We start from the raw sequence: 57,671 nt of genomic DNA on the forward strand, positions 1-57,671 counted from the left end.
GGTGAACAGCCAGTTGAAGATCTTCACGCCGGTCGGGATCGAGATGATCATCGTGGTGATGCCGAAGAACGAGTTGACGCTCGCGCCCGAACCCATGGTGAAGAAGTGGTGCAGCCACACCAGGTAGGACAGGACCATGATCACGACGGTCGCGTACACCATCGAGGTGTAGCCGAACAGGCGCTTGCCGCAGAAGGTCGAGACGACTTCCGAGAAGATGCCGAAGGCCGGCAGGATCAGGATGTACACCTCCGGGTGGCCCCAGATCCAGATCAGGTTCACGTACATCATGGCGTTGCCGCCGCGGTCGTTCGTGAAGAAGGCGGTGTCGAACAGGCGGTCCATGCCCAGCATGGCCAGCACGGCGGTCAGGATCGGGAACGAAACGACGATCAGGATGTTGGTGCACAGCGAGGTCCAGGTGAAGACCGGCATCTTCATCAGGTCCATGCCCGGCGCGCGCATCTTGATGATGGTGACGACCAGGTTAACCCCTGACAGCAAGGTACCGACACCCGCGATCTGCAATGACCAGATGTAGTAGTCGACCCCGACACCCGGACTTGCCAGGATGCCCGACAGCGGCGGGAAGGCCAGCCAGCCGGTGCGTGCGAATTCGCCGACGAACAGGGAAGCCATCACCAGCACGGCGCCCATGGCGGTCATCCAGAACGAGAAGTTGTTCAGGAACGGGAAGGCCACGTCGCGCGCGCCGATCTGCAGCGGCACGACGTAGTTCATCAGGCCGGTCACGAACGGCATCGCCACGAAGAAGATCATGATCACGCCGTGGGCGGTGAAGACCTGGTCGTAGTGGTGCGGCGGCAGGAAGCCGGCGTTCTCGCCGAACGAGATCGCCTGCTGGGCGCGCATCATGAGGGCGTCGGCGAAGCCGCGCAGGAACATGATCAGGCCGAGCACCATGTACATGATGCCGATTTTCTTGTGGTCGATGCTGGTGAACCAGTCGTGCCACAGCGTGCCCCACAGGCGGAACTTGGTGATCAGGGCCAGCAGGGCCAGGCCACCAACGAGCACGCCTGCGAAGGTAGCGAGCAGGATGGGCTCGTGGAACGGAATCGCGTCCCAGCTGAGCCGTCCGAAGATAAGCTTCGTCAAGTCAAATGAGTCTTGCATGGTTACTTCTTCACAGAATTAGTAGGGGTTTCGCAGACCTCGGCCTCGGCGTCTGCCTGGGCCACCTGGCGCGTCGCATCCTGCAGGTTGCGGATGGCGACGTCGTTGCGGTGACGCTGCATGTCGGCGTGCATCTGCTCGTTCATGCAGACGGCGCCTTCTGCCACGCAACGGTTCACGACCGCGTTGAAGAGTGCCGGCTGGACGGTGCCATAGGTACGGACCGGATCCTTTTCCGACGGCTTTTCCAGGGCCAGGTACTCGTCGCGCGACAGCGCGCCGCCCGAGCTCTTGACCTTCTGGACCCAGGCGTCGAAGTCGCCCGCGGTAACGCCCTTGTAGGCGAAACGCATGTGCGAGAAACCGTCGCCGCTGAAGTGCGCCGACAGGCCCTTGTAGTCGCCGGTCTTGTTCAGGACGGCGTTCAGGGTCGTCTCCATGCCCGGCATCGTGTAGATCATGCCGGCCAGGGTCGGGATGTAGAAGGTGTTCATCACGGTCGACGAGGTCAGCTTGAAGCGGATCGGGGTATCGATCGGGGTGACCAGCTCATTGACCGTCGCGATGCCCTGCTCCGGGTAGATGAAGAGCCATTTCCAGTCCAGCGACACCACTTGCACTTCGAGCACCTTGTGCTCGGCCGTGACCGGGCGGTGTTCGTCGATGCGATCCAGCGGACGATAGGGGTCGAGCTTGTGGGTGCTGATCCAGGTGATCAGGCCCAGCGCGATGATGATCAGGAGCGGCGCGCCCCAGATCACGAGTTCGAGCTTGGTCGAATGGTCCCAGTCCGGTTCGTATTTCGCGTTCGCGCCCTTGCGGTACTTCCAGGCGAAGACGACGGTCAGGATCATCACCGGGACGATGATGATCAACATGAGCAGGACCGATATGGTGATCAGTTCTGCCTGCTGCTTTGCAATGTCGCCGGAGGGATTCATTACCACCGTGTTGCAGCCGGACAGCACTGCAAGCAGGAGCAAGGAAAGTCCGGGACGGACAATTTTTGGAATCATGCTAAGTATCTAACGTTACATGGGAATGAGAACATGCTACTGTACTGCCAACGGCCTTCGTTGCACATTGGACGTTTTGTCCCACCCTTGCCCAGGCCAGGGGAATGCGGAGGCGTTGACTTGACCTACCTGGAGACGAAGATATGCAAAGCTCGAATACGTACGGCGGCGCAGGTGCCGCTCCGATCACGGCCCCGCACAGCGGGGCACGCAACATCAATGCCCGCGATGCCCACATATCGCCGGGCGAGATAGCAGTCGGTGTGGTCATTGGCCGCGCCTCCGAATATTTCGATTTCTTCGTCTACGCCATCGCCTCGGTGCTGGTCTTTCCAGCAGTTTTTTTTCCGTGGGCCGATCGGCTCGAGGGCACACTCTACTCGTTCACGATTTTTGCGTTCGCATTCATCGCGCGCCCGATCGGAACCATTGTCTTCATGGCAATCCAGCAGCGCTTCAGTCGTGAAATAAAACTGACCCTGGCGCTGTTCTTGATCGGCACGGCGACGGTGGTTATTTCCTTCTTGCCAACGTATGCCCAGATCGGCAGCACCTCGATCGTCCTGCTCGCCCTGATGCGCATCGCCCAGGGCGTGGCCCAGGGCGGCTCCTGGGACGGCCTGCCCTCGCTGCTGGCCCTGAACGCCCCCGAGCACAAGCGCGGTTGGTACGCGATGCTGGGCCAGCTCTCGGCCCCGCTCGGCTTCCTGATCGCCGCCGGCCTGTTCGCCTACCTGATCGACAACCTGCAGACCGACGATTTCCTGGTCTGGGGCTGGCGCTTCCCCTTCTTCGTCGCCTTCGCGATCAACGTCGTCGCCCTGTTCGCGCGCCTGCGCCTGGTCTCGACCACCGAATACTCGCGCCTGCTCGACGCCCATGAACTGGATCCGGCCCCGGTCGGCGAACTGGTCAGCACCCAGGGCACCAACATCGTGATCGGCGCCCTCGCCGCCCTGGCCAGCTACGCCCTGTTCCACCTGGTGACCGTGTTCCCGCTGTCCTGGATCCAGCTCTACGACACGCGCCCGATCAGCGATTTCCTCTACCTGCAGATGTGGGGCGCGGCGATCGCGGCGGTCTGCATCCTGGTTTCCGGCCTGGTCGCCGACAAGGTCGGCCGCCGCACCACGCTGGGCACCCTGGCGGCCCTGATCGCGATCTTCTCGGCCTTCGTGCCGATGCTGATCGACGGCGGCGAAGCCGGCCAGAACGCCTTCATCCTGATCGGCTTCGCCCTGCTCGGCCTGTCGTACGGCCAGGCCGCCGGCGCCGTGACCTCGAACTTCCAGCAGCGCTTCCGCTACACCGGCGCCGCGCTGACCTCGGACCTGGCCTGGCTGGTCGGCGCCGCGTTTGCCCCGCTGGTCGCGCTCGGCCTGTCGGCCAACTTCGGCCTGGGCTACGTCAGCCTCTACCTCCTGTCGGGCGCGGTCGGCTCGCTGGCGGCGCTGTCGCTGAACCGCAAGCTGGAAATTCGCGACTGACTCCGCGCGCGCGCCCGGACTTTCCATCCCGGATTCCGGCGGCCTTCCCAGGCCCGCCGGAATTTTTTTGCCTGCGGCGGGTCGAAGTCGTATTCGCTCCCGGGCGTTTATCGTTTTCCCTGCCACATCGTGACGCGCACAATCCCCGTGACCATCCCGGCCGGGATGGTCGACCTCGACGGCATGCTCGAACTGCCCGCCACGCCCATCGGCGTGATGCTGTTCGCGCATGGAAGCGGCAGCGGACGCTTCAGCCCGCGCAACAACTACGTCGCCGCCCAGTTGCGCTCGGCCGGCGTCGCCACCCTCCTCCTCGACCTGTTGACGCCGCAGGAAGACGCGCTCCAGCAGAACCGATTCGATATCGCCTTGCTATCCCGGCGCCTGCACGCAGCCGCGACCTGGCTCGGAACCGAACCCCTGAGCGCGCCCCTGCCCCTGGGCCTGTTCGGCGCCAGCACCGGCGCCGCCGCGGCCCTGCGCCTTGCGGCCGACAGCGGCAGCGGCGTGGCGGCGGTGGTCTCGCGCGGCGGCCGCCCCGACCTGGCCGGCCCGGCGCTGGCGCAGGTGAACGCGCCGACGCTGCTGATCGTCGGCGGCGAGGATGGCGTGGTGATCGACCTGAACCGGCAGGCGCTGGCCGCCCTGCACTGCGAGAAAGAACTGGTCATCGTCCCCGGCGCCGGGCACCTGTTCGAGGAAGAAGGCAAGCTGGAGCAGGTGGCGGCGCTGGCCTGCGCCTGGTTCGTGCGGCATGTCGATCCGGTGTAGCGTGGGCGCCCAGTCCCATGCGTGAAGCCTGCACCACGCCGGCGCCCCTGAAGCCGCCAGGACCGGGCAGCCAGGGCAAGGACCCCGAGGGAATTCGGTTCACGCCGAGCATCGCGGTCGATGCGGGCCGTACGCCGGCCTCAGGACCCGGCGTGCTGGACGAGCGTCCCGGGCTGCGCCAGCAGGGCCAGGAAAACCTCGCCGGGCATCGGTTTATGGAACAGGTAACCCTGCCCGACATCGCAGCCCTGCCGGGAGAGAAACTCCGCCTGGGCCGGCGTCTCGATCCCCTCGGCAACCGTGGTGATGCCCAGTTCGCGCCCGATGTTGACGATCGTGCGTACCAGGCTGCTGTCCCTGGCGCTGGACGGTATGTTCCGGATGAAGGAGCGGTCTACCTTCAGTACGTTTGCCGGGAAGCTCGAGAGGTAGCTCAGGGAAGAGTAGCCGGTACCGAAGTCGTCGATCGCCACCTGCACCCACAGGGTGCGCAGGCGAGTCAGCAGATCGGTGATGCTCCTGTCCATCATTACGCGCTCCGTCAGCTCGATCTCCAGCATCGCCGGGTCGAGCCCAGTTTCCTGCAGGATCGAGGATAGGGTGGAAAAGAACGACGGGTCGCTCAACTGGAGGGCGCAAACGTTGACAGCCAGGCGAACCGCACGCCCCTCGCGCTGCCAGCGCATGGCCTGTCGGCAAGCCTCGGCCAGGACCCAGTGCCCGAGCGGCAGGATCAGCCCGGTACGCTCCGCAATAGGTATGAACTCGTCCGGCGGGACCGCACCATGTTCGGGGTGGCGCCAGCGCACCAGGGCTTCGGCGCCGATGATTTCGCCGGTCGCGAGCACCACTTGCGGCTGGTAGACGAGCGCGAAGCCGCCATTCGCGATGGCGTCCGACAAACCATGCGCCAGCACCTCCTCCCTGGACGGCGTCGGCGCATGCGCGGGGTTGGCGAACTGATAGCGGGCGCGGCGCCTGGGAGACGAGACCCGCATGGCGTATTCCGCCTGGTGCATGAGGTCGTCCACCGCGCGGCTATCGTCCGGATAGATGGCAATGCCGATGCGCAGCTCCACGCGACGCTGCGGCAGGCTCTGGCTGAGCGCGAGCATCAGGCGGTCGGCAACACGCCCGGCAAGGTCCGCAACGTGCTCCAGGTCGCGAAAGGCATGGAGCAGCAAGGCGAACCTGGTTTCGCCGATACGCGCCAGCGTGTGCGGCTTGGTGACTGCCCCGGCCAGCTCGCGCGCGGCGGTAACCGCCATCGCCGCACGCTCGCGTGGCGCGGTCGGCGCACCGGGCACGTCGATCTCGATCATCACCAGGGCAAGCGGACTCTTTTCTCGGTCCGCGTATTTCAACGCGCTTCTCGTCACGCGCGTCAGGTAAGCGGCATTGTGAAGACCGGTCAGCTGGTCGCGGCTGCCCGGCGAGCGTCCCGCGAAATGCAGCCGCCGGCGCTCGTTCAGGTCGTAGATCATGTACCAGTACACGCCGATCAGGAAGATGCCGATCGCCACGCCGAAGGCAATGGTCGCGCGCTTGCCGTCGCCGACGCGTTCGCTCGATGCAGCCTGTATGGCGGCGAGCTCCTTCCGCTTGTCCGCCTGGATTGCGGCGACCGTCTGGCGGAACCGATCCATCGTGTCTTTTCCGCGGTTCGAACGGACGATCCGCAGCGCCTGCGCGCCTCCCTGCTCCGTGGCGATGGCGATGGTCTCGTCGAGCTCGGCAAACTTGGCGCTGGCCAGCGCGTCGAGCTGCGCCAGCTCGTCGGCAAACCCGGGCTCGGCGGCGAAGCTTCTCTGCAGCCAGGAAAATGTCGCCGAGGCGGTCGATACCGCACTGGCGTAGGGCTCGAGGTAGGCAGGATCGCGGGTCAGCAGGAAGCCGCGTTGACCCGTTTCGGCGTCCTGCAGCGTCGACATGGTCAAGTTGAGCGCACGCAACTGCTCCGAAATAATGGAGGTTCGTTTCTGCGCATCAAGATAAGCCTCGAGACTGCGATAGGCCAGCCAGCCAAATACGCTGATCAGGCCCACGATCGAAAGAAAGGTGATCGCGGTAATCAGCTCCAGACGTCTTCGGGAAAACACAGCCATGTGTGTGCCGGATGTCGATACGTGGAACCTTGCTCCAGGCCGCCGGACATGGTCGGACGGCGAGCGAGCCGCCATGCGAAGCAAAGAGTGCCGCAGGCTGCGCGCGGCGCCCTCCTTCGCTTCGTTCCAGTTTAGCTCCAGGCCGCCAGCAGTGCCAGCAGCTGGTCTCGCGTGCGCGCGTCATGCGGCGTGCATGACGCGCGCACGCCCGGGATGACGATCATCCGGGCGATCACGCCAGCGCCGTATCGAGCACCGTCATCAGGATGAACCCGAAGATCAGCGCGATCGTGGCCACGGTGCCGTTGCCGCTCTCGCGCATCTCCGGAATCACGTCGTTGACGATCACGAACAGCATGGCGCCGCCCGCGGCGGCCAGGGCGACCGGTAGCATGCCGGCCGAGATGCCGATCAGGGCGACGCCGACGGCGGCGGCGATCGGCTCGACCACGCCGGACAGCACGCCCAGGGATACCGCGCTCAAGCGGCTGTAGCCCACCGTGCGCAGGGCCAGCGCCACCACCAGCCCTTCCGGCACGTCCTGGATCGAGACCCCGGTGGTGAGCGAATTCGCCTTGTCGATGTCGATCCCGGCGTAGGCGACGCCGATCGCCAGCCCCTCGGGCAGGTTGTGCAGGGCGACGGCGGCAACGAACATCCAGGCGCGGCGCAGCGAATTGCCGCTGACGTCGTCGCGCTCGAGGATGTGGGAGGGCTCGATGGCCCGCCCCAGCAGCAGGATGGCGCCGGCCCCGGCCATGATGCCGGCGCCGGCCAGCAGGCTTGCTTCCCAGGCGCCGGCGCCGGCGGCCCTGGCGGCGGCCAGCGCCGGGATCACCAGCGAGAACGCGGTCGCGCCCAGCATCACCCCGGCGCCGAAGCCGAGGAAACTGTCGTAGGTCCGTTTCGAGAAACGTTGGGACAGCAGCACCGGCAGGGTACCCAGCGCCGTGGCCGCCGCAGCGGTGCCGCCGCCCAGCAGGGCCGCATGCATCTTGGGATTGGCGCTCATGACCTGCTCGACGAGGCTGCCGAGCAGCAGCAGGCAACCCACCGAGCAGATGAGCAGCCCGATGACGCGCCGTACCGTGATCGCGCGAACCAGCGCGTCGGTCCAGCGCAACTTGTGCGAATCTGGGTCCATCGAGGAATCCTTTATCGTGGCGCCCGGAACACGACACCCCGCGCGAGGCGGGGCGTCGATGGATCACGGTGCTGCCATCACAGTGCTGCCGATTCTACGCCAGCGCGACGCGCGATCGCGTCACCGCCGGCAGCCCGGCGCATCAGGGCTTGCTGACAGCCGAGGCGCCCTTCGGCGTCGCCGGATCGAGGCCGAGTTCGGCGCCGGTGGTCGGGTCCTTGGAGGGATCGGACAGGGTGCGCGCCTGCATCTGCTTGAGCACCTCGACGTCGGCCGCCGGCAGCTTGACTTCCGCCTCGCCCGAACCGCCGTCGACGCCCATCTGCTTCTCGCGGTCGGTGACGAAGTCCCACTTCTCGCCCTGGTTCCAGGGACCGCGCATCTCGCCCGGACCTTGCGACATGTTGAAATAGACGCTGGAGAAGCGCGGATCGGCCGGCATTTTCCCCGGTGGGAAGTTCGATTCCATCGAGTACAGCGCCTTTTCGAAGGACTTCTGGTGCGCCACTTCGCGGGTCATCAGGAAACCCAGGGCTTCCTTCACGCCCGGGTCGTCGGTGCAGGCGATCAGGCGTTCGTAGACGATCTTGGCGCGCGCCTCGGCGGCGATGTTCGAGCGCAGGTCGGCGGTCGGCTCGGTGATCGAGTCGATGTAGGCCGCGGTCCAGGGTACGCCGGCCGAGTTGGTCAGCGGGGTGCCGGCGCCGTACAACACCTGGGTGATGTGGCTGTCGTTGCCGGCGCCGGTGATGGCGCGGTACATCTCGGCCTCGGTGTCGACGGCCTCGGCGAGGCGGCCCTTCGCGCCCTTGTTCAGCATGGCCACGATGTGGCCGATGATCTCGAGGTGGCTCAGCTCCTCGGTCGCGATGTCGAACAGCATGTCCTTGCGGCCTGGATCGTCTTCCGATACGGCCTGGGTAAAGTAGCGCATCGCAGCGGCGAGCTCGCCCTGGGGTCCGCCGAACTGCTCGAGCATGAGGTTCGCCAAACCGGGATTCGGACCGGCAACCCGGACCGTGTATTGAAGGCGCTTGTTGTGTGCAAACATTCCGACTCCTCCGATAGATAGAAACTAAGCGTCCACGCGACAGCGTGCGACACACTCCATAAACGGCTGCACGGCCTTGCGCCGTCAGTCGAACGTGGGCTCATCTTCGCAGGCCGGCGGCGCCGAGTAATCAGCAGCACCGCCGTCTTCGTGTAGGACAATGGTGACAACTTGTAAATCCCCTTGAAGAACTGATCAGCTGCACCTCACGGCCGCATTGAGCGAACTTAAGCACAAATGCGCGCAAGAAAGCTGATTTTCGGAAATTCGCAACCGCCGCCACGGCCGCCTTCATGGCGCGGCGTGCGCCGACGCCGATACCCGGCGCAGTCCTACGTGACCGCCGAGCCGGGCGCGCTAGCATGTTAGCCAATCGTCAACTAGGAGAAGAACATGTTTTCTCTGAACCAACTGAGCCCGACCATTACCGACATGATCCGTTTCGATCACTCGCACGTGATGGTGACCTTTCACCAGTACACCAAGGACAAGGCCCCCAGCGTCAAGAAGGCGCTGGCCGAGACCATCTGCACCGCGCTGGAAATCCACGCCACGCTGGAGGAGGAAGTCTTCTATCCGGTGATGCGCCAGCTCGACAAGGGCGAGCCCTTCGTGCACAAGGCCGAGCCGGAACACAACGAGATGCGCCGCATCATCGCCGAACTGCGCCGCACCAGCGGCTCCGACCCGCGCCATGACCGCCTGATCATGGAACTGATGCGCGACGTGATCCACCACGTGGCCGACGAGGAAACCACCCTGCTGCCCCAGGCCGAATCGCTGATGAGCAAGGCGCGCCTGTCGGAGCTGGGTTCGCAGATGACCAAGCGCCGCATGGAACTGGTGGCGCCGAAGGCCGGCAAGCTGGCCAAGAGCCATGCCGTCGGGTTCTCGGGCAGCACCACCGCCATGGTGGTCGGCCTGGCCAGCGCCCTGTTCGCCGCGCGCGCCTTCGTCAAGAAGCCGGGCAGCACGACGGGCAACACCCGCACCTGGGCCAACGCCAACTCGATGCCGCACGGCGGCTGATCGATTGATCCGGCACTGCCGGATCAAGCGATCAACCGATCAACCGATCAACTTCACGACGATCGGCAGCAGCCAGGGCGTGAGCACGGCGGTGAGTACGCCGTTCAGGCCCATGCCCAGGCCGGCAAAGGCCCCCATCTCGGCGCTCACCTGGAAGGCGCGCGCCGTCCCCACCCCATGCGCCGCCACGCCCAGCGCGAAACCGCGCGCGGCGTGCGAATCGATCCGCATCGCATTGAACAGGAAACGCGCCGTGACCGCGCCGAAGATGCCGGTGCCGATCACGAGCACGGCGGTCAGCGCCGGGACCCCGCCCAGGCGTTCCGACACCGCCATCGCGATCGGCGTGGTGGCCGACTTCGGCCCCACCGTGTGCGCCAGCACCTCGCCGCCGCCGAGCAGCAGCACCACCCCCACCGCCGACACGATGGCCGTCACCGAGCCGCACAGCAGCGCGCAGGCCAGCGGCAGGAAGGCGCGCCGCATGCGCGGCAGCTGGCGCGCCAGCGGCACCGCCAGCGCGACGGTTGCCGGACCGAGCAGGAAATGGACGAACTGGGCGCCCGCGAAATAGCGCTGGTAGGACATGCCGCTGGCGAGCAGCACCAGGCTGACCAGGCCGATGGCGATCGCCACCGGATTGGCCAGCGGCGAAAAGCCGCAGCGTGCATGGATCGCCTGCGCGACCACGTAGGCGCACAGGGTGATGGTCAGCCCCAGCAGCGGCGAAGCCGAGAGATAGACCCAGAAGTGGCTCAGTCCGGCGAAATCAGGCATCGCTACCCTTTTTTACGCCGTGCTTCTGCGCACCGTCCTGCTCCGGCTTCGGGCCCAGCTTGTGCAGGATGAAACCGGTGACGGCCAGGGTCAGCAGCGTGCTGACCACCAGCGAGGCGCCGATCGCCAGCCAGTGCCCGCTGCCGCTGGCGGCCGCCGCGACGATCCCGACCCCGGCCGGGACGAACAGCAGCGACAGGTGGCGCAGCAACTCGTTGGCGGCGGCCTCGATGCGCGTTTGCAGCGCCGGCCAGGCCAGGAGCGCGCAGAACAGCAGCACCATGCCCGCCACCGGGCCCGGCACGGGCAGGCCGAGCAGGAAGACGGCGCCTTCGCCGAGGCATTGGAACAGCAGGAGGATGGCAAAGGCGGGGAGCAAGGGCGGTCCGTTCGTGCGATGGGATGTAGCCGCGATGATAGCGCGACAACCGCACCGGACGCCACGCGTGGGTACGGGTTTCGACCCTGCCCAGCTTGCCGGAAGCCGTTTCGATACGCGTCCGTACCATACCGCGTGGGCGCAGGTGCAACCCTACGAAACCGCCCTGTTCCATTGCGGGTGGGTTCAAGAACCCACCCTACGGGACTGGCGATATGTCGACGCGCATCCGTTCGGTACTGCGTGGACGCGGGAGTCCACCCTACGAAGTCGCGGAACGGTTTCGATACGCGTGCATGCCATCTGCGTGGGTACGAGTACCCACCCTACGAAACTTGCGGATGCGTTTCGATCCGCGTCCGTACCATCCCGCGTGGACACAGGTGTCCACCCTACGAACACCGCGATAGTTTCCGTAGGGTGGGTTCTCGAACCCACGCGGTAGCGCGGTAGCGCTGCGGCACAGCGGCCCGTCAGGCCACGTCAGCCGTCTGCTTGATCGCGCCGCGCTTGATCTGGTCGCGCTCGATCGACTCGAACAGGGCCTTGAAGTTGCCTTCGCCGAAGCCGTCGTCGCCCTTGCGCTGGATGAACTCGAAGAACACCGGGCCGAGCTGGGGTTCGCCGAAGATCTGCAGCAGCAGGCGCGGCTTGCCGTCCTGGACAGCGCCGTCGAGCAGCAGGCCGCGGGCCTGCAGTTCGGCGGCATTTTCGCCGTGGCCCGGGATGCGGCCGTCGAGCATCTCGTAATAGGTGGCGGGCGGCGCGCTCATCAGGGGTACGCCGGCGGCGCGCAGGGCGTCGACGGTCGTGATCAGGTCGTCGGTCAGCAAGGCGATGTGCTGGATGCCCTCGCCGTTGAACTGCATCAGGAATTCCTCGATCTGGCCGCCGCCTGCCTTGCCTTCCTCGTTCAGCGGGATGCGGATCTTGCCGTCCGGCGCGGTCATCGCTTTCGAGGTCAGGCCGGTGTACTCGCCCTTGATGTCGAAGTAGCGGATCTCGCGGAAATTGAACAGGCGCTCGTAGAACGAGGCCCAGAAGGCCATGCGGCCACGATAGACGTTGTGGGTCAGGTGGTCGATGATCTTCAGGCCATGGCCGCTTGGCCTGCGCTCGACGCCGTCGATGAATTCGAAGTCGATGTCATAGATCGACTTGCCGTCCTCGAAGCGGTCGATCAGGTACAGCGGCGCGCCGCCAATGCCCTTGATCGCCGGCAGGCGCAGTTCCATCGGGCCGGTCGGGATGTCGATCGCCTGGGCGCCCAGTTCCAGCGCGCGCTTGTAGGCCGCGTGCGAATCCTTGACGCGGAAGGCCATGCCGCAGGCCGACGGGCCGTGCTCGGCCGCGAAATAGGCGGCATAGCTCTTCGGCTCGTTGTTGATGATGAAGTTGATCTCGCCCTGGCGGTACAGGCTCACGTCCTTCGAGCGGTGCACTGCGACCTTGGTAAAGCCCAAGGCCTCGAAGATCGGTTCCAGCAGGCCCGGGGTCGGGGACGCGAACTCGACGAATTCGAAGCCCATCAGGCCCATCGGATTCTCAAACAGGTCAGCCATGTTATTTCCTTCTTGATGCAATCGTTATCTCCTCCGGACGCCGCGCCTGCCTCGTGGGCAAGGCGCCGCGCGGAACCATGCGGCCGGCATGCGGTTGGCAATCAGTGCCGGCCGGACGAACATGCGGCCCGGTCCGTTCGCTACTTCGCTCATGCATCGTGCATCGCGCGTGCATGTGCTGTACGCCGGGTGGGCTCGACGTGACGGCATGATACGCCAGCCGGCGCTCGCTGCGTCCTGTTTTTGATGTCGAATCGGCATGCTCGCGGCGCAGCATACCCGAGAAAGCGCACCGCGAGGGTGATGATTTTTTCAGCGCCCGGACCCGGCGGCCGGATTCAGCCCCGGCTTCGGGGCCGGCTCGCGCAGCAAAGTCTCGATGTCGTTCAGCAGCAGCGCCGGATGCAGCCAGGAAGTCGAATAGATCTCGCGCACCTCCCCGCCCCGGTCGAGCAGGTAGACCTTCAGCATGTGGCTCAGAACTGGCGGACGCCCGCCCGGGACCGCGGGCGCGGCCACCGAGACGTCCTGGCCGAAGCCGTCGAGGATGGGCGCCAGCTCCCTGCCGTTGCGGGTGGTGAGGAAATGCCATTCCAGGCCGCGCCGGTCGCGCGCCTCGGCGCCGCCGTAGCTGCGCATCATCGGCGGCGTGTCGTGTTCCGGGTCAAAGCTCATGCTGACGAAGCGCACCCGGCCGCGCAGCGCGGGAGAGCGCACGATGGACTCCTTCAGGCTGTGCAGGGTGGCATAGGCCAGCGGGCAGCCCCTGGCGTCGGTGCAGTAGGTGTAGATGAAGGAAAACAACGTGACCTTGCCGGTCGTGAACTCGGACAGGCGGCGCAGGCTGCCGTCGCTCTCGAGCACCAGGCCGTCGGGCGCCCGCATGATGCGCTCCAGCCGGTAGCTGCCGGGCGCGGGCGGCGCAAAAGCCAGCGCCGGAACCGCGGCCGGCCCCTGCGCCCGGGCGCCGCCGGCAGCGAGGGCGAGCGCCAGCAGCAGCGCAAACGCAAGCACAGGCGACGCAGGCGGGGCGGCCACCGCCGCCCTCCCCGCCGCTATCCTCCGCGCGGACCGCGCCAGGCCCCGGGCGCCGCCGCGCTTCACCGCGCCGCCACCTGGGCCGCGGCCTCAACATGGGCCGTGGTTTGGGCCGTGGTTTGGGCCGCTTTTGCGCCGAACTTCATGTGGTGCGGCCTTCCGAGCTTGAGCTTGTAGAAATCGACGTTCATCTTCTCGTCCAGCGCCTTGCCGTCCCAGGCGTAGAGCTTGACGAACTGCTCGTTGTCCGCGCCGGTCTTGTCCCAATTGGCCAGCAGCGAGGAACTGACGTAGAGGCGCTTGCCGTCCCAGCTCTGGGAAATCATGTTGACCTGGGAACCGGTCTTCCTGGCATAGGTCTGGCGCGGCGCTTCCGGGTTGCTGATGTCGAAGTAGCGGGTGGTGCCGTCCATGAAGGTGTTCACCCACAGGCCCTTGCCGTCGGCCCGCATCGAGATGTCGACCGGCAGCGGGGTCTTGGCCGGGTCGCCGATCGCGCCGACGTCCTTCGCCTGCCACTGCCCCCTGGCGTCCTTTTTCACCAGCCACAGGCGCGAGGTGAGCGCGGTGGCGGTGATCGCCCAGTCCTCGTTCGGGGCCAGCGACCAGCGGATCTCGAGCGGCGCGCCCGGCACGCTGAGCACCTGCTCGGGCCGCATCGCCTTCAGGTTCCACACCACCATGGTATTGCCGAACTGCTTCATCGCCGCCGCCTCCTTCATCAGCGTACCGAGCGGCATCATGTAGTTCTTCTTGCCGGTGAAGCTGGAGCTGAGGATCACGTTCTTCGCGGGATTGATCGCCAGGTCGTAGCCGTAGCCGTCGGCGCCTTTCAGCGCGGGCGCGGTGGAGGCGGTCGGCATGTCGTATTTCCTGATGAAATCGCCCTTGTTGTTGTAGAGGGCCATGCCGGTGACGCCGCCGCCATCCTTCGAATTCGATACCGCCCCGATCAGCATCCTGCCGGGCAGCGCGTAGAAGGTGTGCGGGCCGACCAGGCCCGAGCGCTTGTCGAAGTCGGCGATGGTGTTCACCAGCTTCGGCTTGCCCGGGTCGCTGTGGATATCGAACACGTAGATCTTGCTGTCGTCGAGGCCGCCGGCCCAGAGGAAACGGCGGTCGTCGGTGAAGCCGGCATGGTGGGCTTCGCCGCGGCCGCCCACCGAGACCTGGTCGATCACCTGCCCGAACTTCGGCGACTTCGGGTTGACGTCGAGGGTGACCAGCTTGTCGCTGCCGTCGCCCATGCCCTTCACGCCCAGGGTCCAGACGTAGAGGTAGTCCTCCTGGCCCTTGATCAGGTTCGACATGTAGGGGGAATTGCAGGTTTCGTCGGCGACGGCGATCGGGCTGGCGAAGCCGAGGCCGAGCATGGCGGCGGCAAGCGCAGCGGCGCGCGTGCGGCGCTTCAGGGACAGGCGCAGGGGCAGATTCAGGGGCAGATTCAGGGGCAGATTCAGGGGCATCGTGGTCTCCTCTCAGGGCAATCCGGCAAACCATCAGCATCGCCCGCCCGTGTCCGGGAGGTTTGCGCCAGATCAAAGCCGCCGGAGAAATCGACCTCAGCCGCGAAGCGGCTGGTCCGAATCCGCCGCTACTGCGCGAAGGATTCGGCGACCAGCCCGCGCAGCCACTGGTTGCCCGGGTCCTGGTTGAAGCGCCGGTGCCAGAACATGTTGGTCTGCAGCGGCGGCAGCGCCAGCGGTGGCGTGATCCAGGCCAGGCCCAGCGGCGGCCCGGCGCGCTCGGCCAGTTTCTGCGGCACCGTCACCACCAGGTCGCTGCCGCCGACGATGTAGGGCACGGCCGTGAAATGCGGCACCCGGAATCGGGTCGAGGCGCCGATCCCGGCCTTCTCCAGCAGCTGGTTGATGCGGTCGTAGGGGCTCTCGCGCGAGTCGACGAACAGGTGCTCGGCGGCAGCGAAGCGTTCCAGGTCGACCTTGCCGTTCGTCAGCGGATGGCCGCGCCGCATCATGCTCACGTAGGGCTGGCGAAACAGCAGGCGCTGGTACAGGGCCTCCGAGATGTCCTCGAAGGGACCGATGGCCAGGTCGACGCGCCCGCTTTCCATCTCCTCCTTCAGGGCGATGCTGCCGGCGCGCACCGTGCTGACCTGCAGCCGCGGCGCCGCCACCCGGCAGCGCTCGATCAGGGTCGGCATGAAGTGCAGTTCGCCGACGTCGGTCATCGCCAGCGTGAAGCGGCGCTCGCTGGTGAGCGGATCGAAGCCGCCGCGGCGGTTCAGGGCCAGGCTCACCTGGGCCAGCGCGCTGCCGACCGGCTCGGCCAGGCCCTCGGCGAAGGGCGTCGGCTGCATGCCTTGCCCGGTTCGGACGAACAGCTCGTCGCCGAACAGGCGGCGCAGCCGCGCCAGCGCATTGCTGACCGCCGATTGGGTCAGTCCCAGGCGCCGCGCAGCGCCCGAAATCTGGCGCTCGCGATAGACTTCCTGGAACACGGACAGCAGGTTCAGGTCGATGTTGTGGGGTTCGAGCATCGGGCCTCCGATATTGATTTGGTAAATAGTCTACATTCATCTATTCATGTCGTAAAATACCAACAACTGCCTTAGAGTGCGTACTGACACAACCATCGACGCTTTCTGCGAGGAGACGCGCATGACCCAGAACATCGGCACCGAGACCGGCTACCAATCGGGTTTCGGCAACGAATTCGCCACCGAGGCCCTGCCCGGCGCCCTGCCGCGCCACCGCAATTCGCCCCAGCGCGTCGCCTACGGCCTGTATGCCGAGCAGCTGTCCGGCACCGCCTTCACCGCGCCGCGCGGCCACAACCGCCGCTCCTGGCTGTACCGGATCCGCCCGGCGGCCATGCACGACGCCTTCGAACGCATCGACAACGGCCGCATCGTGGCAAATCTGCAACAGGCGGCGCCGCCGCCGGACCAGTTGCGCTGGAGCCCGCTGCCCATGCCCGACGCCCCGACCGACTTCGTCGATGGCCTGGTGACGATGGCCGGCAACGGCTCGGCCGAGAGCATGAGCGGCTGCGCCATTTACCTGTACGCGGCCAACCGCTCGATGCTCGATCGCTTCTTCTACAGCGCCGACGGCGAGCTGCTGATCGTGCCCCAGCTCGGCCGCCTGGAGATTGCAACCGAGTTGGGCAACATCGAACTCGAACCGCAGGAAATCGCGGTGATCCCGCGCGGCATCCGCTTCCAGGTGCGCCTGCTCGACGGGCAGGCGCGCGGCTACGTCTGCGAGAACTTCGGCGCCCTGCTGCGCCTGCCGGACCTGGGCCCGATCGGCTCGAACGGCCTGGCCAACCCGCGCGACTTCCTGACCCCGGTCGCGCGCTACGAGGACCGCGAAGGCGAGTTCGAACTGGTGGCGAAGTTCTGCGGTAACCTGTGGCGCGCGAAGATCGGGCACTCGCCGCTGGACGTGGTCGCCTGGCACGGCAACTACGCGCCCTATAAATACGACCTGCGCCACTTCAACACCATCGGCTCGATCAGCTACGACCACCCGGACCCGTCGATCTTCCTGGTGCTGCAGGCGCCGAGCGACACCCCGGGCGTGGACACCCTCGACTTCGTGATCTTCCCGCCGCGCTGGCTGGCCGGCGAAGACACCTTCCGCCCGCCCTGGTTCCACCGCAACGTCGCCAGCGAATTCATGGGCCTGGTGCACGGCGCCTACGACGCCAAGGCCGAGGGCTTCGTGCCGGGCGGCGCCAGCCTGCACAACTGCATGAGCGGGCACGGGCCGGACGCCGCGACCTTCGAGAAGGCCAGCAATGCCGACACCGGCAAGCCGGTGAAAGTGGCCGACACCATGGCCTTCATGTTCGAGACCCGCAACGTGCTGATACCGACCGCCCAGGCCCTGGCCTCGCCGCAGCGCCAGGGGAATTACCAGGACTGCTGGGCCGGCATCGGCAAGCACTTCAGGACCACGCCCTAAGCGGCGCGCAGCGACGCATGGCGCACCAGGCCATCCTCGAATTCGCGACCGGCGGGCGCGGCGCCCGCGACATTACCGGCGCCGTGGCCGAGGTCGTACGCGCATCGGGTCTGCAGTGCGGCCTGGTCCAGGTCTTCGTGCAGCACACCAGCTGCTCGCTGACCATCACCGAGAACGCCGACCCCGACGTGCGGCGCGACCTGGAAACCATCCTCAAACGCCTGGCGCCCGACGGCGACCCGGCCTACCGCCACGACGACGAGGGCCCGGACGACATGGCCGCGCACGCGCGCAGCGTGCTGCTTGACACCGGCTTGACCGTGCCGTTCGGCGGCGGCCGGTTGCTGCTCGGCACCTGGCAAGGCATCTACCTGTGGGAGCACCGCACCGCGCCGCACCGGCGCAAGGTGGTCGTGACCGTTATCGGCTGAGCGTTGGGTGGGCCCGCAATCGTCTCGGCCCCCGTCGACCATCCAGGAACGTAGGGTGGGTCGGTCCGCGTTCGGCTCGAACCCACCTTCCCTCCCTCAGCCTGGGGTTGCCACATCCTCGCCCGCTCCGCCCCGCGGGACCTCAGCGGAAGTAAGGCGGCACATTCCCCGCGATCCGGGCGAACTCGGCCTCGGAAAGCGGCAGCCGGCGAAACGCCGCCCACGCATCAACCGGGCGCAGCTTGTCGCCCTGGGCCGCATCCGTCCCGTACAGCACGCGCCCGAGGCCGATCTGCCGGATAAGCCGCGCCATCAGGGCGGCAGCATCCGGGCTCAGGTCGCGGTCGGCGACCGAGGCCACGTCGAACCACAGATTGCGGGTCTGCGGCGCGCCCCGCGCCATGGCCGCGGCCAGCACGCCCAGCACCGCGCGCGCCGGCGGATCCTCGAAACCGGGCCCGGCGCCGGCCAGGTGCGCGACCTGCACCACGACGCCGGGCGCCGCCGGCAGCAGGTGCTCGAGGAAGATCCGCGCCTGTTCTTCGCCGTAGGGACGCCGCTTGCCGATGCTCGCGCGCAGGTGGACCACGATCGCCATGCCCTTGGCGTTGGCGGCGGCGAAGACCTCGCGCAGGCGTGCGAGGTGGGCCGGCTTCTCGAGCTGGACGTCCGAATTGCCGAAGTGAAGCTTGATGCCGCGGCGCAGGCCGGGAATGGCGGCGCAGCGGTGCAGCTCGACCAGCGCGTAGTCCTTCAGCGGATTGAAGCCGCAAAAGGCGAGCAGGCGATCCGGAAAGCGCGCGGCCTGGGCGGCGGTCCAGTCGTTCTCGGCCCTTACCCGCCGGTACTCGTCGTCGACCTTGCGCGCCGGGCTGCCATGCATATAGGCGGTGGACAACAGCAGCGCCTTGCGGATGCCGGCGGCGTCGAGCAGGGAGATGACGCCTTCCGCACCCAGCGGGGTCAGGCCCGCTTCCGGACCGATCATCGCGACCGTCTCCTTGCTGAAGACATGCTGGTGGAAGTCGCCGGCGGGCGCGCCTTGTCCCCGGGCGCCGCCGGAAATCATCAACCCCGCCATCAGGAGCGGGGCAAGCAGGAAACGATGCATGGAGATGTCCTGTACCGTGTTGTCCACAACATACCAGCAGACGATCCGCGGCGGACACTATTTGTCGCGTCCGAGCGTCGGCTTCCTTCTTTTAAGCGATCAGCTTTAGTAGAATTCGTTGCTTAAAAGCATTGAAAGCATTGAAAGCAAACATGTCGAACCTGCAGAACCTGCTGGACCAGTTGCGCGAATGGTCGGGCGAACAACCGGACAGTGCGGGGCGGGTCGCGACCATCCTCATGGGCCTGTTTGCGCCCGCCGCACACCTGAAGACCGCCGATGCACCAGCCCACCCGGCCGCGATGCGCGACTGGCTCGTCGGCACGATCACGGCATACGCCCGCGACGGGCGCTGGCCCGATCCGCCGGTCGTCGGCATCCGGGCCGACAGGCTCGCACGCTTCCTGCCGCTCGTCCTGACCCATACCGAGCTTGCCGACTGGCCCCCGTCGCCCAGCCTGCGGCGCTTCCGGGCCGCGCTTGCGTATGCGAAGCCTGGCGAAGGAACCACGGAAGCCTTTCTCGAGGATCGCCATTTCAGGAAGTTCCTGGGGCAATTCGGCGGTTTCTCCGTCGCCGCGCCGGATTGGGGAAAGTATCGCGCGCAAGACACCGTACGCGGGACCTGGAGCTGGCCGCTTGCGATCGTCGTCGACGAGCACCTGCTGGCGCATCCGCAAGTGGCGCGCGCGCGCAAGGCGGTCGAGGCCCTGGGCCTGGTGCGTCTGGTCGCGCACGGCGACAACATCCGCGGCGCCATCCGCCTGGCCGGCGGCGCCTCGGGTGCGGTCCTGCGCTCGCTGGGGCCGCACGAGAAGGAAGCGTATGCCTATGTCCTCGGCACCGGCAGGCTGCAGAAGACGGGCGACCTGAAGAAAATCACGAACAAGACCGGCAGCGGCGGCGCCGCCATGCTGGACTGGCCCGAGGCCGCCGTACCCCGGCAGCTGGCCAAGGCCCTGGTTCGCCTGCACCGCAAGGCCGGCGGCTACGAGACCTTCGACGCGTGGCTGCGGCACGCGCAGGCGGGCGAGCCGATCATCCTGTATGCCCACCAGGATGCGCTCGCCCTGACGGCGCCGGAACATGCGGCGCGTTTGCTCGGCGACGGCATGTCGGTGCAGTACGACCGGACCATCGGCGTGAACCAGGAACTGCCGGCACTCGAGATCGCGGCGGGTCGCCAACAGCTCGTGGATCTCCGCGATCGCTTGCGCGCGTCGTGGATGCCCTCCCAGATGCCGGCGACCGCACAGTGGCTGCGCGACATCGGCACCTTGACCGGCGCCCTGCGCGCCGCGGACGCGCTTCGGCCCATGTTCGAGACACAGGTCGGCGCATCGTTGCCGCAGGGCTACGGGGGTGTTGGCGGCGGCTACAGCGAGCGGGCAAACCGGGTCGCCATTCCAGACATCGGGTACGTCGGGGACATGGAAGCAGCACCGCGCTACCCGCGCGCGCGCGCGGTGCGTACCCAGGCCTCGCTGACCAGCAATGGCGAGACCGTCAGCCGCCTGCGTGCCGGGTCGGCGAACGTCCTGCGTGTCCAGCTGGCGTCGGAAAGCCTGCTGGACGTTGTCGCGGATACCCCGTTTTCGGTGGAACACCTGCCGTCGGACGGCGAGTCGCTGGAACTCGAGTTGACCCTGTTGCCGCTGGCCGGCGTGGCGCCGGGTCTGCGCGGTATTGCGCTCAGCCAGCCCTGCCGCTTTTCGAAGCAGCTGGGCGCATCGCCCGTCTGCGAGTTTGCGCTCGCCCCGGCGCCCGGCGCCGCCGAGTACCGGGCGCGCCTGCTGGTGCATCACGAGAACCGGGTGCTCCAGTCGCTGATGGTGCGCATTCCCGGGCAGCAGGCGCCCGACGCGGCGTCCTTCCAGATGGAGGTCGAGAACCTGGTGCGCACCGACCTGTCGCAGGTCGCCGCCGGCCGGCCCTACGATTTGTCCATCGTCGCCAACCATGACGATTCGGCGCAAGCCGGCATGGTCATGCTGACGAAAACGCGGGTCGAGTTCCGGGAACCGAAGTCCTTTCCCAAGAAGCTGCAGGCCGTCAGCGAGCAGCTGAAGATGTTGAACGCCAGCGCCGGCGTCTCCGCTTCCGCAAAACTGCAGCACGCCCAGCTCACGCACTCGCTCAACGATCTGGCCAACCTGGGCTACGACATGCGCGACGCGCTCTGCAGCGGCAACCCGGACCTGGAAAGCCTGACCGTGGATAGCCTCGACCCCATGGCGCCGACCAGGATCCAGGTGGTCGAAGCGGTACCGGAAGCGTTTCTTCCGGTCGAGATCTTTTACGATGGCCCGGCGCCGACGCCCAACGCCGCGATCTGCGCGAAGGTGGGCCTCGATACCTATCCCGCCGGGACCTGTGCCGGTTGCGCCGACCGCAAGCGCGCCGACCTGATCTGCCCATCGCGTTTCTGGGGCCTGTCGAAGGTCATCGAACGGCGGCCTTTCGTCCAGGATGCGGTGTCCAGCGGTCAGGATTATGCGGTCAGCCTGCCGGAACCGCATCGCTCCCGGGTGCCGGAGCTGCACGACATCGTCTATGGCGTCAGCCGCAGGTTCACACGCAAGGAAGGCACGGCGATCAAGACCTCCCTGAAGAAGCTGGGCGCCAGGGTACATGCGACCGGCGGCTGGGGGGCGTGGCAGCGCGCGGTCGCCGCGCACGGACCGCAAATGCTGGTCGCGATCGGCCACCTGCAACCCGGGTACGCGGCGGTCGACATGCTCGAGATCGGGAACGAGCATTTGCGCTGTACGAACGTCTGCGCCGAGCACATCCGCAAGCATCCCGAGGACGTCCCCATCGTGCTCCTGCTCGGCTGCGGCACGCTCTACACCGAGGACCAGCTCGGCAGCTTCGTCCGCCATTTCAGCAGGCACGGCGCGGGCCTGGTCGTGGCGACCATCGCCTCCATGTTCACGGCGCAGGCGCAGGTGTGCGTCGATTCGATCGCGCAAGCCTTCGACCGGGCGCGCAGCGCGGGATGGAAGGAACGCCAGGCCGGCCACCACACCGCGGGATTCGCGATGCTGCGCGCGAAGCAGGCCTTGATGACGGCGGGCAGCGGCCTGGCCCTGGCCCTCACGGGCGCTGGCGACGGCGAATGGGAGTTCTGATGACGGCGGCGACAGCGGGGCTCGACCTGTACATGCTGCCCGCGGCGAACGGCGATTGCCTGTGGCTGGAGTACGGCGCCGGGCCGGACCGCAAACGCATCCTGGTCGACTGCGGCACGGAATCGAGCTGGCCGGCGCTGCGGGCGCGCATCCTGCGCCAGCCCGAGGACCAGCGTCATTTCGACCTGCTCGTCATTACGCACATCGACGGCGACCATATCGGCGGCGCCCTGCCCCTGCTGAAGCATCGGCACGTGCTGGGCCTCAGCTTCGGCGAAATCTGGTTCAACGACCTCGACGCCATCGTCGCGACCGGGCTCGGTGTCGGGGAAGGCATCGTGCTGTCGAAGATACTGGGCGGCGACCCGGCGTTGCGCAGGGCGTGGAACCGCAGCACCAGCCCGAAGGCGGTCGGCATCCCGGAACTGAAGCCTGGCGCGGCATTGCCCGGGTTCGACTTCGGCGAACTGCGCGTGACCCTGCTGTCCCCCACCCGGCGCCAGTTGCGGCGCCTGAAAGACAAGTGGAGCAAGGTCGTGGCCGAGCTGGACGCGAAGCGAAAACGCCAGCCCGGCTTCGCCATCCCGGCCGAGAAATGGCTGGGGGGCGGGGCCGGCTCCGCCGCTTGCGCGGCGCGCGACACCTCGGTGTCGAACGGCAGCAGTATCGCCTTCGTGGCCACTTACCGCGGCACCTCGATCCTGTTTGGCGCCGATGCGTTCGCCACGACCTTGCGCAAATCGCTGACCCACCTTCCGCTGGCCCATCCGCTGTCCTGTTTCAAGCTGTCGCACCACGGCAGCAAGGCGAACCTGACGGCGCCGCTGCTGGCGGCGGCATCGAGCCGCCACTACCTCTTTTCGAGCGACGGCAGCGAGCATGGTCATCCGCATGCCGAGACCCTCGCGCTGGTGACCGCGGGCGACACCCCGAAAACCCTGCACTTCAACTACCGTGCCCAGCACGTGCTCGACTGGCTCGCCGCGCACCCGGCGGGTCCCGGGCGCAACTATGCGTTCGCGTTCGTGGACGCCGCCGACTACCGCGTCAGTCTGTAGATTGCCGGACATGATCGGCCGCGGACGCCGCCCGCGCCAGTCCCGGTAGCCGGGCCGCGGCGTGCGGCCCATTCGTGCGGGTCGGCGCCAGGCGAACGTGCGATGATGCCGACGGCGCCCCTCGCGCCCCGGAACCCGGCCCGGCCCGCCGGCTGGAGACACGCGCCGCACCATGACCGACATCCTGATCATCCTCTTCCTGATTCTCCTGAATGGTGTGTTCGCGATGTCCGAACTGGCGCTGGTGTCCGCCAAGCGCCTGCGCCTGGAAAAGCAGGCCGGGGAAGGCAGCCGCGGCGCGCATGCGGCCCTGAAGCTGGCGGACAATCCCAGCCACTTCCTCTCCACGGTGCAGGTCGGGATCACGCTGATCAGCATCTTCAACGGCGCCTTCGGCGAAGCCTCGCTGGTGGCGCGCATGCTGCCCTGGCTGGAGTCGATGCCGCTGACCCAGCCCTACGCCTACCAGATCGCGCTCGGCCTGGTGGTGGTGTGCATCACCTTCGCCTCGATCATCCTCGGCGAACTGGTGCCGAAGCGGATCGCCATGCAGTACCCGGAGGCGATGGCGACCCTGATCGCGCCGCCGCTGCGCATGCTGTCGACGATCATGTCGCCGTTCGTGAAGATCCTGTCCCTCGCCACCGAGGCGATCGCGCGCCTGATCGGCATCGGCGGCCACAAGGACGAGACGCCGACCGAGGAAGACATCACCGGCATGATCAAGGAAGGGACCGACGCCGGCGTGTTCGAGAAGACCGAATTCGACATCGTCTCGCGCGCGCTGCGCCTGGACGACCGCCACCTGAAGGCGCTGATGACGCCGCGCGTGGACATGGTCTTCGTCGACCTCGACGGCGAGCGCGGCGCGACCCTGCGCCGGATCGCCGACAGCCAGTACAGCCGCTTTCCCGTGTGCCGCGGCGACCGCTCGCAGGTGGTCGGCTTCATCCATACCGGCGTCCTGTTCGAACAGGCGGTGCGCGCAGGCTCGCTCGACGCGGTCGATATCGGGGCGGCGGTGCAGGACATCCTCTACGTGCCGGAGACGGTGAGCGCGATGGGCGTGCTGGAGCTGTTCAAGAAGAACAACGCCGAGCTGGGCCTGATCGTCGACGAGTACGGCGACATCCAGGGCATGGTGACCATGACCGACCTGATGAGCGCCCTGGTGGGCGACGTCACCGTGATCGGCGAGGAGCACGACCCGGACGCGGTGCAGCGCGAGGACGGCAGCTGGCTGCTCGACGGCGGCATGGTGCTCGACCGTTTCCGCGACCTGTTCGATGCCGGCCTGCGCTTTCCGGCCGAGGAGAACGGCGCCTACCACACGCTGGCCGGCTTCCTGCTCTACCAGTTCGGCTACATCCCGCGCCCGTCCGAGAGCCTGGCCTGGGACGCCTGGCGCTTCGAGGTGGTCGACATGGACGGCAACCGCATCGACCGCATCCTGGTGACGCACGCGCCCATGCCGCCGGCGCCAGACGAGGAGCGCGCCGGCGGGCGCGACGCCTGAACGCGCCCGGCTGGACGCGGCAGCGCGGCGACGGCTGTAGCATTTGCTTACACGAATTGCGAGTTAGCGAACGGAGCCATTCTCCGAAAGCGCGCACACTGGAACAAAACACGCGCCCGGAGCCTGAAATGACCAAACGATTCACCTTTGCCACCACCGTACCCGCCTCGGTCGACGAGGCCTGGTCGTGGTCGACCTCCATCAGGGGCATCAAGTCGGAAATGTGGCCGATCCTGAAGATGACCTTTCCCAAGGAGCTGACCCACATCGGCAAGGAAACCACGCTGCAAAAACCCATCTGCCGCTGCCAGTTCCTGCTGCTCGGCCTGTTCCCGATCGACATGTCGAAGCTGACCTTCGTCGAGCTCGAACCGGGCCGGCGCTTTGTCGAGCAGTCGCCGCTGCTGTCGATGCGGCTGTGGCGCCACGAGCGCATCGTCACGCCTTCGCCCGAGGGCACGGTGGTGACCGACAACGTCGAGTTCACGCCGCGCTTCGCCGAGCCGGTGGTCGGCTGGTTCGTCAAGCGCTTCTTCGAGCACCGCCATGCGGTGCTGTCGCGCTCGCTGAGATAACACGGCCGCGCGGCTCAGCCGCGCAGCACCAGCGCCGCCAGCGCCAGCATCAGGACGCCGGTGAAGGCCTCGATGCCGCGCCACACCGCCGGCCGCGAGAGCACGCCGGCGCAGCGCCGCGCCAGCAGCCCCAGGCCGGCGAACCACAGCAACGACGCCGCCATCGCCCCGGCGGCGAACGAGGAGCGGTGCTCCAGCGCCAGGCTGCTGCCCACCGCGCCCAGCAGCACCACGGTGTCCAGGTAGACGTGGGGATTCAGGAGCGACATCGCCAGCACCGTCACCAGGGCCTTGCGCGCGCCGCCGGCCCGCGGCATGTCCGCCGGCGCCGGCGCGCCGGCGCCGCGCCAGCTGCTCGCCAGGCAGCGCAAGCCATACCAGAGCAGGAAGGCCGCGCCGCCCCAGCGGCAGGCCGCCAGCAGCGCCGGCGAATTCTCCACCAGGGCGCCGAAGCCCGCCATGCCGAGCGCGATCAGGCCGACGTCGACCGCCACGCAGGCGGCGACCGTCAGCGCCAGGTGGCTCCCGCGAACGCCGGTGCGGATCACGTGCGCGTTCTGGGCCCCGATCGGCATGATCAGGCTTGCGCCCAGGCCCAGGCCCTGCATGAATACTTGTTGCGAAAACATCTGTCCGGCTCCGGCTTGCTGTGTTGTAAAGCCGGCAGTATCGAACCGGATACCGCAATCATCAATTATATTAATGCTTTCTAAATATAGTTAAGCTGGGCTAATCCATGCAGATCGATCCCCGCCGCAGCGCCGCCTTCATCGCCGCGCTCGACAGCGGCAGCCTGGAAGGCGCCGCGCAGCAACTGCGGATCACGCCCTCGGCGGTGTCGCAACGCATTTCCGCGCTCGAACAGGAACTCGGCGCGCCGCTGCTGGTGCGCACCCGCCCCTGCCGCCCGACCGCGCCCGGCATGCGCCTGCTGCAGTTCCTGCGCCGGCGCGCCTTGCTGGAACAGGAATTCATGGCCGAACGCGACAGCGAAGCCGGCCCGGTACGGGTCGCGCTGGCCGTCAACAACGACACGCTGGCGACCTGGCTGTTGCCGCTGCTGGCGCCGCTGCTGGTCGAAGAGGAACTGCTGGTCGAATTCGTGCTCGACAACCAGGGCCACACCTTCGCCCTGCTGGAGCAGGGCCAGGCGGTGGCCTGCATCTCCGGCGAAGCCGAGCCGATGCGGGGATGCACGGTCGAGCCGCTCGGCATGATGCGCTACCGCATGGTCGCGGCGCCCGCCTTCGCGCGGCGCTGGTTTCCGCGCGGGCTGGATCGCGAAGCCGCGCGCAAGGCGCCGGTGATGGTGTTCGACCGCAAGGACACCCTGCAGACCCAGTTCCTGCTCCAGCACCTGGGCCTGCCCGAGGGCAGCTACCCCTTCCACTACGTGCCGGCCAGCGACCCTTACGTGCAGGCGATCCGCCTCGGCCTGGGCTATGGCATGCTGCCGCTGGAACAATGCGCGGACCTGCTCGCCGCCGGCGCCCTGGTCGACCTGGCGCCCGACCTGCACGTCGACGTGCCGCTGTACTGGCACGCCTGGCGCATCCAGCCGGCGCGCCTGGAACGCATGGGGGCCGCCCTGGTCAAGGCCGCGCGGGGACGCTTGCTGCCGCTGGCCTGAGCACGGATCGGCATGGCGACCGGTGGCGACGGGCCCGCGCGGGCATGAGCCGGTGCGCCGCCTTGGCTGCTCTTAATCATCCTCTAACATTGTTGAGTTAATATCCGGCCAAACAATCCGCAGGAGAAGCGCTTGGATGCAGTCAGCCTCGGCCCCCTGGCCGTACCGGTGCGCGTGCTCGCGCCGATCGCCGGCATCGCCGCCGCCAGCCTCGTCGTGCTGTGGTGGCGCCGGCGCCATGCCGTCGACGCCGACCCGGCCCTGTGGCGCATGTTGCTGTGGGGCTTCCTGGCGGCCCGCGCCGCCTTCGTGCTCAAGCACTTCGACGCCTATGCGGCCGCGCCGCTCTCGATGCTCGACATCCGCGACGGCGGCTTCGTCGCCTTCGCCGGCCTACTGGTGGCCTTTGCCGTCGGCTTCGAGCGCGTGCACCGCGACGGCGCCCTGCGCCGCCCGCTGCTGGCCGCCTCGCTCGCCGGCGTGGCGGTCTGGACCGGGGCAAACTTCGCGGCGGTGGCCGGTGCGCCGGCATCGCCGCCCCTGCCCGAACTGACCCTGAAACGCCTGGACGGCGGCGACGTCGGACTGCGCACGCTGGCCGGCAAGCCGATGGTGGTCAACCTGTGGGCCACCTGGTGCCCGCCCTGCCGGCGCGAGATGCCCGCCCTCGGCGCGGCCCAGGCCGCCCACCCCGAGGTTGCCTTCGTGTTCGTCAACCAGGCCGAGGACGCCGCCACTGTCGCGCGCTACCTCGACGGCGCCGGCCTGGAGCTGGCCAACGTACTGATCGATCCGATCCGTTCCCTGGCGCGCGCGACCGACGTCAAGGGCTACCCGACCACGCTGTTCTACGACCGCCACGGCAGGCTGGCGGCGCGCCACATGGGCGAGCTGTCGCCGGCGCAGTTGCGCGAACGGCTGGAGGCGTTGCGTTAGTAGAAACCGGCAGCCAGGCCCCGACACAATCTATTGATTTATAAAATATTCGTCGGCATAATAACGATCCTGAAGGAAAACGACCATGATGGAAGAAACCGCCCCGCTCGACCTGGAAGCCATGCGCGCAGCCGCGGAACGCGCCCGCGGCCTGCTGAAGGTGCTGTCCAATCCCGACCGTATGCTGCTGCTGTGCAAGCTGGCCGAGGGCGAACACAGCGTAGGCGCGCTCGAATCGGCGGTCGGGATCAGCCAGCCGACCCTGTCGCAGCAGCTCGCGGTCCTGCGCGACGAAGGCCTGGTGCAGACCCGGCGCGCGGGCAAGCAGATCCATTACTCGATTTCCAGCCCCGAGGCGTTGGCGGTGATGCGCACCCTCTACGCCCTCTATTGCCCGAGGCAGGAAGGCGTTCCTTCGTGAACACCGGCCGGCGGCGTTTCACCGCCCGGGTGTCGCGCGCCGGCGGCGCGCCGCCCGAAGCGCCGCGCGGCCGGATCCCGAAAGGCGCCTGGACCGCAGCCTGCCTTATCATACTCGGACTTGTCGAGGAGAAATCATGCACGTGAACCCGATCCAGTTGTTCGACGTCGAGTCGTCGACCTTCACCTACATCCTGGCCGCGCCGGGGGCGGCGGACGCCGTCATCGTCGACCCGGTCGACCGCCACTGCGAGCGCGACCTGGCGCACCTGGCGCGCCTGGGCCTGAAACTGGCCTATGTGCTCGAGACCCACGCCCACGCCGACCACGTCACCTCGGCCGGCCGCCTGCGCGAGCGCACCGGCGCCCAGGCCTGCGTGCCGAGCGGCTGCGGCATCGCCCCGGCCGAGGTCCAGCTGAACGACGGCGACGTGATCCGCTTCGGGGCCGGCGAGGAGATCGTCGTGCTGCACACCCCCGGCCACACGGCCGGCAGCGTCAGCTTCCTCTGGCGCGGCAACGTGTTCACCGGCGACACCCTGCTGATCGACGGCTGCGGCCGCACCGATTTCCAGAGCGGCAGCGCGGGCGACCTGTACGACAGCGTGACCGAAAAGCTGTTCCGCCTGCCCGATGCGATCCGGGTCTGGCCCGGCCACGACTACAAGGGCCAGAGCGTGTCCACCATCGGCTGGGAAAAGCGCCACAACGCGCGCCTGGCCAATCGCTCGCGCGAGGACTTCATCGCGCTGATGGACAACCTGAACCTGCCGCGCCCGAAACTGATGGACATCGCGGTGCCGGCCAACCGCCAGCTCGGCCTGCCGCACGCGGCCTGAGCATTCACCTAGACCACGGCGGCGCCGAACGACTCGGGCCGCCGCGCAAGCAGCCGCGACAAGCGCTGCAGGCCCGCCTGCAAGCGTGCGCGCTCCTGGATGCTGCCCAGGCAGACCCGGATCGCATTCACGGAGGCGCCGTCCATGGCGAAGGCCTCGGCCGGCGTGACGGCGACACCCTCGGTGTCCGCGGCCCGCGCGAACTGGAAAGCGTTCCAGTACCCCGGCAACGCCAGCCATACATGCAGGCCATCCCCGCTCCCGCTGTAGCGCCCGGCCAGGATCTCGCGCGCCATCCGCTGCCGCAGGCGCGCCTCGCCGCGCACGCCTTCCATCAAGGCGCCGGCCGAACCGTCGAGGATCCACTGGGTGGCCAGCGCCGCCGTCAGCGGGGCGGCCATCAGCGCAAACGACCGTAGCGCGACCAGGAAACGTTCGCGCTCGCGCGGATCGCGCACCAGCACGAAAGCGACACGCAGGCCGGGCGTCAGGCATTTCGACAGGGTCGAGACGTAGGTGACATGACCCGGGGCGAAGGTGGCAATCGGCGGCGGCGCGGCGGCGGCGAGCAGCCAGTAGGGATCGTCCTCGACGATGCGCATGTTGCAGCGCTGCGCGACGGCGGCAAGCTCCTTGCGCCGGCCTTCCGGCATGGTGACCGCGGTCGGGTTCTGCAGGGTCGGATTCAGGTAGACCAGCCCGGGCCGGTGGCGGCGGCACGCCTCCTCGAGCATCGCGGGCAGCATCCCGTCCTGGTCCGCTTCCACCGCGACGATACGGCGCCCGAACCCGGTCGCCGCGGCGCGCAAGCCGGGATAAGCCGTCGGCTCGGCCAGGATGACGGCGCCGGGCTCGGTCAGCGCCAGGATCAATGCCGCGATCGCCGCCTGCGCACCCGGACAGACCAGGACCTGGCCGGCGTCGAGCTGCCCGAACATCGGCGCCAGCCACCTGACGCCCGCCGCGCGCCCGGAATCGCTGCCCCCGCCCAGGTGGTAGGTCATCAGCGCCGCATTGTCGGCCCGCATCAGTACCTGGGATAAGCCTTGCTTCAACATGTCGTCGAAGTCCACACCGGCCGGCGGCGGCGGGGTGTTCATGCTCAGGTCGAGCACCGGGCTCAGTTCGGCTTTCGGCGCGGCGACATAGGTGCCGCGCGCGCCGCGGCCCTCGAGCAGGTTGCGGCGCCGGGCTTCGTCATAGGCGCGGGTGACCGTCGTCAGGTCGAGCGCCAGTTGCGCCGCCAGCCGGCGCTGCGGTGGCAGGCGGTCGCCCGGTTTCAGCGCGCCGTCCGCCACCGCCGCCTGCAGGGCATCGGCGATCTGCAGGAAACGGGGTCCTTTGTTCGCGGCCAATCGCGGCAGCCAGGACGGCGCGTCTTCGTCTTGTATGGTTTTCAACTGGGACATTTTGTCTCAATGTATGGAAATTGCTTTTAAGTAGAATGCCTTAGAACGCGCGGCAAGGCCATCCCTGCATGGTGTCGCCGGTGTTTTTTCCTCCTCATCCACATTCGGCAACGCAGGTCGCCGAAGCGGCGGTCGAGATCGCGCATCACGCTGTAGCGTGTCAAGTAATAGCCTGGAAATATTCAACATCATGGATTGGTTCCCGATAGTCGCCGTAACGTTCAAGTTTCTCGTGCTGGGCACGGGCATGTTCTTCGCCATCAAATGGCATTACGATCAAGGGAAGAAAAAGAAGGAGATCGGGAAAGAAGAGGAGAAGCGCGCTGTGCTGCGCGCGGCCGGCAAGGTGGCCGCGCTCTTCGTGCTGGCGCTCGTCGTCCTGGTGTTCGCCACCTTCACCCTCGCCGGCAGGCTGGGCCTGGACCTGAACTTCCCGTGACCGCAGGCCCGGGCCGCCAGGGCCGCCCGAGCCGGCCGGCCCGGCCCCGCGCGTTGGTATTGCACGCTGGCATCGCCAACATGCTTTAGAATCATTGACTTTTGCATACTGGCGCAGCGGCAATGGCAGAACCGACGCAACAACTCAAACGCGGCCTCAAGGGCCGCCACATCCAGCTCATCGCCCTCGGCGGCGCGATCGGCACCGGTCTCTTCCTCGGGATCGCCCAGACCATCCAGATGGCCGGCCCCTCGGTCTTGCTCGGCTACGGCGTGGCCGGCGTGTTCGCCTTCCTGATCATGCGCCAGCTCGGCGAAATGGTGGTGGCCGAGCCGGTGGCCGGCTCGGTCAGCTACTTCGCCGACAAGTACGGCGGCCACATGGCCGGCTTCGTGACCGGCTGGAACTACTGGATGATGTACATCCTGGTCAGCATGGCCGAGCTGTCGGCGGTCGGCGTCTACGTCCAGTACTGGTGGCCCGAGATCCCGACCTGGGTCTCTGCCCTGGCCTGCTTCCTCGTCATCAATTCCTTCAGCCTGCTCAACGTGCGCGCCTTCGGCGAGCTGGAATTCTGGTTCGCCGTGATCAAGGTGGTCGCGGTGGTCGGCATGATCCTGTTCGGCGGCTGGCTGCTGGCCTCGGACAGCGCCGGCCCCGAGGCCGGCGTGGCCAACCTGTGGCGCCACGGCGGCTTCTTCCCGAACGGGCTCCAGGGGCTGGTGATGGCGATGGCCGTCATCATGTTCTCGTTCGGCGGCCTGGAGCTGATCGGCATCACCGCCGCCGAGGCCGACAATCCGGAAAAGACCATCCCGCGCGCCACCAACCAGGCCCTGTACCGCGTGCTGATCTTCTATGTCGGCGCCCTGTTCATCCTGCTCTCGCTGTTCCCGTGGCAAAAGGTCGTCAGCGGCGGCAGCCCCTTCGTACTGATCTTCGCCGCCCTGAACAGCAATGCCGTGGCGACCATCCTGAACGTGGTCGTGCTGACCGCGGCCCTGTCGGTGTACAACAGCGGCGTCTACGCCAACACCCGGATGCTGTACGGCCTGGCCAGCCAGGGCAATGCGCCCGGCTTCCTCAAGCGGCTGACGAAAAGCGGCGTGCCGCTGCCGGCCCTGGGCGTATCGGCCGCGGCCACCCTCGCCTGCGTGCTGGTCAACTACGCGATGCCGGCCGAGGCCTTCGGGATGATGATGGGCCTGGCCGTGTCCGGCCTGATCATCAACTGGGCCACGATCTCGCTGGTGCACCTGCGCTTTCGCGCCAGCCGCGCCGGCGAGCGGACGATCTTCCCGAGCCCCTTGCACCCGCTCTCGAACTGGCTGTGCCTGGCGTTCCTGGCCGGTATCCTGGTGATCATGTACCTGACGCCGGGCATGCGCCTCTCGGTCTACCTGATCCCGGCCTGGCTGCTGCTGCTCGCCATCGGTTACCTGCTGCGCCGGCGCGGCATGAAGTAAGCGCCCGGAGGCCGGGCGCGGGGGGCGCGGCTCGCTTGCGCCGTGCCCGGCGCGAAGCGGTTACCATGCCGGCTGGAGATTCCAGCAGCCCAGGCATGAATATTTTCGAACAGCGATTGGGGCGCGGCCACGCCGGCGCCGGCGCCGCCCCGGGCGCCACCGTCATCGCCGACGCCGACCGGCGCGTCCTCGGCGCCAGTGCGGACTTCCTCGCGCGCACCGGGCTCGCGCACGGCGACCTGGCCGGGCGCAGCCTGGACGAACTCGGCCCCATGCTCGAACGCTGCCGCCACCTGGCGCAGCCGGCCGGCCTGCACGTCGTTCCCGTCGGCGCGCAAGGGGGCGTCGCCTACCACGCCGCCACCCTGTTCGAGGCGCGCGCAGCCCAGCCCGGCGCCCCGCCGCGCAACTTCGACGAGCTGCTCGACCACATCCCGGCCGGCGTGGTCATCTGCGCGGCCGACTCGCGCGCCATCTACGCCAACCGCTACGCGCTCGAGCTGCTTGGCGTGGCGATCGACAAGATGCGCGCCTACCCGGCCGACTCCGGCGCCTGGCAGATCCTGCGCGCCGACGGCAGCGTCCTGCCGCCGGCCGACTACCCGGTCAACTGCGTGCTGCGCACCGGCGCGATGGTCGGCGACGTCGTGGTCGGCCTGCCCGGCCCCAGCGTGCGCTGGCTGCTCTGCAATGCCTATCCGGTCTTCGACGCCGCCGGCCAGGTCGGCGAAGTGGTGGTCTGCTTCACCGATTGCACCGAGCTCAAACAGGTCGAACGCTCGCTGCACAAGTCCGAGGAGCGCCTGCGCCTGGTGCTGCAGGGGTCGACCGACGGCTCGTGGGACTGGGACCTGGTGCAGCACCAGCTCTACTATTCGGAGCGCTGGTGGGAAATGATCGGCTACGGGCCGCACGAGCGCGAGTCCGACGAGCGCACCTGGCGCGCATTCGTGCATCCGGACGACCTGCCGCGCGTGCACGACTATCTCGAGCGCCTGATGGCATCGACGGAGCACAGCTACCACATCGAGATGCGCCTGCGCCACCGCGAGGGCCACTACGTGCCGGTGCTGGCGCGCGGCTTCGTGCTGCGCGACGAGGCCGGGCGCGCCGTGCGCCTGTCGGGCACCAACACCGACCTGACCGAGGCCAAGCGCGCCGAGCAGCGCATCTACGAGCTGGCCTATTTCGACTACCTGACCGGACTGCCGAACCGGCGCCTGCTGATCGAACAGCTGGGCAAGATCCTGACCCGCGCCGCGCGCACCCGCCAGCATGGCGCCCTGCTCTTCATCGACCTGGACAACTTCAAGCTGCTCAACGACACCCTCGGCCACGACATCGGCGACCACCTCCTGCGCCAGGTGGCCGAGCGCCTGCGCCACACGGTGCGCGAGAGCGACCACCTGTCGCGCCTGGGCGGCGACGAATTCGTGGTGGTGCTCGAGAACCTGGGCGAGTCCGAGGCCGCGGCCGTGCACGAGTCGCAGCTCGTCGGCGGCAAGCTCCTCGGGGCGCTGGCCCAGCCCTACTACCTGGCCGGGCGGCCGAGCGTGAGCACGCCCAGCGTCGGCGTGGCCGTGTTCGGGGCCGGCGCCACCAGCGTCGAGCTGCTGCTGCGCCAGGCCGACCTGGCGATGTACCGCGCCAAGGCCGAGGGCCGCAACACGGTGCGTTTCTTCGATCCCAGCATGCAGGCCGCGGCCGACCGCCAGATCGAGCTGGAGAACGACCTGCGCGACGGCATCCGGCGCGGCCACTTCGAGCTGCATTGCCAGCCCCAGTTCGGCCTGGACGGCGCGCTGGCCGGCGGCGAGGTGCTGGTGCGCTGGCGCCACGACGTGCGCGGCCTGGTCATGCCGGGCGAATTCATCGGCCTGGCCGAGGGCTGCGGCCTGATCGCGCCGCTCGGGAAGCTGGTGCTGTCCGAGTCCTGCCGCGTGCTGGCGCGCTGGGCCCGCGACGCGCGGCTGCGCGAGCTGACGCTGGCGGTCAACGTCAGCGCCCACCAGCTGCGCGAGGCCGACTTCGTCGACAGCGTGCTCGCCTGCGTGCGGGAGAGCGGCGCCGATCCGCGCCGCCTGTGCCTGGAGCTGACCGAAACCGTGTTCGCCGAAAACGTCGAGGACGTCAGCGCCAAGATGAACGCGCTGCGCGATCACGGCATCCGCTTCTCGCTGGACGACTTCGGCACCGGCTATTCCTCGCTGAGCTACCTGCGGCGCTTCCCGCTGGCGGAGCTGAAGGTCGACCGCGGCTTCGTCAAGGACCTGCCGGGCGACGCCCACGCCGGCGCGATCGTCGACGCCATCCTGGCGCTCGCGCGCACGCTCGACCTCACGGTGGTGGCCGAAGGCGTCGAGACGGGCGAGCAGCGCGACTTCCTGGCCGCGCACGGCTGCCAGGTGCTGCAGGGATACCTGCTGGGGCGGCCGATTCCCGTCGCCGAGTTCGAACGGCGCTACGGCGGCTGAACGCGCCGCTTCCTCGCGTGCGCTGGACGCTGCCGCATCGCAGTATTCTAGTAGCAAAGCGACAAGCGGCGCCGCGGTTCGGACGGCAGTTTCCATTGTCCGCTTCCGACCAACCGGACAAAGGTGTCCCGACTTGACGACGATGCTCAGATCCGATGCCGCGCTGCGGCGCGACCAGATCCTCGATGCGGCCGACGCCGTGTTTTCCAGCCATGGGGTGACGGCTCCGCTCGACCTGGTCGTGGCGCGCGCCGGGGTCGGGCGCGCCACCCTGTACCGCAATTTCCCCGACCGCGCCGCCCTGGTCGACGCCCTGCTCGAACGCGCCCTCGCCGGACTGGAGGACGAGGCCGGGCAGCTCGACCTGTTCGGCCTGCTCGAACGGGTCGCGCTGCGCATCGCCGCCTCACCGGCGGTGACCGACTACTGGCGCGCGGTCGAACCCGGCCATCCGATGGCGAAGACCGGGCGCGATCGCCTGGCCCGGCTGTTCCGCGCGCCGCTGGCGGCCGCCCTTGCCGGCGGCGCCTGCCGCGCCGACCTGCGCCCGGCCGACGTCGTCCTGCTGTGCGGCATGCTGGGCGCGGCCCTGCGCGGCGCCACCCCGGCCACGCGGCGGGCCCAGGCGCGGCGCGCGCTGGAACTGCTTGCCGGGGGCATCGCCGCACCCGGAGGGAGCCGCTAGATGGCCCAGCTGCTCAAGCCCACGCCGAACTGGGAGGAACACGAGAAGCCATCGCTGCCCGGCTCGCCGGCGATGCCGTACCACACCCCGGCGGTGCGCGCCGCCTACGCCTGCGTGGCGCTGCTGGTCGGGATCACGGGCGGGCTGGGCAACGCACTGGTCACGGCCAACCTGCCGACCATCCAGGGCCAGCTCGGCCTGACGCCCTCGGAAGGGGCCTGGCTGCCGGCCGCCTTCGTCATGGTCAACATCACGGCAAACATGCTGGTCTTCAAGTTCCGCCAGCAGTACGGCATGCGCCTGTTCACCGAGATCGGGCTCGGCCTGTACGCCGCCGTCACCGTGCTGCACCTGTTCGTCGGCGGCTTCGCGATGGCGGTCGCGGTGCGCGCCGCCAGCGGCTTCGCCGGCGCCGCCGCCACCACGCTGTCGATGCTCTACATGCTGCAGGCGGCGCCGCGCGCCTACACCGGCAAGATGGTCGTGCTCGGGGTCGGCATCCCGCAGCTGGCCACGCCGCTGGCCTGGCTGCTGTCGCCGACGCTGCTGGTGTTCGGCCAGTGGCACAACCTCTACCTGTTCGAGGCCGGGCTGGCCCTGTGCTCGCTGGCGGCGGTGGTGATCCTGAAGCTGCCGCCGGGGATGCACATCAAGGTCTTCGAAAAACGCGACTTCCTGACCTTCGCCCTGATGGCGCCGGGCGCCGCGATGCTGGTCGCGGTGCTGGCCCAGGGTTATTCGCACTGGTGGCTCGACGAACCCTGGCTCGCTTACCTGTTGATGGGCGCCCTGGTCCTGATCCTCGGCGCGCTCTTCCTCGAGCACCACCGCGAAAATCCCCTGCTGCAGACGCGCTGGCTGGTCACGCCCACCATCCTGCGCTTCATCGTGGGCGCCTTCCTGATCCGCTTCCTCACGTCCGAGCAGACCTACGGCGCGGTCGGCCTGCTGCGCACCCTGGGCATGGGGCCGGACCAGATGCAGCCGCTGTTCGGGGTCATCCTGATCGGCAGCATTGCCGGCGTGCTGGCCAGCGCCCTGACCTTCAGCCCCAAGACCCTGATCCCCCAGCTGCTCGCGGCCATCGTGCTGTTCGGCGTGGCGGCGATGCTCGACTACGGCCGCACCAGCCTGGACCGGCCGCAGGACTTCTACCTCAGCCAGTTCCTGGTGGCGCTCGGCAGCGGCATGTTCCTGGGACCGCTGGTCCTGCTCGGCATCACCCAGGCGCTGAAGTTCGGACCGAACTACGTGGTCACCTTCACCGTCGTGCTGTCGATGACCCAGACCCTGGGCGCCATGACCGGCTCGGCCATGCTGAGCACCTACCAGCTGCACCGCGAGCAGGTGTACTCCAGCGAACTGGTGGCCGGCGTCGACCCGACCGACCCGCAGGTAGCCCGGCGCCTGCAACTGCAGCAGGGCATCTACAGCCCCCTGGTGCTCGATCCCGTCCAGCGCGCCGCCCGCAGCGCGGCCCTGCTGTCCCAGGTCGCCCGGCGCGAGGCGAACGTGCGCGCGTTTAACGACGTGTTCGCCCTGTCCGGCATCCTGGCGCTGCTGTTCCTGTTCTGGTCGCTGTTCGTGGCGGTGCGCGCCGCGGTCCGCGACCGCAGGGCCGCCGCGGCCGCGGCCCCGGCCACCCCTGCCAACCCGGCGCCCGCGGGCGCCGCCAACCGCTGACCCAAGTAGCACGAAAGACACTACGCATGAACGACACGAGGCATCCCACCCGCGAAGAAACCGAAGAGGCCGCCGCCAATCCACCGGTGCCGGGCGACTCGAACGACGGCGCAGCCGCGCCGACCCAGACCCCTGGGCCGGCGCAGACGACTTCCTCCGCCCCCGCCCCCGCCTCCACGCCGCCGAAGAAGATCCGCGCCACCCCGGCCACGATCGGCATCATGCTGGTGGTGGCCGCGGTCGGCATCGCCCTGATCATGTGGGCCTGGCACATCGGCCCCTTCAACACCGCGCGCGTCAGCACCGACAACGCCTACGTGCGCGGGGCGATCACGGTGCTCTCGCCGCAGGTGAACGGCTACGTCGACGAGGTGCTGGTCAAGGATTTCCAGTACGTGAAGGCGGGCCAGGAACTGCTGCGCATCGACAACCGCATCTACGCCGAGCGGGTGCGCCAGGCGGAGGGCCAGCTGGCCAACGCCGTGGCCCAGCTGGACAACGCCCAGCAGACCCAGGCCCAGAACCAGGCGACGCTGGGCGCGGCGCGCGCCAACCTGGCCGCGACCCAGGCCGAGCAGGCGCGCGCCCGCGCCGAACAGGGCCGGGTCGACGAACTGGCCGAACGCGGCTCGGTGTCGCTGAGCGAACGCGACCGCGTGCGCACCTCGGCGCGCCTGGCCGGGGCCAACGTCCTCAAGAACCAGGCCGACATCGACATCGCCCGGCAGCGCATCAAGGCCACCGAGGTCGCGCGCGGCGGCCTGGAAGCGCAGGTGAAGATCGCCGAGGCCCAGCTGGCGCTGGCTAAGATCGACCTGGCGAACACCGTGATCCGCGCCCCGCGCGACGGCCAGGTCAGCGAAGCCTCGGTGCGGCGCGGCCAGTACGTGACGGCCGGCTCGCAACTGCTGTTCCTGGTGCCCGACCAGCTGTGGGTCGTGGCCAATTTCAAGGAAGGCCAGACCTGGCGCATGCGCATCGGCCAGCCGGCGCGCTTCTCGGTCGACGCCTTCGAGGGCGCGACCCTCACCGGCCACGTCGAGCAGATCGCCCCGGCCACCGGCTCGGAGTTCTCGGTGCTGCGCCCGGACAACGCATCGGGCAACTTCACCAAGGTGGTGCAGCGCCTGCCGGTGCGCATCGCGATCGACGCCAACCAGGAGCTGGCCAGGCGCCTGCGCCCCGGCATGTCGGTGACGGCCGTGGTCGACACCGGCGCCCAGCCGCGCGAGGCGGCGCGATGAGGCGCCGGATGGACCACGCGATGGAGCACACGATGGAGCACGCGATGGAGGGCGCGATGGCAGCCGCGCCGCGGCGGCGCTTCCTGGGGCTGCTGGGCGCCCTCGGCGCGGGAACGCTGGCCGGCTGCATGCCGGCCGTGAAGCCGGCGCCGGCGCTGACGCGGGTGACGGCGCCCGCCGGCTGGCGCGAGCCGCAGGAGGCCACGGTGGCGGTCGATCCGCAATGGTGGCGCAGCTTCGGCGACCCGGTCCTGGCGGGCGTGGTCGAGGCGGCGCTGGCGCGCAACAGCGACGTCCTGCTGGCCGTGGCCAGGGTCGACCAGGCGCGCGCCGAGGCCGAGGCGGCGGAGGCGGCGCGCCTGCCCGCGCTCGACCTGGCGGTGGGCGTGCGCGCCGGACGCACGCTCGAATCGATCGGCATCAACCATAGCCGTGCGGTGCAACCCGCGCTGCAGGCGAGCTGGGAACCCGACATCTTCGGACGCATCCGCACCCAGGCCGAGGCCGCCAGGCTGCAATACCGCGCCACCCAGGCCGAGCGCGACGCCGCCGCGCTGGGCGTGGCCGCCGGCGCGGCCCAGAACTACGTGGCCCTGCTGGCCCTGGACGCGCAGTTGCGCATCACGCGCGAGACCGTGGCCTCGCGCGCCGAGGCCCTGCGCCTGGCGAGCGACCAGGCGCGCGTCGGCTACATCTCGCAGCTGCAGCTGACCCAGGCCCAGTCCGAGTACCAGTCCGTCGTGCAGTCCGTGCCCGAACTGGCGCTGGCGGTGCGGCGCCAGGAAAACGCGGTGCGCCTGCTGGCCGGCGAACTGCCGGGCGACGTCGCGCGCGGCCGGGCCTTCGAGGACCTCGACCTGCCGCCGGTGCCTGAAGCCTTGCCTTCGGAACTGCTGGCGCGCCGGCCCGACGTCGCCCAGCGCGAACTGCTGCTGGCCGCCAGCGACGCCGCCCTGGCGCTGCGGCGCCAGGCCTTCCTGCCGCGCATCACCCTGAGCGCCCAGCTGGGAGCCGTGCTGGTGAGCGCGCTCGACTACGATCCGGTGAAGATCTGGAGCATCGGCGGCAGCGTGCTGGCGCCCCTGTTCGAGGGCGGCCGCCTCAGCGCCCAGGTCGATGCGGCCGCCTCGCAGCGCGACCAGGCGGCCTTTGCCTACCGGCGCACGGTGCTGACCGCCTTTTCCGAGGTCGAGAATGCCCTGGCCGGCGTGCCGCGCCTGCGCGACCAGGTCGGCCACGCCCTGCAGCGCCGCGAGATCCTGACGCGCTCGCTCGGCTACGCGCGCGACCGTTACCAGGCCGGTTATGCCTCTTACCTGGAGGAATTGGACGCCCAGCGCAATCTCTACCAGGTGGAGCTGAACCTGGTTACGCTGCGGCGCACACAGATCGATAACCTGATCGGCTTGTACCGGGCGCTGGGCGGCGGCTGGACGGCGCAGGCGGTGTCGTGAGGCAATTCAAGTTGGCGCAGGTTTGGCCGGGCTCGGGTCCATGGGCCGGGCCGCGTGCTACCTTCGCGGCGGATATGGGCGCCGGGACCTGCGCGCCGGGCTAAGGTTAGCGATCACCGCGTGGGCGGCGGAGCCGCCCACCCTACGTAGGGTGGGCGGGTTCCCCGCCCACGCGCCGATACGCGACCTCGGCTGGTGCGCAAACGCCCTGGCGCCCACCGATTTCCACCGTTCCATGCTGCACAGCAGCACGAAAATACTTCGATGCAATGCCCGTGCGCGGGCTTGCAGGACTTATCATTTCTGCTTGCCGCACATCACCTCACAAAGGGAAAGCGAATTATGAGCCAGGGTAATCCTCTGTCGCTGCACGTCCCGGAGCCAACCGGCCGCCCGGGTTGCAAGACTGATTTTTCGTATCTGCAGTTGTCGAAAGCCGGAGAAATCCGCCGGCCCGACGTGAACGTCCAGTTCGGCGAGACCGCCGACCTGGTTTCCTCCCTGATCCGCGTGCTCGACGAGGACGGCAATGCCGTCGGACCCTGGGCGCCCGCGATCGATCCCGAGCAGCTGCGTTTCGGGCTGCGCACCATGATGAAGACCCGCATCTTCGACGCGCGCATGGTCATCGGCCAGCGCCAGAAAAAGATGTCGTTCTACATGACCTCGCTCGGCGAGGAAGCCATCGGCACCGCGCACGCGCTGGCGCTCAAGGACGGGGACATGTGCTTCCCGACCTACCGCCAGCAGAGCCTGCTGATGGCGCGCGAGTACCCGATGGTCGACATGATCTGCCAGCTGCTCTCGAACGAGCGCGACCCGATGAAGGGCCGCCAGCTGCCGGTCATGTACTCGGTCAAGGACAAGGGCTTCTTCTCGATCTCCGGCAACCTGGCGACCCAGGTGCCGCAGGCGGTCGGCTGGGCCATGGCGTCCGCGATCAAGGGCGACACGAAGATCGCGTCGGCCTGGATCGGCGACGGCGCCACCGCCGAAAGCGACTTCCACACCGCGCTCACCTTCGCCCACGTGTACCGGGCGCCCTGCATCATCAACGTCGTCAACAACCAGTGGGCGATCTCGACCTTCCAGGCGATCGCCGGCGGCGAGAGCGTGACCTTCGCCGCGCGCGGCGTCGGCGCCGGCATCGCCTCGCTGCGGGTCGACGGCAACGACTTCCTGGCCGTGTACGCGGCGTCCTGCTGGGCCGCCGAGCGCGCCAGAGGCAACCTCGGACCGACCCTGATCGAATGGGTGACCTACCGCGCCGGCCCGCACTCCACCTCCGACGACCCGTCGCGCTACCGCCCCGCGGACGACTGGTCGCGCTTCCCGCTGGGCGACCCGATCGCGCGCCTGCGCCAGCACCTCACGACAATCGGCGCCTGGTCCGACGCGGAGCACGAGCGCGTCCAGGCCGAGCTCGAGGCCGAGGTCCTGGCCGCGCAGAAGGAAGCCGAACAATACGGCACGCTGGCCGACGGCCGGGTGCCGAGCGCCGCGTCGATGTTCGAGGATGTCTACAAGGACATGCCCGAGCACCTGCGCCGCCAACGTCAACAACTGGGGGTGTGAAATGGCACGCGACGACAACGATTCGAAACCCGTCACGACAACGCAGATGACGATGATCCAGGCCCTGCGTTCGGCCATGGACGTCATGCTCGGCAAGGACGACAACGTGGTCATCTACGGCCAGGACGTCGGCTACTTCGGCGGCGTGTTCCGCGCCACTGATGGGTTACAGGCGAAGTACGGCAGGACCCGCGTGTTCGACGCGCCGATCTCCGAAGGCGGCATCGTCGGCACGGCGGTCGGCATGGCGGCCTACGGGCTGCGCCCGGTGGTCGAGATCCAGTTCGCCGACTATTTTTACCCGGCGACCGACCAGATCGTCTCGGAAGCGGCGCGCCTGCGCTACCGCTCGGCCGGCGACTTCACCGCGCCGCTGACCATCCGCATGCCCTGCGGCGGCGGCATCTACGGCGGCCAGACCCACAGCCAGAGTCCGGAGGCGATGTTCACCCACGTCTGCGGCCTGCGCACCGTGATGCCATCGAATCCCTACGATGCGAAAGGCCTCCTGATCGCCTCGATCGAGAACGACGACCCGGTGATCTTCCTCGAACCCAAGCGCCTCTACAACGGCCCCTTCGACGGTCACCACGACCGCCCGGTCGTCTCGTGGAACAAGCACCCGATGGGCGAAGTCCCGGAAGGCTACTACACGGTCCCGCTGGACAAGGCGGCCGTATTCCGTCCCGGCGCCGAGCTCACCGTGCTCACCTACGGCACCATGGTCTGGGTCTCGGAAGCGGCGGCGCTCGAGACCGGCATCGATGCCGAGATCATCGACCTGCGCACCCTGTGGCCGCTGGACCTGGACACCATCGTCGAGTCGGTGAAGAAGACCGGCCGCTGCGTGGTCGTGCACGAGGCGACCCGCACTTCCGGCTTCGGCGCGGAACTTGCCTCGCTGGTGCAGGAACACTGCTTCTATCACCTGGAAGCCCCGATCGAACGCGTCGCCGGCTGGGATACTCCCTATCCGCACGCGCAGGAATGGGCATACTTCCCCGGCCCCGACCGCGTCGGCGCCGCGTTCAAACGTGCGATGGAGGCGAAATAATGGGTATTCACGTCATCAAGATGCCGGACCTGGGCGAAGGCATCGCCGAAGTCGAAGTCGTCGCCTGGCACGTCAAGCCGGGCGACACGGTCAAGGAAGACCAGGTGCTGGCCGACGTCATGACCGACAAGGCGACCGTCGAGATTCCCTCGCCGGTGAACGGCGTCGTCATGGCGCTCGGCGGCAAGCTGGGCGAAGCGATGGCCGTCGGCGCGGAACTGATCCGCCTGGAGGTCGAGGGCGCAGGCAACTACAGCGGCGACAAGGGCGGCGACAAGGGCGCTGACACGACGGCGGCGCGCCGGCAAACCGCGCCGGCCGTTTCGGCCCAAGCCGCGACGGTCGACGAATTCCCGCCGATCACCGTGGCCCAGCCGGAAACCGTGGTCACGACCGTGACCAGCGAGGAAACCGCGGCGCCGGCCCATGCCGCCGCGCCGCAGGCATCGAAGCCGGCGGCACCCGCCTATACCCAGGGCGGCGGCCATGGCGCCGCCCCGGCCCACCACGGCCGCGCCGCCGGCGAAAAACCGCTGGCCGCGCCCGCCGTGCGCCAGCGCGCCTGGGACATGGGCATCGAGCTGCAGTACGTGACCGGTTCCGGCCCCGCCGGCCGCATCACGCACGCCGACCTCGACGCCTATGTCGCGCGCGGCCAGAAGAAGGCGGCCGAAGGCGACCGCCGCTACGCCGTGCTGGAAGGCGAACAGGCGATGCCGCTGATCGGCATGCGCCGCAAGATCGCCGAGAAGATGCAGGAGGCGAAGCGCCGCATTCCCCACTTCACCTACGTCGAGGAAGTCGACGTCACCGAGCTGGAGGCGCTGCGCGTGCAGCTCAACGCCCGCTATGCCGGCCAGCGCCCGAAGCTGACCCTGCTGCCGTTGATCATGCGCGCCGTGGTGCTGGCGATCCGCAAGTACCCATCGGTGAATGCCCGCTTCGACGACGACGCCAACGTCGTCACCACCTACAACCCGGTCCACCTCGGCATCGCGGCCCAGACCGACGCCGGCCTGATGGTGCCGGTGGTGAGGAATGCCGAGGCGCGCGACCCGTGGTCGGCGGCCGCCGAGGTGGCGCGCCTGGCGGAAGCGGCGCGCAGCGGCAAGGCCCTGCGCGAGGAACTCTCCGGCTCGACCATCACCATCACGAGTCTGGGCGCCCTCGGCGGGATCGTCACCACCCCGGTCATCAACCGCCCGGAAGTGGCGATCGTCGGCGTCAACCGCATCATCGACAAGCCGGTGATCCTGAACGGCGCCATGGTCGCGCGCAAGATCATGAACCTCTCGTCCTCCTTCGACCACCGGGTGATCGACGGCATGGTGGCGGCCGAGTTCATTCAGACCATCCGCGGCTACCTCGAGTGCCCGGCAACCCTGTTCGCGGAGTGAGCCGATGAACCAAGTCAGTACCACCCTGCTCGTCATCGGCGGCGGTCCCGGCGGCTACGTGGCCGCGATCCGCGCCGGCCAGCTCGGCATCCAGACCGTGCTGGTCGAAGCGGCCACGCCCGGCGGCACCTGCCTGAACATTGGCTGCATCCCGTCGAAAGCCCTGATCCACGCGGCCGAGGAATTCGACAAGGCGAAGCATTACGCCGACGGCTCGGCGCTCGGCATCATGGCCAGCGCCCCATCGATCGACGTGAGCCGCACCGTGCAGTGGAAGGACGGCATCGTCAAGCGCCTCACGAGCGGCGTCGGCGCCCTGCTGAAGAAGAACGACGTCCAGGTGATCAAGGGCTTCGCCCGCATCCTCGACGGCAAGACGGTCGAGGTGAAGGGGGAGAATGGCGAACTGCTGCGCGTGCGCTGCGAACACCTGCTGCTGGCCAGCGGATCGGAGCCGGTCGAGCTGCCGTTCATGCCCTTCGGCGGCATGGTGGTGTCGTCGACCGAGGCGCTGTCGCCGGCCGACGTGCCGCGGCGCCTGGTCGTGGTCGGCGCCGGCTACATCGGCCTGGAGCTGGGCACGGCCTACCGCAAGCTGGGCGCCGAGGTCACGGTCGTCGAGGCGCTTGATCGCGTCCTGCCGGCCTACGACGCCGAGCTGACCAAGCCGGTCGGCGCGGCGCTCAAGCGCCTCGGGGTCGAGCTGCGCCTGGGTTCGAGCGTGCTCGGCCTGAACGCGGCCGGCGACGGCGTACGCGTGAAGGATGCCAACGGCGAGGAAACCGTGCTGGCGGCCGACCGCGTGCTGGTGGCCGTGGGCCGCCGTCCGCGCAGCGCCGGCTTCGGGCTGGAAAGCCTGCAGCTCGACATGCTTGGCCGCGCCGTGAAGATCGACGACGGGTGCCGCACCTCGATGCGCAACGTCTGGGCGATCGGCGACCTGACCGGCGAGCCGATGCTGGCGCACCGCGCCATGGCCCAGGGCGAGATGGTGGCCGAGATCATCTCGGGCAAGCGCCGCCATTTCACGCCGAACGCGATCGCCGCCGTCTGCTATACCGATCCGGAAGTGGTCGTGGTCGGCCTGTCGCCGCTGGACGCCGAAAAGGCCGGGCTGGACGTCATCAGCGCGCAATTCCCGTTCGCGGCGAATGGCCGGGCGATGACGATCGAGTCGACGGACGGTTTCGTGCGCGTCGTCGCGCGGCGCGACAACCACCTGATCCTGGGCTGGCAGGCGGTCGGGCGCGGCGTGTCGGAACTCTCGACGGCGTTCGGGCAATCGATCGAGCTGGGCGCTACCCTGGAAGACGTCGCCGGCACCATCCATGCCCACCCGACGCTGGGCGAAGCCGTGCAGGAAGCGGCGCTGCGCGCGCTGGGCCACGCGCTGCACATCTGAGGCGAGCCGCAGGTCTTGCGGTCGATGCGGGAAAACGGAAAGCGCATCCCCGTTTTCCCGCGCAACGATTTCCCCGCGCCCTGCCCCTGTTCCGGTGCGGGGTCCCTGCACATACATATGTGAAATTCCCCACGGCGATTTGCAACAATTACATGCTCATGCGATAATATTTCAAGACAGCAATATGCATGTCACCTATTATCAATCGAAGAAAGTTTGTAATGTTCAAGAAAATCGCAGTTGCAGCAGCGCTGGTCATCGCTTCGTCGGCGGCTTCGGCCCAGCAAGCTTCCCAATTCTACGTCGGCGCCGATGTCGCCTCGACCAAGGTCGACGGTTTCGACCGTGACGAAGGCGCAGGCCTCTTCGTCGGCTACACCTTCAGCCAGAATTTCGCAGTGGAAGCAGGCTGGCACCAGCTGGCCGACATGAACGAACGCGTCTTCGGCGACAACGTCAACGTCAAGTACGAGCAGACCGAGATTTCGCTGATCGGCACCCTGCCGCTGAGCAATGGCTTCAGCGTCTATGGCCGCCTGGGCTACAACGAGGTCAAGGGCAAGCTGAGCGGCACCGTCGAAGGCGTGCGCATCTCGGAATCGGGCACGGAAGACAAGGTCGTCTACGGCGCCGGCCTGTCCTATGCCTTCACCCCGGCCATCAGCGGCCGCCTGGAAGTGCAGAAGCCGCACAGCGATATCACCAAGATCGCCGCTGGCGTCGCTTACCACTTCTAAGCACCGCGCCGGCACTGCCGGATTGCCGGAAAGGACGAAAGGCCCGGGACGATGTCCCGGGCTTTTTTGTTTCCGGATGCGTAATTTGCTGCACGGCAGCAAGAAAAGGACGTTCGTGCGATAATGCGGCCCCGGCCGAAACATGGCGTTTCGGCCCTTTCGTATTATCGTAAGAAAAGGCAACAGCAATGTTCAAGAAAATCGCAATCGCAACCGCCCTGGTCGCCGCTTCGTCGGCCGTCTTCGCCGCCGAGCCAACCCCGTTCTACGCCGGTGTCGACGTCTCGTCGACCAAGGTCTCGGGCTTCGACGACAAGCTGGGCGGCGGCGCCTTCGTCGGCTACAAGCTGAACCAGAGCATCGCCATCGAAGGCGGCTACCACCGCCTGGTCGACAGCACTGTCGACGGCGCCGACGTCACCCTGGACCAGTTCGACGTGTCGGTCCTGGGCACCGTGCCGCTGACCAACGGCTTCAGCATGTACGGCCGCATCGGCTTCAACCGTGTCGAAGGCGAAGCCAAGTTCGACGGCCTGAAGGAAAAGGACCACACCACCAACGCGCTGTACGGCATCGGCCTGGGCTACGCCTTCTCGCCGGTCGTCAACGCCCGCCTGGAAGTGCAGAAGCCTGACAGCGACATCACCAAGATCGTCGCCGGCGTCGCTTACTCGTTCTAAGCGCCCACTGGTTTCCGGCCACCGGCCGGTTTGACCGATCGAACCGGACCGCTCGCGCGGTCCGGTTTTTTTTCGCCCGCCGGGAACGGCTCGCCGATCCACGACCATGGCCGGGCCTGCGCCGTGATCAAGGTGCTGCATGGGCAGATCCAGGTGTCCTGGTTCAGCGCCTTGAGCCCGGCGATCGGCCAGCCCTGGGGCAGCACCGTCGCGCACGCGGGCGAGGTGACCTTCCTCACGCCGGATTACTACCAGATCCACCGGCTGTTCAACCCCTCGCCGAAGGGCGGCAGCTTCTGCGCCACCATCCAGTGCTACCGCTATCCCGACGACGACCTGCGCCATGACGAATACTTCGACTACATCGAGGACGGCCACGTCAAGCAGTTCCTGCCGGATTCGGACTGGACCTATCTGGCATTCAAGGAAGCGATCCGCCAGGAATGGCAAGCCGCGATGAAGGGCGCCGTAACGGATTGAGGGCTGCCCGCGCCCGACCGGCGATGCGGAAAAGCGGCGGCGCCACGCGCCGCCCGGCGTGCCTGTACAATTGTGCAATACAACACGTCGAATCCGCATGTCCCATCCACGCATCCTGGTGCTCTACGCCCATCCGGCGCCGCACCGCTCCCGCATCAACCGCCGGCTGGCCGAGGCCGCCCGCTCGCAGGGCGGCGAGCTGATGCACGACCTCTACGAAACCTATCCCGACTTCTTCATCGACGTCGCCCGCGAACAGGCCCTGGCCGAGCAGGCCGAACTGCTCGTCTTCCTGCATCCCCTGCGCTGGTACAGCATGCCGGCCCTGCTCAAGGAATGGGTCGACTCGGTCCTGGTGCCGGGCTGGGCCTACGGCCCGGGCGCGAACGCCCTGAAGGGCAAGGGCTACCTGCTGGCGGCCACCACCGGCAGCCCGCTGGCAAGCTACCGCGAGGGCGAGCCCAACGGCCGCCCGTTCGCGGATTTCCTGCCGCCCTTCGAGCAGACCGCCGCGCGCTGCGGCATGCGGTGGCTGGCGCCGCACATCCTGCATGGCGCGAACAGCGCCTCCGAGGCCGACATCGACGCCCACGTCGCCGCCTTCCGTGCGCGCCTCGCGCACTTCCTGCAATCGCCCGCCAACGAAACGACGCCCCATGGATCATAGCCTCCTGACCAACGCCCTGATCTACCTGGCCGCCGCCGTGGTGGCGGTGCCGCTCGCCAAGCGGCTGGGACTGGGCGCCGTGCTCGGCTACTTGCTGGCGGGGATGGCGATCGGCCCCTGGGGCCTGGGCCTGATCCGCGAGGTCGAGGACATCCTGCACTTCTCCGAGTTCGGCGTGGTCCTGCTGTTGTTCCTGATCGGCCTGGAACTCGAGCCCGAGCGCCTGTGGTCGCTGCGGCGCCAGATCTTCGGCTGGGGCACGGCCCAGGTGCTGCTGGTCGCTTGCGCCCTGTTCGGCGCCGCCCTGCTCGCCGGCATCGACTGGCGCGTGGCGCTGATCGCCGCGCTCGGCCTGTCGCTGTCGTCGACCGCGATCGCGCTGGCCACCCTGGGCGAGCGCAACCTGATGGCCACCCCGGCCGGGCAGGCCGGCTTTTCCCTCCTGCTGTTCCAGGACATCGCCGCGATCCCGATGATCGCCCTGGTGCCGGTGCTGGGCGTGGCCGTCGGCGATGTGGCCAGCGGCGCGCATGCGGGCGGCTGGCAGAACGCGGCGCGCCTGGCGGCGGTCATCGCCGGCGTCGTGATCGGCGGGCGCTACCTGGTGCGCCCCGCCCTGCGCATCATCGCCAAGTCCGGCATGCGCGAGATCTTCACCGCCTTCGCCCTGCTGCTGGTGATCGCCATCTCGCTGCTGATGCAGTGGGTCGGCATGTCGATGGCGCTGGGCGCCTTCATGGCCGGCGTGCTGCTGGCCGACTCCGAATACCGCCACGCGCTGGAGACCGACCTCGAGCCCTTCAAGGGCCTGCTGCTCGGCCTGTTCTTCATCGCCGTCGGCATGTCGGTCGACTTCGGCGTCTTCCTGTCGAAACCCTGGCTGATCCTCGGCCTGGTGCTCGGCTTCCTCGCGATCAAGCTGGCGGTGCTGTTCGCGCTGTCCTTCTGGTTCGGCATCGCGCGCGGCCAGCGCTGGCTGTTCGCCTTCCTGCTCTCGCAGGGCGGCGAGTTCGCCTTCGTGGTGTTCGGCGCGGCCGCCGGCGCGCGCGTGTTCGCGCCCGAGACCGGCTCGATCCTGGTGGCGGTGGTCGCCCTCTCGATGGTCGCGACGCCGCTGCTGCTGCTCGTGCACGACAAGCTGCTCGAGCCGCGCTACCGCGGCCAGAACCGGCGCGAGCCGGACGCCATCGACGCCAACGAGGGCCACGTAATCATCGCCGGCTTCGGCCGCTTCGGCCAGATCATCGGCCGCCTCCTGATCGCCAACCGCGTCAAGCTGACCGTGCTCGACCACGACCCGGACCAGATCGAGCTGCTGCGCGGCTTCGGCCTGAAGGTGTTCTACGGCGACGCCACCCGCGTCGACCTGCTGCACGCGGCCGGCGCGGCCAAGGCGCGCGCCCTGGTGCTGGCGATCGACGACATCGACGACAGCCTGGCGCTGGCCGACGCGGTGCGCGCGGACTTCCCCGACCTGCCTATCCTGGCGCGGGCGCGCAACGTCACCCATTACTACCAGCTGATGGACCGCGGCGTGACCGTGATCGAGCGCGAGACCTTCGAATCGGCCCTGCAGCTCGGGCGGCGCGTCCTGTGCCAGCTCGGCTACGGCGCCTACCGCGCGCGCCAGGCGACGCTCAAGTTCCGCGAGCACAACAAGGCCAGCGTGGACGCGGTCTACCCCTATTACAAGGACCGCGAGCAGTACGTCTCGATGGCCAAGCGCGCCCGCGACGAGTTGAACGAGATGTTCGCGCGCGACCTGAAGAACTACGACAGCGAGACCGACAAGGGCTGGGACTGAGGCGGCCTTTCGCCCGCGGAATCCACAGACGTCCCCTGGCCGGCGGCAAACGGCGCGCCGCCGGAGCCGAAGGCGCGATCGCGCCTGACCCGTCCCGCCATGTGGCCGGGCCCGGCCGGCGCGTGGGCAGCGCCCGCGGCACCTGTGTACAATGCAAGTTTTATCACACAAGGCAGCCGTGGAAAGCAGCACCAACCAGCATGCGTTCCTGGACCAGGGCGGCGCAATGGGCAAGCGCATCGGCCGCTGCGACTGGTCCCGCCATCCGCTCGGCCCGGTTTCCGGCTGGGCGCCGGCGCTGCGCACCGGCCTGGGCATCGTGCTCGGTTCGGCCTTCCCGACATTTCTTGCATGGGGCGAGGAGCAGACCCTGTTCTTCAACGACGCCTACGTGCCGATGCTCGGACGGAAGGCCGAGGCCGCGCTGGGCATGCCGTATGCCGCGGTCTGGCCCGAGGCCTGGCCCGCGCTCGCTCCCTACGTGAGCCGGGTGCTGGAGGGGGAGTCCTTCTTCTTCGAAGACTACGCCGTCACCCTCGAGCGCCACGACTACCCCGAGCAGGCCTGGTTCACCTTTTCCTTCAGCCCCCTGCGCGACGAAACCGGCCGGGTACGGGGCCTGATCTGCACCGTGGCCGAGATGACCGGCAAGATGGCGGCCGTCGCGCGCCACAAGGAAGCCGAGGACCGGCTGGCGCTCTCGCTCGAAGCCTCGGGCAACATCGGCACCTGGAGCTATGACCTGGCCAGCGGCGCCACCCACGTCGACGAGCGCTTCGCGCGCCTGTTCCAGGTCGACGCGGTCCTGGCGCGCGAAGGCACCGAGCTGGCGCGCTTCACCGACATGATCCACCCCGACGATCGTCCCCGCGTGCTGGCGGCGATCGAGCACGCGATCCGCACCGAGACCCTGTACGACATCGAATACCGGATTCCCCAGCGCGCCGGCCACGACGCCTGGGTCAACGCGCGCGGCAAGGTGTTCGCCGATCCGGCCGGCGGCCGCCGCTTCGCCGGCATCGCGGTCGACATCAGCGAGCGCAAGGCCCAGGCCCAGGCGCTGCGCGAGAGCGAGCAGCTGGCCTCGGCGGCCTCGCTGCGCGCCGAGAACGACCGGCGCCGCCTCGACGCCCTGTTGGAAGCAGCGCCGGTCGGCATCTTCTATCTCGACCCCGACGGGCGCCTCGTGATCGGCAACGCGGCCAATGCGGCGATCTGGGGCGATTATCCCCAGCCCGGCTCGGTCGACGAATACGCCGAATGGAAGGGCTGGCACACCGACGGTCCCCGGGCCGGCATGCGCCTGGCGCCCCAGGACTGGCCGGTGGCGCGCGTGCTGGCCGGGCGCGACAGCGACGCCGCCGTGCTCGAGATCGAACCCTTCGGCCACCCGGGAATACGGCGCACGGTGCTGGTGCGCGCCGCCGCGATGCGCAATGCGCGCGGCGAACTGACCGGCGCGGTGGCGGCCCACATGGACATCAGCGCCCAAGTGGCGGCGGAAAAGGCGCTGAAGGACAGCGAGCGGCGCTTCCGCGCGATCGCCAACGTGATCCCGCCGATGGTCTGGTCGAGCAACATCGAGACCGGCGCCTACTTCTTCAACGAGCGCTGGAGCGACTTCACCGGCATTCCGGCCGCGCAGCTGCAGGACGACGGCTGGCATGCCGCCGTCCACCCGGACGACCTGGCGCCCCTGATCGCGCATTGGGAGCGCAGCCGCGCCGCCGGCATCCACTTCGAGTTCGAACACCGCCTGCGCCACCACGCGGACGAATACCGCTGGGTGCTCAGTCGCGCCCTGCCCTTCGCCGCCGAGGACGGCACGATCACCGACTGGATGGGCACCCTGACCGACATCCACAGCCAGAAGACGGGGGAAGCCGAGCTGCGCGCGGCCGCGCGCCGCAAGGACGAGTTCCTGGCGATGCTGGCGCACGAGTTGCGCAACCCGCTGGCGCCGATCAGCAACGCGGCGCAGCTGCTGGCGATGCCGGGCCTGGACGAACGCCGCCTGCGCTACTCCAGCGAGATCATCGGTCGCCAGGTGCGCCACATGACGGAACTGGTCGACGACCTGCTCGACGTCTCGCGCGTCACGCGCGGCCTGGTCCAGCTCGACCGCTCGCTGGTCGACATCGGCGCCGCCGTCGCCGGCGCGGTCGAGCAGGCGCGCCCACTGATCGAGGCGCGCGGCCATGCCTTCGAGCTGCAGGTCGAGGGCGGCGGCTGGGTCGACGGCGACCGCACCCGCCTGGTGCAGGTGTTCGCCAACCTGCTGAACAACGCCGCCAAGTACACGCCCCAGGGCGGACGCATCAACCTGTCGGTGCGGCGCGCGCCAGGCAGCGTGACCGTGGCCGTGCGCGACACGGGCATCGGCATCGCGCCGGACATGCTGTCCCACATCTTCGACCTGTTCACCCAGGCCGAGCGCACCCCGGACCGCTCGCAGGGTGGCCTCGGGCTGGGCCTGGCGCTGGTCAAGAGCCTGGTGCAGCTGCATGGCGGCAGCGTGGAAGCGCACAGCGCGGGTCTCGGCCAGGGCAGCACCTTCAGCGTGACCCTGCATCTGGCGGACGCGCGCCCCGATGTCCCGGCCGCGCCGGCGTCGGCCGCGGCGCCCACGCCCCAGGCCGGCCGGGCGCGCATCCTGATCGTCGACGACAACCACGATGCCGCCAACTCGCTGACCGAGGTGTTGCGCGCCTTCGGCCATGCGGTGACGGCCGCCACCTCCTCGCGCGAGGCGCTGGAGATGGCCGGCGCCGACTGGCCCCAGGTCTTCATTCTCGACATCGGCCTGCCCGACATCGACGGCTATGCCCTGGTGCGGCGCCTGCGCGCGCTGCAGGGCGCGCGCCCGGCGCTCTACCTGGCGCTGACCGGCTACGGCCAGGCGCACGACCGGGTGCTCTCGCGCAGCGCGGGCTTCGACCACCATTTCGTGAAGCCGGTCGACCTGCGCGCGCTGGTGGCCGTCATCGACGGCATCGGCGCCGCCCCCTAGGTAGCGTCCGGCGCGCGGGCTAAACGGCCTTGGGCGCGGCCAGCACCAGCGCCATGCGCAGCGCGGTGTCGGCCACCTTGTCCAGCGGCGGCTGGTAGCCCTGGTCGATCCAGCGCAGCGCGATGTGCATGACGCCGCCGACGATCCCCGCATGCAGCAGTTCGTCGTCCAGCGCGCCGGGCGCGGCGACCTGGCGCGCCACCTCGGCGCCGATCGCGCGCAGCGCCGCGTCGAAGGCCTTGTCCACCGCGCGGCTGACGCCGCGGATCTCGACCAGGAACAGGCGCGCCGACAGCGGATCGCGCTGCAGGGCGCCGAAGTACGCTTCCAGCATGGCGCGCGCCCGGCCCTTGCGCGAGCGGCCGGCGTCCCGGGCGGCCGCCACGATCTCGCCGAACACCGTGTAAGTGACGGAATTGAACGAGGTGACCAGCAGGTCCTCGCTGTTCTCGAACGACTCGTAGAAATAGCGCTCGGTCAGGCCGGCGGCCTCGCACACGGCCTTTACCGTGGCCTGGCGGTAGCCGCGCTCGCCATAGACCGCGATCGCCGCCTGGATCAGCTTGCTGCGCCGCTGGGCGCGGCGCTCGTCGGGAGACATGCCGCGGTAGGCGCGCGCCGGTGTGAAATCTTGGATCATCCCGCTATTCTGACATACCCGAAGGCCGCCCCGGCGGCTGCCGCTTGTCACGCCGATGTTGACAATGTAGAGTGTCACTTTATTAGAACGATAAAAGAGAGACCATGCACACTCCTCCCGAGGCGGGCGGCGTGCCGGACGTGCTGGATGTGCTGATCGTCGGCGCCGGCCTGTCCGGCATCGGCGCGGCCGCCATGCTGCAGGCGCGCTGCCCGGGCAAGCGCTACGCCATCCTGGAAGCGCGCGACGCCATCGGCGGCACCTGGGACCTGTTCCGCTACCCCGGCATCCGCTCCGACTCCGACATGTACACGCTGGGCTATGCCTTCAAGCCCTGGCGTGCAGCGAAGGCCATCGCCGACGGCCCGGCGATCCGCGACTACATCCGCGAGACCGCGCGCAGCCACGGCATCGAGCGCCACATCCGTTTCGGCCACAAGGTGGTGCGCGCCGAGTGGTCGAGCGAAGCGGCCTGCTGGACCGTGCACGCCGAGCACAAGCCCAGCGGCGAACTGCGCAGCCTGCGCACCCGCTTCCTCTACATGTGCAGCGGCTACTACAGCTACGACCACGCCTACCGCCCCCGCTTCGAGGGCGAGGACGCCTACCGCGGGCGCATCGTCCAGCCCCAGTTCTGGCCGGAGGACCTGGACTATGCCGGCAAGCGCGTGGTCGTGATCGGCAGCGGCGCCACCGCCGTGACCCTGGTGCCGGCAATGGCGAAACAGGCCGCCCACGTCACCATGCTGCAGCGCTCGCCCACCTACGTGGTGTCGCGTCCCTCCGAATACAGATTCGCCCGGCGCCTGCAGGCGCTGCTGCCGGCAAAGGCCGCCTATTGGGCCACGCGCTGGCGCGTGATCGCCGAATCGATGGTGCTGTACCGGCTGGCGCGCGCCAAGCCCGACCTGGTCAGGAACAGGATCGTGCAGATGGCGGCCCACCAGCTGGGGCCCTCCTTCGACGTCGCAGCCCATTTCACGCCGAGCTACAAGCCCTGGGACCAGCGCGTCTGCGTGGTGCCCGACGGCGACCTGTTCCGCGCCATCCGCAAGGGCCAGGCCGACGTCGTCACCGATCACATCGAACGCTTCACCGAAGGCGGCATCGTGCTGAAATCCGGCCAGGCGCTGGAAGCCGACGTGGTCGTGATGGCAACCGGCCTGTCGCTGTCGGTGCTGGGCGGAGCCGCGATCGTGGTCGACGGCCAGGCTTTCGATCCGAGCCAGGCGATGTCGTACAAAGGCATGATGCTGTCCGATATGCCCAACAGCATCATGACCTTCGGCTACACCAATGCCTCGTGGACCCTGAAGGCCGACCTCACCGCCGCCTACGCCTGCCGCCTGCTGCGCCACATGGAGCGCAGCGGCCAGGCGATCGCCGTGGTGCGGCGCGAACCGGATGTGCGGCCCGAGCCCTTCCTCAGCTTCACGTCGGGCTACGTGCAGCGCGCCGCGGCCATCCTGCCGAAGCAGGGCTCGCGCCGGCCCTGGCAGGTCTACCAGAACTATTTGCAGGACATGATGACGATCCGCTTCGGCCGCATCGCCGACGGCGTCATCCGCTTCGGACCAAAAGGAGCCATGCCTTGAACGTGTCGAATCGCGTCGCCGTCGTCACCGGCGCCGGCAGCGGCATCGGCCGCGCCACCGCCCACGCCCTCGCGCGCCGCCACTGCCACCTGGCGCTGGCCGACATCGACCCCGCCGGCCTGAAGGAAACCGCCTGGCTGCTCGACAAGCAGGGCGTGCGCGTCACCACCCACGTGCTCGACGTCGCCGACCGCGAAGCCGTGCGCGCCCTGCCGGACGAGGTGCAGGCGGCCCACGGGCGCGTCGACATCCTGGTCAACAACGCCGGCGTGGCGCTCGGCGGCACCTTCGAGCAGGTGTCCGAGGACGATTTCGACTGGCTCATGGAGATCAACTTCCACGGGGTGGTCCGCATGACGCGCGCCTTCCTGCCGCACCTGCGCCGCAGCGACGAGGCCCGCATCGTGAACGTGTCGAGCATCTACGGCATCGTCGCGCCGCCGGGCCAGGCCGCCTACTCGGCCAGCAAGTTCGCGGTGCGCGGCTTCTCCAACGCGCTGCGGCACGAACTCGAAGGCAGCAGCGTCGGCGTCAGCGTGGTCCATCCCGGCGGCGTGGCCACCGCCATCGCGCGCAAGGCCCGGGTGCCGCTGGACGCGCCGCCGGAAGACATCGAACGCGGGCGACGGATCGCCGAGAAGCTGCTGCGCCTGGCGCCCGAGACCGCCGGCGAGATCATCGCGCGCGGCATCGAACGGCGCGACGCGCGCATCCTGGTCGGCGGCGACGCCAAGGCCGTCTCCATCCTCGAACGCATCGCGCCGGTCAGCTACTGGCGCTACCTGAAGAAAGCGACTTCCCGATGAACGCATTCCTTTTCGTCCTGGCCGCGCTGGCCGTGGTGCTGCTCGGCCTGGCCTGGTTCACCCGGCGCACCGCGCGCCGCATCGAACAATTCCTGCCCGCCAGGGGCCAGTTCGTCGACGTGCCCGGCGGGCGCCTGCACGTGCGCCTGCACGACAGCGCCGGCCCGGCCGCGCCCGCCGTGCTGCTGGTGCATGGCCTGGGCGGCCAGATGGGCCACTTCGACTACGGGCTGGCCGAGCGCCTGGCGCGCCGCTACCGCGTGGCCGTGGTCGACCGCCCGGGCGCCGGCCACTCGCTGCGCGAGGCTTCGCAGGCGGCCGACATCTGCACCCAGGCCGGCGCCCTGGCGGTGCTGATCCGCAAGCTCGAACTCGGCCGCCCGACCGTGGTCGGCCACTCGCTGGGCGGCGCGATTGCGCTTGCCCTGGCCCTCGACCACCCGGACCAGGTCGGCGCCCTGGCGCTGGTGGCGCCGCTGACGCGCACCCAGGAAACGGCGCCCGAGGTGTTCAAGGCCCTGACCATCGAGACCCGCTGGCTGCGCCAGCTGTTCGCCTGGACCCTGGCCACGCCCGGGGCGATCGCCGGCAGCAAGAAGGTGCTCGAGCGGGTGTTCGCGCCGGAACCGGCGCCGGCCGACTTCGCCGTCAAGGGCGGCGGCCTGCTCAGCCTGCGCCCGAAGCAGTTCCTCGAAGCCTCGAACGACCTGCAGGCCATCCCGGCCTGCATGCCGGCGGTCGAGGCGCGCTATGGCGAACTGCGCCTGCTGGTCGCCGTCCTCTACGGCCGCCAGGACGCCCTCCTCGACTGGAAGACCAACGGCCAGGGGCTGGTCGACCGGGTGGCGGGCGCCCGCCTCGAACTGGTCGACGGCGGCCACATGCTGCCGGTGACCCAGCCCGACGTCACGGCCGCCTTCGTCGAGCGCGTCGCCGGCGAACGCGCGCTCCAGGCCGCGGCAAGCTAGCCTGCGCCTGCGGCGCAACTGCCGGCGCGCTGGGCGCCGGCGGGCGCTCGCGCCGTCACCAGCCAGCAGGCTGCCGTGAAACGCACCGCGCCTGCCGCGACCCAGGGATCGAAGGCGGTGCGCACCCGCGCCAGGACACGTTCGCGCAGCGCGCCGCCGGCCGTCTCCAGCGCCCTCCCCACCGGCCCCATGCGCGCCAGGTAGCCGTCCAGTTCCGCTTCCGGAAAAGCGCAGGGCAGGTCGACCGGGACGCATCCGACGTGTTCCCAGCCGGCCTGCGCGAGGACATCGCGCACCCGTGCCTCGCGCGCCAGTCCGAACTGTCCCGCCTCGTCCGGCGCGCGCCGCGGCAGGTCCGGCAGCAGGGGCCGGGCCGCGCGCTCGGCCGCCGTCATGAAGGCATTCTCCCCGGCCCCGCGCCAGGCGACGAAACGCAGCTCCCCGCCCGCGCGCGCCGCCCGGCGCAGCATGGCGAAGGCCGCCGCCGGGTCGTCGAAGAACATCACGCCGAAACGCGAGACGACCAGGTCGATGCTGCCCGGCACGAACGCATGGCGGGCGGCGTCCGCGCACACGAAATCCAGCCCGGCGCCCGCGTTCGCGGCGCGCCGCCGCGCGGCCTCCACCATCGGCGCCGAGATGTCGATGCCGGTGCAGCGCGCACCAGGCCCGAGCCGGCGCGCCAGCGCCAGGGTAGTACCGCCGGTGCCGCAGCCGACATCGAGCGCCCGCAGCGCCTGTCCTGGCGCCACGGCCCCGAGCAGCAAGTCCTCGATCGGCCCGAACATGCGGTCCACCAGCTCCTGTTCCTCCACCCAGGCATGCCCGGCGCCGCCGTTCCACAGCCCTGCCTGCCCGCCCGCTTCCAGCCTTGCCTCGCGCTTGTCCATGCGACGTCTCCATTTGCGCCCCTTGCGCCCTGGATGC

The 57,671-nt window shown here is 68.6% G+C and carries 49 protein-coding genes; 33 read left to right on the forward strand and 16 right to left on the reverse strand.

Going from position 1 to position 57,671, the window contains the following annotated elements; translation table 11 throughout:
• A partial coding sequence (locus RT688_RS15715) for a cbb3-type cytochrome c oxidase subunit I (RefSeq protein WP_313705787.1) occupies window positions 1-1,137 on the reverse strand: 1,137 nt, incomplete at its 3' end.
• 2 nt (window positions 1,138-1,139) lie between these two features.
• A complete protein-coding gene (gene cyoA / locus RT688_RS15720) occupies window positions 1,140-2,153 on the reverse strand; it encodes a ubiquinol oxidase subunit II (protein ID WP_313705788.1) in 1,014 nt (337 codons plus the stop codon).
• Window positions 2,154-2,296: 143 nt separating this feature from the next.
• On the opposite strand from cyoA, the gene RT688_RS15725 reads away from it, so the two are divergent.
• The gene (locus RT688_RS15725) at window positions 2,297-3,640 is read left to right on the forward strand and encodes an MFS transporter (RefSeq protein ID WP_313705789.1); all 1,344 of its coding nucleotides are present in this window, start codon (window positions 2,297-2,299) and stop codon (window positions 3,638-3,640) included.
• A 165-nt stretch (window positions 3,641-3,805) separates the two neighbouring features.
• Complete coding sequence (locus RT688_RS15730) at window positions 3,806-4,411, forward strand: dienelactone hydrolase family protein (RefSeq protein WP_313705846.1); 606 nt, start codon at window positions 3,806-3,808, stop codon at window positions 4,409-4,411.
• Between the two features lie 140 nt (window positions 4,412-4,551).
• On the opposite strand, the gene RT688_RS15735 is transcribed toward RT688_RS15730, so the two are convergent.
• From RT688_RS15735 to RT688_RS15745, 3 genes are all read right to left on the reverse strand, one after another.
• On the reverse strand, window positions 4,552-6,516 hold the full coding sequence (locus RT688_RS15735) for an EAL domain-containing protein (RefSeq protein WP_313705790.1): 1,965 nt from the start codon (window positions 6,514-6,516) through the stop codon (window positions 4,552-4,554).
• Between the two features lie 232 nt (window positions 6,517-6,748).
• On the reverse strand, window positions 6,749-7,660 hold the full coding sequence (locus tag RT688_RS15740) for a ZIP family metal transporter (RefSeq protein ID WP_313705791.1): 912 nt from the start codon (window positions 7,658-7,660) through the stop codon (window positions 6,749-6,751).
• A 142-nt stretch (window positions 7,661-7,802) separates the two neighbouring features.
• Window positions 7,803-8,711 (reverse strand): manganese catalase family protein, encoded by a 909-nt coding sequence (locus RT688_RS15745; RefSeq protein WP_313705792.1) that lies wholly within the window; start codon window positions 8,709-8,711, stop codon window positions 7,803-7,805.
• Between the two features lie 393 nt (window positions 8,712-9,104).
• On the opposite strand from RT688_RS15745, the gene RT688_RS15750 reads away from it, so the two are divergent.
• The gene (locus RT688_RS15750) at window positions 9,105-9,740 is read left to right on the forward strand and encodes a hemerythrin domain-containing protein (RefSeq protein ID WP_313705793.1); all 636 of its coding nucleotides are present in this window, start codon (window positions 9,105-9,107) and stop codon (window positions 9,738-9,740) included.
• A 39-nt stretch (window positions 9,741-9,779) separates the two neighbouring features.
• Here the strand turns inward: RT688_RS15750 and RT688_RS15755 are convergent, their stop codons facing one another.
• The 6 genes from RT688_RS15755 to RT688_RS15780 all read right to left on the reverse strand — a co-directional run bounded on the left by RT688_RS15755 (window position 9,780) and on the right by RT688_RS15780 (window position 15,996).
• Window positions 9,780-10,517: an LrgB family protein gene (locus RT688_RS15755; protein WP_313705794.1), complete on the reverse strand. Its 738-nt coding sequence runs from the start codon at window positions 10,515-10,517 to the stop codon at window positions 9,780-9,782.
• Entirely contained in the window at window positions 10,510-10,896 is a 387-nt protein-coding gene (locus RT688_RS15760; protein WP_313705795.1) for a CidA/LrgA family protein, read from the reverse strand. Before RT688_RS15760 ends, RT688_RS15755 begins: the two co-directional genes overlap by 8 nt.
• A gap of 473 nt (window positions 10,897-11,369) precedes the next feature.
• Complete coding sequence (gene hppD, locus RT688_RS15765) at window positions 11,370-12,458, reverse strand: 4-hydroxyphenylpyruvate dioxygenase (protein WP_313705796.1); 1,089 nt, start codon at window positions 12,456-12,458, stop codon at window positions 11,370-11,372.
• A 312-nt stretch (window positions 12,459-12,770) separates the two neighbouring features.
• Window positions 12,771-13,496, reverse strand: coding sequence for an SCO family protein (locus RT688_RS15770; protein WP_313705797.1), 726 nt, complete (start codon window positions 13,494-13,496; stop codon window positions 12,771-12,773).
• Between the two features lie 62 nt (window positions 13,497-13,558).
• Window positions 13,559-14,962 carry a selenium-binding protein SBP56-related protein gene (locus tag RT688_RS15775; protein ID WP_313705798.1) on the reverse strand — a complete coding sequence of 468 codons (1,404 nt, stop codon included), beginning with the start codon at window positions 14,960-14,962 and terminating at the stop codon, window positions 13,559-13,561.
• A gap of 128 nt (window positions 14,963-15,090) precedes the next feature.
• Window positions 15,091-15,996 (reverse strand): LysR family transcriptional regulator, encoded by a 906-nt coding sequence (locus tag RT688_RS15780; protein WP_313705799.1) that lies wholly within the window; start codon window positions 15,994-15,996, stop codon window positions 15,091-15,093.
• A gap of 121 nt (window positions 15,997-16,117) precedes the next feature.
• On the opposite strand from RT688_RS15780, the gene hmgA reads away from it, so the two are divergent.
• A complete protein-coding gene (gene hmgA / locus RT688_RS15785; protein WP_313705800.1) occupies window positions 16,118-17,428 on the forward strand; it encodes a homogentisate 1,2-dioxygenase in 1,311 nt (436 codons plus the stop codon).
• 17 nt (window positions 17,429-17,445) lie between these two features.
• Window positions 17,446-17,859: a secondary thiamine-phosphate synthase enzyme YjbQ gene (locus RT688_RS15790; RefSeq protein WP_313705801.1), complete on the forward strand. Its 414-nt coding sequence runs from the start codon at window positions 17,446-17,448 to the stop codon at window positions 17,857-17,859.
• A gap of 142 nt (window positions 17,860-18,001) precedes the next feature.
• On the opposite strand, the gene RT688_RS15795 is transcribed toward RT688_RS15790, so the two are convergent.
• The gene (locus RT688_RS15795) at window positions 18,002-18,970 is read right to left on the reverse strand and encodes an amidohydrolase family protein (RefSeq protein WP_313705802.1); all 969 of its coding nucleotides are present in this window, start codon (window positions 18,968-18,970) and stop codon (window positions 18,002-18,004) included.
• Window positions 18,971-19,122: 152 nt separating this feature from the next.
• Between RT688_RS15795 and RT688_RS15800 the strand changes: the two genes are divergently transcribed.
• The 4 genes from RT688_RS15800 to RT688_RS15815 all read left to right on the forward strand — a co-directional run bounded on the left by RT688_RS15800 (window position 19,123) and on the right by RT688_RS15815 (window position 25,250).
• A complete protein-coding gene (locus tag RT688_RS15800; RefSeq protein WP_313705803.1) occupies window positions 19,123-22,101 on the forward strand; it encodes a hypothetical protein in 2,979 nt (992 codons plus the stop codon).
• Entirely contained in the window at window positions 22,101-23,159 is a 1,059-nt protein-coding gene (locus tag RT688_RS15805; protein WP_313705804.1) for an MBL fold metallo-hydrolase, read from the forward strand. The genes RT688_RS15800 and RT688_RS15805 overlap by 1 nt, the downstream gene beginning before the upstream one ends.
• Before the next feature lie 172 nt (window positions 23,160-23,331).
• Window positions 23,332-24,675 carry a hemolysin family protein gene (locus tag RT688_RS15810; protein WP_313705805.1) on the forward strand — a complete coding sequence of 448 codons (1,344 nt, stop codon included), beginning with the start codon at window positions 23,332-23,334 and terminating at the stop codon, window positions 24,673-24,675.
• 128 nt (window positions 24,676-24,803) lie between these two features.
• A complete protein-coding gene (locus RT688_RS15815; protein WP_313705806.1) occupies window positions 24,804-25,250 on the forward strand; it encodes a hypothetical protein in 447 nt (148 codons plus the stop codon).
• A 14-nt stretch (window positions 25,251-25,264) separates the two neighbouring features.
• Here the strand turns inward: RT688_RS15815 and RT688_RS15820 are convergent, their stop codons facing one another.
• Complete coding sequence (locus RT688_RS15820) at window positions 25,265-25,879, reverse strand: LysE/ArgO family amino acid transporter (protein ID WP_313705807.1); 615 nt, start codon at window positions 25,877-25,879, stop codon at window positions 25,265-25,267.
• Between the two features lie 107 nt (window positions 25,880-25,986).
• Here RT688_RS15820 and RT688_RS15825 point away from each other — a divergent pair, with 107 nt between their 5' ends.
• The 4 genes from RT688_RS15825 to RT688_RS15840 all read left to right on the forward strand — a co-directional run bounded on the left by RT688_RS15825 (window position 25,987) and on the right by RT688_RS15840 (window position 29,075).
• A complete protein-coding gene (locus RT688_RS15825) occupies window positions 25,987-26,880 on the forward strand; it encodes a LysR family transcriptional regulator ArgP (RefSeq protein WP_313705808.1) in 894 nt (297 codons plus the stop codon).
• 132 nt (window positions 26,881-27,012) lie between these two features.
• Window positions 27,013-27,816: a TlpA disulfide reductase family protein gene (locus RT688_RS15830; RefSeq protein ID WP_313705809.1), complete on the forward strand. Its 804-nt coding sequence runs from the start codon at window positions 27,013-27,015 to the stop codon at window positions 27,814-27,816.
• A gap of 88 nt (window positions 27,817-27,904) precedes the next feature.
• The gene (locus tag RT688_RS15835) at window positions 27,905-28,237 is read left to right on the forward strand and encodes a metalloregulator ArsR/SmtB family transcription factor (protein WP_313705847.1); all 333 of its coding nucleotides are present in this window, start codon (window positions 27,905-27,907) and stop codon (window positions 28,235-28,237) included.
• 136 nt (window positions 28,238-28,373) lie between these two features.
• Window positions 28,374-29,075, forward strand: a complete 702-nt coding sequence (locus RT688_RS15840; RefSeq protein WP_313705810.1) for an MBL fold metallo-hydrolase — start codon at window positions 28,374-28,376, stop codon at window positions 29,073-29,075.
• An 8-nt stretch (window positions 29,076-29,083) separates the two neighbouring features.
• Here RT688_RS15840 and RT688_RS15845 read toward each other — a convergent pair whose 3' ends face one another.
• Window positions 29,084-30,484: a PLP-dependent aminotransferase family protein gene (locus RT688_RS15845; RefSeq protein ID WP_313705811.1), complete on the reverse strand. Its 1,401-nt coding sequence runs from the start codon at window positions 30,482-30,484 to the stop codon at window positions 29,084-29,086.
• Between the two features lie 190 nt (window positions 30,485-30,674).
• Here RT688_RS15845 and RT688_RS15850 point away from each other — a divergent pair, with 190 nt between their 5' ends.
• From RT688_RS15850 to RT688_RS15930, 17 genes are all read left to right on the forward strand, one after another.
• Window positions 30,675-30,923: a hypothetical protein gene (locus tag RT688_RS15850; RefSeq protein ID WP_313705812.1), complete on the forward strand. Its 249-nt coding sequence runs from the start codon at window positions 30,675-30,677 to the stop codon at window positions 30,921-30,923.
• Window positions 30,924-31,045: 122 nt separating this feature from the next.
• Entirely contained in the window at window positions 31,046-32,389 is a 1,344-nt protein-coding gene (locus RT688_RS15855; RefSeq protein WP_313705813.1) for an amino acid permease, read from the forward strand.
• A 95-nt stretch (window positions 32,390-32,484) separates the two neighbouring features.
• Entirely contained in the window at window positions 32,485-34,863 is a 2,379-nt protein-coding gene (locus tag RT688_RS15860; RefSeq protein ID WP_313705814.1) for an EAL domain-containing protein, read from the forward strand.
• 142 nt (window positions 34,864-35,005) lie between these two features.
• Window positions 35,006-35,548 carry a helix-turn-helix domain-containing protein gene (locus RT688_RS15865; protein ID WP_313705815.1) on the forward strand — a complete coding sequence of 181 codons (543 nt, stop codon included), beginning with the start codon at window positions 35,006-35,008 and terminating at the stop codon, window positions 35,546-35,548.
• Entirely contained in the window at window positions 35,549-37,231 is a 1,683-nt protein-coding gene (locus RT688_RS15870; RefSeq protein WP_313705816.1) for an MFS transporter, read from the forward strand.
• Between the two features lie 26 nt (window positions 37,232-37,257).
• Window positions 37,258-38,475, forward strand: coding sequence for an HlyD family secretion protein (locus RT688_RS15875; protein ID WP_313705817.1), 1,218 nt, complete (start codon window positions 37,258-37,260; stop codon window positions 38,473-38,475).
• Complete coding sequence (locus RT688_RS15880; RefSeq protein WP_313705818.1) at window positions 38,472-39,929, forward strand: efflux transporter outer membrane subunit; 1,458 nt, start codon at window positions 38,472-38,474, stop codon at window positions 39,927-39,929. The genes RT688_RS15875 and RT688_RS15880 overlap by 4 nt, the downstream gene beginning before the upstream one ends.
• 342 nt (window positions 39,930-40,271) lie before the next feature.
• Window positions 40,272-41,504 carry a 3-methyl-2-oxobutanoate dehydrogenase (2-methylpropanoyl-transferring) subunit alpha gene (locus tag RT688_RS15885; protein ID WP_313705819.1) on the forward strand — a complete coding sequence of 411 codons (1,233 nt, stop codon included), beginning with the start codon at window positions 40,272-40,274 and terminating at the stop codon, window positions 41,502-41,504.
• A 1-nt stretch (window position 41,505) separates the two neighbouring features.
• Window positions 41,506-42,558 carry an alpha-ketoacid dehydrogenase subunit beta gene (locus tag RT688_RS15890; RefSeq protein WP_409521926.1) on the forward strand — a complete coding sequence of 351 codons (1,053 nt, stop codon included), beginning with the start codon at window positions 41,506-41,508 and terminating at the stop codon, window positions 42,556-42,558.
• Window positions 42,558-43,955: a dihydrolipoamide acetyltransferase family protein gene (locus tag RT688_RS15895; protein ID WP_313705821.1), complete on the forward strand. Its 1,398-nt coding sequence runs from the start codon at window positions 42,558-42,560 to the stop codon at window positions 43,953-43,955. The genes RT688_RS15890 and RT688_RS15895 overlap by 1 nt, the downstream gene beginning before the upstream one ends.
• Before the next feature lie 4 nt (window positions 43,956-43,959).
• Entirely contained in the window at window positions 43,960-45,357 is a 1,398-nt protein-coding gene (gene lpdA / locus RT688_RS15900; RefSeq protein ID WP_313705822.1) for a dihydrolipoyl dehydrogenase, read from the forward strand.
• A 221-nt stretch (window positions 45,358-45,578) separates the two neighbouring features.
• Window positions 45,579-46,094: an outer membrane beta-barrel protein gene (locus tag RT688_RS15905; RefSeq protein ID WP_313705823.1), complete on the forward strand. Its 516-nt coding sequence runs from the start codon at window positions 45,579-45,581 to the stop codon at window positions 46,092-46,094.
• A 188-nt stretch (window positions 46,095-46,282) separates the two neighbouring features.
• Entirely contained in the window at window positions 46,283-46,774 is a 492-nt protein-coding gene (locus RT688_RS15910) for a porin family protein (protein WP_313705824.1), read from the forward strand.
• A 30-nt stretch (window positions 46,775-46,804) separates the two neighbouring features.
• A complete protein-coding gene (locus RT688_RS15915; RefSeq protein WP_313705825.1) occupies window positions 46,805-47,254 on the forward strand; it encodes a hypothetical protein in 450 nt (149 codons plus the stop codon).
• A gap of 97 nt (window positions 47,255-47,351) precedes the next feature.
• Window positions 47,352-47,921 (forward strand): NAD(P)H-dependent oxidoreductase, encoded by a 570-nt coding sequence (locus RT688_RS15920; RefSeq protein ID WP_313705826.1) that lies wholly within the window; start codon window positions 47,352-47,354, stop codon window positions 47,919-47,921.
• Entirely contained in the window at window positions 47,911-49,725 is a 1,815-nt protein-coding gene (gene kefC / locus RT688_RS15925) for a glutathione-regulated potassium-efflux system protein KefC (RefSeq protein WP_313705827.1), read from the forward strand. The genes RT688_RS15920 and kefC overlap by 11 nt, the downstream gene beginning before the upstream one ends.
• A 178-nt stretch (window positions 49,726-49,903) precedes the next feature.
• Entirely contained in the window at window positions 49,904-52,735 is a 2,832-nt protein-coding gene (locus RT688_RS15930) for a PAS domain-containing protein (RefSeq protein WP_313705828.1), read from the forward strand.
• 19 nt (window positions 52,736-52,754) lie between these two features.
• Here RT688_RS15930 and RT688_RS15935 read toward each other — a convergent pair whose 3' ends face one another.
• The gene (locus RT688_RS15935) at window positions 52,755-53,375 is read right to left on the reverse strand and encodes a TetR/AcrR family transcriptional regulator (protein ID WP_313705829.1); all 621 of its coding nucleotides are present in this window, start codon (window positions 53,373-53,375) and stop codon (window positions 52,755-52,757) included.
• A 104-nt stretch (window positions 53,376-53,479) separates the two neighbouring features.
• Between RT688_RS15935 and RT688_RS15940 the strand changes: the two genes are divergently transcribed.
• Genes RT688_RS15940 through RT688_RS15950 form a run of 3 tightly spaced genes read left to right on the forward strand, consistent with a single transcriptional unit; the run spans window position 53,480 to window position 56,744 of the window.
• A complete protein-coding gene (locus RT688_RS15940; protein ID WP_313705830.1) occupies window positions 53,480-54,970 on the forward strand; it encodes an NAD(P)/FAD-dependent oxidoreductase in 1,491 nt (496 codons plus the stop codon).
• 2 nt (window positions 54,971-54,972) lie between these two features.
• Entirely contained in the window at window positions 54,973-55,776 is an 804-nt protein-coding gene (locus tag RT688_RS15945) for an SDR family oxidoreductase (protein ID WP_313705848.1), read from the forward strand.
• On the forward strand, window positions 55,773-56,744 hold the full coding sequence (locus tag RT688_RS15950) for an alpha/beta hydrolase (protein WP_313705831.1): 972 nt from the start codon (window positions 55,773-55,775) through the stop codon (window positions 56,742-56,744). The genes RT688_RS15945 and RT688_RS15950 overlap by 4 nt, the downstream gene beginning before the upstream one ends.
• Here RT688_RS15950 and RT688_RS15955 read toward each other — a convergent pair.
• Window positions 56,741-57,634 carry a class I SAM-dependent methyltransferase gene (locus RT688_RS15955; RefSeq protein ID WP_313705833.1) on the reverse strand — a complete coding sequence of 298 codons (894 nt, stop codon included), beginning with the start codon at window positions 57,632-57,634 and terminating at the stop codon, window positions 56,741-56,743. The genes RT688_RS15950 and RT688_RS15955 overlap by 4 nt on opposite strands.
• Window positions 57,635-57,671 lie beyond the last annotated feature (37 nt).

This window comes from Massilia sp. (assembly GCF_032106685.1).
Taxonomy (GTDB): domain Bacteria; phylum Pseudomonadota; class Gammaproteobacteria; order Burkholderiales; family Burkholderiaceae_D; genus Telluria.

Coding starts and splice junctions, on each gene's coding strand:
- cyoA (WP_313705788.1), bottom strand. CDS start 2,153: ATGATTCCAAAAATTGTCCGTCCCGGACTTTCCTTGCTCCTGCTTGCA.
- RT688_RS15725 (WP_313705789.1), top strand. CDS start 2,297: ATGCAAAGCTCGAATACGTACGGCGGCGCAGGTGCCGCTCCGATCACG.
- RT688_RS15730 (WP_313705846.1), top strand. CDS start 3,806: ATGGTCGACCTCGACGGCATGCTCGAACTGCCCGCCACGCCCATCGGC.
- RT688_RS15735 (WP_313705790.1), bottom strand. CDS start 6,516: ATGGCTGTGTTTTCCCGAAGACGTCTGGAGCTGATTACCGCGATCACC.
- RT688_RS15740 (WP_313705791.1), bottom strand. CDS start 7,660: ATGGACCCAGATTCGCACAAGTTGCGCTGGACCGACGCGCTGGTTCGC.
- RT688_RS15745 (WP_313705792.1), bottom strand. CDS start 8,711: ATGTTTGCACACAACAAGCGCCTTCAATACACGGTCCGGGTTGCCGGT.
- RT688_RS15750 (WP_313705793.1), top strand. CDS start 9,105: ATGTTTTCTCTGAACCAACTGAGCCCGACCATTACCGACATGATCCGT.
- RT688_RS15755 (WP_313705794.1), bottom strand. CDS start 10,517: ATGCCTGATTTCGCCGGACTGAGCCACTTCTGGGTCTATCTCTCGGCT.
- hppD (WP_313705796.1), bottom strand. CDS start 12,458: ATGGCTGACCTGTTTGAGAATCCGATGGGCCTGATGGGCTTCGAATTC.
- RT688_RS15775 (WP_313705798.1), bottom strand. CDS start 14,962: ATGCCCCTGAATCTGCCCCTGAATCTGCCCCTGAATCTGCCCCTGCGC.
- RT688_RS15780 (WP_313705799.1), bottom strand. CDS start 15,996: ATGCTCGAACCCCACAACATCGACCTGAACCTGCTGTCCGTGTTCCAG.
- hmgA (WP_313705800.1), top strand. CDS start 16,118: ATGACCCAGAACATCGGCACCGAGACCGGCTACCAATCGGGTTTCGGC.
- RT688_RS15790 (WP_313705801.1), top strand. CDS start 17,446: ATGGCGCACCAGGCCATCCTCGAATTCGCGACCGGCGGGCGCGGCGCC.
- RT688_RS15795 (WP_313705802.1), bottom strand. CDS start 18,970: ATGCATCGTTTCCTGCTTGCCCCGCTCCTGATGGCGGGGTTGATGATT.
- RT688_RS15800 (WP_313705803.1), top strand. CDS start 19,123: ATGTCGAACCTGCAGAACCTGCTGGACCAGTTGCGCGAATGGTCGGGC.
- RT688_RS15805 (WP_313705804.1), top strand. CDS start 22,101: ATGACGGCGGCGACAGCGGGGCTCGACCTGTACATGCTGCCCGCGGCG.
- RT688_RS15810 (WP_313705805.1), top strand. CDS start 23,332: ATGACCGACATCCTGATCATCCTCTTCCTGATTCTCCTGAATGGTGTG.
- RT688_RS15815 (WP_313705806.1), top strand. CDS start 24,804: ATGACCAAACGATTCACCTTTGCCACCACCGTACCCGCCTCGGTCGAC.
- RT688_RS15820 (WP_313705807.1), bottom strand. CDS start 25,879: ATGTTTTCGCAACAAGTATTCATGCAGGGCCTGGGCCTGGGCGCAAGC.
- RT688_RS15825 (WP_313705808.1), top strand. CDS start 25,987: ATGCAGATCGATCCCCGCCGCAGCGCCGCCTTCATCGCCGCGCTCGAC.
- RT688_RS15835 (WP_313705847.1), top strand. CDS start 27,905: ATGGAAGAAACCGCCCCGCTCGACCTGGAAGCCATGCGCGCAGCCGCG.
- RT688_RS15840 (WP_313705810.1), top strand. CDS start 28,374: ATGCACGTGAACCCGATCCAGTTGTTCGACGTCGAGTCGTCGACCTTC.
- RT688_RS15845 (WP_313705811.1), bottom strand. CDS start 30,484: ATGTCCCAGTTGAAAACCATACAAGACGAAGACGCGCCGTCCTGGCTG.
- RT688_RS15850 (WP_313705812.1), top strand. CDS start 30,675: ATGGATTGGTTCCCGATAGTCGCCGTAACGTTCAAGTTTCTCGTGCTG.
- RT688_RS15855 (WP_313705813.1), top strand. CDS start 31,046: ATGGCAGAACCGACGCAACAACTCAAACGCGGCCTCAAGGGCCGCCAC.
- RT688_RS15860 (WP_313705814.1), top strand. CDS start 32,485: ATGAATATTTTCGAACAGCGATTGGGGCGCGGCCACGCCGGCGCCGGC.
- RT688_RS15865 (WP_313705815.1), top strand. CDS start 35,006: ATGCTCAGATCCGATGCCGCGCTGCGGCGCGACCAGATCCTCGATGCG.
- RT688_RS15870 (WP_313705816.1), top strand. CDS start 35,549: ATGGCCCAGCTGCTCAAGCCCACGCCGAACTGGGAGGAACACGAGAAG.
- RT688_RS15875 (WP_313705817.1), top strand. CDS start 37,258: ATGAACGACACGAGGCATCCCACCCGCGAAGAAACCGAAGAGGCCGCC.
- RT688_RS15880 (WP_313705818.1), top strand. CDS start 38,472: ATGAGGCGCCGGATGGACCACGCGATGGAGCACACGATGGAGCACGCG.
- RT688_RS15885 (WP_313705819.1), top strand. CDS start 40,272: ATGAGCCAGGGTAATCCTCTGTCGCTGCACGTCCCGGAGCCAACCGGC.
- RT688_RS15890 (WP_409521926.1), top strand. CDS start 41,506: ATGGCACGCGACGACAACGATTCGAAACCCGTCACGACAACGCAGATG.
- RT688_RS15895 (WP_313705821.1), top strand. CDS start 42,558: ATGGGTATTCACGTCATCAAGATGCCGGACCTGGGCGAAGGCATCGCC.
- lpdA (WP_313705822.1), top strand. CDS start 43,960: ATGAACCAAGTCAGTACCACCCTGCTCGTCATCGGCGGCGGTCCCGGC.
- RT688_RS15905 (WP_313705823.1), top strand. CDS start 45,579: ATGTTCAAGAAAATCGCAGTTGCAGCAGCGCTGGTCATCGCTTCGTCG.
- RT688_RS15910 (WP_313705824.1), top strand. CDS start 46,283: ATGTTCAAGAAAATCGCAATCGCAACCGCCCTGGTCGCCGCTTCGTCG.
- RT688_RS15920 (WP_313705826.1), top strand. CDS start 47,352: ATGTCCCATCCACGCATCCTGGTGCTCTACGCCCATCCGGCGCCGCAC.
- kefC (WP_313705827.1), top strand. CDS start 47,911: ATGGATCATAGCCTCCTGACCAACGCCCTGATCTACCTGGCCGCCGCC.
- RT688_RS15935 (WP_313705829.1), bottom strand. CDS start 53,375: ATGATCCAAGATTTCACACCGGCGCGCGCCTACCGCGGCATGTCTCCC.
- RT688_RS15940 (WP_313705830.1), top strand. CDS start 53,480: ATGCACACTCCTCCCGAGGCGGGCGGCGTGCCGGACGTGCTGGATGTG.
- RT688_RS15950 (WP_313705831.1), top strand. CDS start 55,773: ATGAACGCATTCCTTTTCGTCCTGGCCGCGCTGGCCGTGGTGCTGCTC.
- RT688_RS15955 (WP_313705833.1), bottom strand. CDS start 57,634: ATGGACAAGCGCGAGGCAAGGCTGGAAGCGGGCGGGCAGGCAGGGCTG.